The organism is Saccharopolyspora thermophila (assembly GCF_014646075.1).
GTDB classification, from domain to species: Bacteria; Actinomycetota; Actinomycetes; order Mycobacteriales; family Pseudonocardiaceae; genus Saccharopolyspora; species Saccharopolyspora thermophila.
Genome location: NZ_BMMT01000025.1, coordinates 1 through 49,662 on the forward strand (window position 1 = coordinate 1; position 49,662 = coordinate 49,662).

At 68.5% G+C, this 49,662-nt stretch carries 46 protein-coding genes, 1 tRNA gene, 1 pseudogene and 1 CRISPR repeat array; of the genes and pseudogenes, 28 read left to right on the forward strand and 20 right to left on the reverse strand.

All coding sequences use genetic code 11. The annotated features are described in order from the left end of the window. Window positions 1–279: 279 nt before the first annotated feature. Together IEY17_RS23885 and IEY17_RS23890 are read right to left on the reverse strand one after the other, a co-directional pair. Complete coding sequence (locus IEY17_RS23885) at window positions 280–1,938, reverse strand: acetolactate synthase large subunit (RefSeq protein ID WP_188991532.1); 1,659 nt, start codon at window positions 1,936–1,938, stop codon at window positions 280–282. Window positions 1,939–2,271: 333 nt separating this feature from the next. Next, entirely contained in the window at window positions 2,272–2,952 is a 681-nt protein-coding gene (locus IEY17_RS23890; protein ID WP_308424022.1) for a helix-turn-helix domain-containing protein, read from the reverse strand. Here IEY17_RS23890 and IEY17_RS23895 point away from each other — a divergent pair. Continuing rightward, window positions 2,951–4,282, forward strand: coding sequence for a nicotinate phosphoribosyltransferase (locus IEY17_RS23895; protein ID WP_188991536.1), 1,332 nt, complete (start codon window positions 2,951–2,953; stop codon window positions 4,280–4,282). The genes IEY17_RS23890 and IEY17_RS23895 overlap by 2 nt on opposite strands. 3 nt (window positions 4,283–4,285) lie before the next feature. Here IEY17_RS23895 and IEY17_RS23900 read toward each other — a convergent pair whose 3' ends face one another. Further along, window positions 4,286–5,479, reverse strand: coding sequence for a cytochrome P450 (locus tag IEY17_RS23900; RefSeq protein ID WP_188991539.1), 1,194 nt, complete (start codon window positions 5,477–5,479; stop codon window positions 4,286–4,288). Window positions 5,480–5,696: 217 nt separating this feature from the next. Here IEY17_RS23900 and IEY17_RS23905 point away from each other — a divergent pair, with 217 nt between their 5' ends. Beyond that, window positions 5,697–7,127, forward strand: coding sequence for a serine/threonine-protein kinase (locus tag IEY17_RS23905; protein ID WP_229680564.1), 1,431 nt, complete (start codon window positions 5,697–5,699; stop codon window positions 7,125–7,127). A 106-nt stretch (window positions 7,128–7,233) separates the two neighbouring features. Next, window positions 7,234–7,953: a Type 1 glutamine amidotransferase-like domain-containing protein gene (locus tag IEY17_RS23910; RefSeq protein ID WP_188991543.1), complete on the forward strand. Its 720-nt coding sequence runs from the start codon at window positions 7,234–7,236 to the stop codon at window positions 7,951–7,953. A gap of 305 nt (window positions 7,954–8,258) precedes the next feature. Here the strand turns inward: IEY17_RS23910 and IEY17_RS23915 are convergent, their stop codons facing one another. From IEY17_RS23915 to IEY17_RS23930, 4 genes are all read right to left on the reverse strand, one after another. Further along, a complete protein-coding gene (locus IEY17_RS23915) occupies window positions 8,259–10,817 on the reverse strand; it encodes a polynucleotide kinase-phosphatase (protein WP_188991545.1) in 2,559 nt (852 codons plus the stop codon). After that, window positions 10,817–12,208 carry a 3' terminal RNA ribose 2'-O-methyltransferase Hen1 gene (locus tag IEY17_RS23920; RefSeq protein WP_188991547.1) on the reverse strand — a complete coding sequence of 464 codons (1,392 nt, stop codon included), beginning with the start codon at window positions 12,206–12,208 and terminating at the stop codon, window positions 10,817–10,819. The genes IEY17_RS23915 and IEY17_RS23920 overlap by 1 nt, the downstream gene beginning before the upstream one ends. A gap of 50 nt (window positions 12,209–12,258) precedes the next feature. Next, complete coding sequence (locus tag IEY17_RS23925; protein ID WP_188991549.1) at window positions 12,259–13,095, reverse strand: metallophosphoesterase family protein; 837 nt, start codon at window positions 13,093–13,095, stop codon at window positions 12,259–12,261. 90 nt (window positions 13,096–13,185) lie between these two features. Next, window positions 13,186–14,079: a PfkB family carbohydrate kinase gene (locus IEY17_RS23930; RefSeq protein WP_188991551.1), complete on the reverse strand. Its 894-nt coding sequence runs from the start codon at window positions 14,077–14,079 to the stop codon at window positions 13,186–13,188. A 219-nt stretch (window positions 14,080–14,298) separates the two neighbouring features. Here IEY17_RS23930 and IEY17_RS23935 point away from each other — a divergent pair, with 219 nt between their 5' ends. The 4 genes from IEY17_RS23935 (at window position 14,299) to IEY17_RS23950 (ending at window position 18,019) form a co-directional block, all read left to right on the forward strand. Beyond that, window positions 14,299–15,303: a substrate-binding domain-containing protein gene (locus tag IEY17_RS23935; RefSeq protein WP_188991553.1), complete on the forward strand. Its 1,005-nt coding sequence runs from the start codon at window positions 14,299–14,301 to the stop codon at window positions 15,301–15,303. Next, window positions 15,300–16,274 (forward strand): ABC transporter permease, encoded by a 975-nt coding sequence (locus IEY17_RS23940; RefSeq protein ID WP_229680565.1) that lies wholly within the window; start codon window positions 15,300–15,302, stop codon window positions 16,272–16,274. The genes IEY17_RS23935 and IEY17_RS23940 overlap by 4 nt, the downstream gene beginning before the upstream one ends. Further along, window positions 16,274–17,077, forward strand: coding sequence for an ATP-binding cassette domain-containing protein (locus IEY17_RS23945; RefSeq protein WP_188991555.1), 804 nt, complete (start codon window positions 16,274–16,276; stop codon window positions 17,075–17,077). Before IEY17_RS23940 ends, IEY17_RS23945 begins: the two co-directional genes overlap by 1 nt. Before the next feature lie 207 nt (window positions 17,078–17,284). After that, window positions 17,285–18,019, forward strand: coding sequence for an SDR family oxidoreductase (locus IEY17_RS23950; RefSeq protein ID WP_188991616.1), 735 nt, complete (start codon window positions 17,285–17,287; stop codon window positions 18,017–18,019). 315 nt (window positions 18,020–18,334) lie between these two features. On the opposite strand, the gene IEY17_RS23955 is transcribed toward IEY17_RS23950, so the two are convergent. Both IEY17_RS23955 and IEY17_RS23960 read right to left on the reverse strand, forming a co-directional pair. Then, window positions 18,335–18,694, reverse strand: a complete 360-nt coding sequence (locus tag IEY17_RS23955) for a DUF6086 family protein (RefSeq protein WP_188991557.1) — start codon at window positions 18,692–18,694, stop codon at window positions 18,335–18,337. Further along, window positions 18,694–19,119 (reverse strand): hypothetical protein, encoded by a 426-nt coding sequence (locus IEY17_RS23960; protein ID WP_188991559.1) that lies wholly within the window; start codon window positions 19,117–19,119, stop codon window positions 18,694–18,696. Before IEY17_RS23960 ends, IEY17_RS23955 begins: the two co-directional genes overlap by 1 nt. A gap of 2,271 nt (window positions 19,120–21,390) precedes the next feature. Here IEY17_RS23960 and IEY17_RS23965 point away from each other — a divergent pair. The 3 genes and pseudogenes from IEY17_RS23965 to IEY17_RS23975 all read left to right on the forward strand — a co-directional run. After that, window positions 21,391–22,296: pseudogene (locus IEY17_RS23965) on the forward strand (VirB4 family type IV secretion system protein); the annotation flags it as partial. Between the two features lie 70 nt (window positions 22,297–22,366). Then, complete coding sequence (locus IEY17_RS23970) at window positions 22,367–23,086, forward strand: DUF8128 domain-containing protein (protein ID WP_188991561.1); 720 nt, start codon at window positions 22,367–22,369, stop codon at window positions 23,084–23,086. Window positions 23,087–23,465: 379 nt separating this feature from the next. Next, entirely contained in the window at window positions 23,466–24,401 is a 936-nt protein-coding gene (locus tag IEY17_RS23975) for a hypothetical protein (RefSeq protein ID WP_188991563.1), read from the forward strand. A 199-nt stretch (window positions 24,402–24,600) separates the two neighbouring features. On the opposite strand, the gene IEY17_RS23980 is transcribed toward IEY17_RS23975, so the two are convergent. From IEY17_RS23980 to IEY17_RS23990, 3 genes are all read right to left on the reverse strand, one after another. Then, entirely contained in the window at window positions 24,601–24,789 is a 189-nt protein-coding gene (locus tag IEY17_RS23980) for a hypothetical protein (RefSeq protein ID WP_188991565.1), read from the reverse strand. Window positions 24,790–25,125: 336 nt separating this feature from the next. Next, window positions 25,126–25,668: a flavoprotein gene (locus IEY17_RS23985; protein WP_188991567.1), complete on the reverse strand. Its 543-nt coding sequence runs from the start codon at window positions 25,666–25,668 to the stop codon at window positions 25,126–25,128. Beyond that, entirely contained in the window at window positions 25,665–26,864 is a 1,200-nt protein-coding gene (locus tag IEY17_RS23990; protein WP_188991568.1) for a helix-turn-helix domain-containing protein, read from the reverse strand. The genes IEY17_RS23985 and IEY17_RS23990 overlap by 4 nt, the downstream gene beginning before the upstream one ends. 289 nt (window positions 26,865–27,153) lie before the next feature. On the opposite strand from IEY17_RS23990, the gene IEY17_RS26165 reads away from it, so the two are divergent. The 17 genes from IEY17_RS26165 to IEY17_RS24070 all read left to right on the forward strand — a co-directional run bounded on the left by IEY17_RS26165 (window position 27,154) and on the right by IEY17_RS24070 (window position 40,665). After that, entirely contained in the window at window positions 27,154–27,768 is a 615-nt protein-coding gene (locus tag IEY17_RS26165; protein WP_373289927.1) for a bifunctional DNA primase/polymerase, read from the forward strand. Between the two features lie 102 nt (window positions 27,769–27,870). Next, a complete protein-coding gene (locus IEY17_RS26170; RefSeq protein ID WP_188991572.1) occupies window positions 27,871–28,506 on the forward strand; it encodes a bifunctional DNA primase/polymerase in 636 nt (211 codons plus the stop codon). 4 nt (window positions 28,507–28,510) lie between these two features. Further along, window positions 28,511–30,550, forward strand: a complete 2,040-nt coding sequence (locus IEY17_RS24005; RefSeq protein WP_188991574.1) for a tetratricopeptide repeat protein — start codon at window positions 28,511–28,513, stop codon at window positions 30,548–30,550. A 234-nt stretch (window positions 30,551–30,784) separates the two neighbouring features. Further along, entirely contained in the window at window positions 30,785–31,012 is a 228-nt protein-coding gene (locus IEY17_RS24010) for a hypothetical protein (RefSeq protein ID WP_188991576.1), read from the forward strand. 547 nt (window positions 31,013–31,559) lie between these two features. Then, the gene (locus tag IEY17_RS24015; protein ID WP_188991578.1) at window positions 31,560–32,714 is read left to right on the forward strand and encodes a radical SAM family protein; all 1,155 of its coding nucleotides are present in this window, start codon (window positions 31,560–31,562) and stop codon (window positions 32,712–32,714) included. Next, complete coding sequence (locus tag IEY17_RS24020) at window positions 32,711–33,274, forward strand: hypothetical protein (RefSeq protein WP_188991580.1); 564 nt, start codon at window positions 32,711–32,713, stop codon at window positions 33,272–33,274. The genes IEY17_RS24015 and IEY17_RS24020 overlap by 4 nt, the downstream gene beginning before the upstream one ends. Further along, window positions 33,271–34,053, forward strand: a complete 783-nt coding sequence (locus tag IEY17_RS24025) for a hypothetical protein (protein WP_229680566.1) — start codon at window positions 33,271–33,273, stop codon at window positions 34,051–34,053. The genes IEY17_RS24020 and IEY17_RS24025 overlap by 4 nt, the downstream gene beginning before the upstream one ends. Then, a complete protein-coding gene (locus IEY17_RS24030) occupies window positions 34,053–35,171 on the forward strand; it encodes a hypothetical protein (protein ID WP_188991582.1) in 1,119 nt (372 codons plus the stop codon). Before IEY17_RS24025 ends, IEY17_RS24030 begins: the two co-directional genes overlap by 1 nt. After that, window positions 35,168–35,965 (forward strand): sugar phosphate nucleotidyltransferase, encoded by a 798-nt coding sequence (locus tag IEY17_RS24035; RefSeq protein ID WP_188991584.1) that lies wholly within the window; start codon window positions 35,168–35,170, stop codon window positions 35,963–35,965. Before IEY17_RS24030 ends, IEY17_RS24035 begins: the two co-directional genes overlap by 4 nt. After that, window positions 35,962–36,612, forward strand: coding sequence for an NUDIX hydrolase (locus IEY17_RS24040; RefSeq protein WP_188991586.1), 651 nt, complete (start codon window positions 35,962–35,964; stop codon window positions 36,610–36,612). The genes IEY17_RS24035 and IEY17_RS24040 overlap by 4 nt, the downstream gene beginning before the upstream one ends. A gap of 18 nt (window positions 36,613–36,630) precedes the next feature. Then, on the forward strand, window positions 36,631–37,713 hold the full coding sequence (wecB, locus tag IEY17_RS24045; RefSeq protein WP_188991588.1) for a non-hydrolyzing UDP-N-acetylglucosamine 2-epimerase: 1,083 nt from the start codon (window positions 36,631–36,633) through the stop codon (window positions 37,711–37,713). Between the two features lie 69 nt (window positions 37,714–37,782). Continuing rightward, on the forward strand, window positions 37,783–37,959 hold the full coding sequence (locus IEY17_RS25670) for a hypothetical protein (RefSeq protein WP_229680567.1): 177 nt from the start codon (window positions 37,783–37,785) through the stop codon (window positions 37,957–37,959). Between the two features lie 57 nt (window positions 37,960–38,016). Continuing rightward, entirely contained in the window at window positions 38,017–38,172 is a 156-nt protein-coding gene (locus IEY17_RS24050; RefSeq protein WP_188991590.1) for a hypothetical protein, read from the forward strand. Then, window positions 38,169–38,495, forward strand: coding sequence for a hypothetical protein (locus tag IEY17_RS24055; protein ID WP_188991592.1), 327 nt, complete (start codon window positions 38,169–38,171; stop codon window positions 38,493–38,495). The genes IEY17_RS24050 and IEY17_RS24055 overlap by 4 nt, the downstream gene beginning before the upstream one ends. Further along, window positions 38,495–39,706 (forward strand): WXG100 family type VII secretion target, encoded by a 1,212-nt coding sequence (locus IEY17_RS25910; protein ID WP_188991594.1) that lies wholly within the window; start codon window positions 38,495–38,497, stop codon window positions 39,704–39,706. Before IEY17_RS24055 ends, IEY17_RS25910 begins: the two co-directional genes overlap by 1 nt. A 6-nt stretch (window positions 39,707–39,712) precedes the next feature. Next, window positions 39,713–40,087 carry a DUF6188 family protein gene (locus IEY17_RS24065; protein ID WP_188991596.1) on the forward strand — a complete coding sequence of 125 codons (375 nt, stop codon included), beginning with the start codon at window positions 39,713–39,715 and terminating at the stop codon, window positions 40,085–40,087. Between the two features lie 308 nt (window positions 40,088–40,395). After that, window positions 40,396–40,665, forward strand: a complete 270-nt coding sequence (locus IEY17_RS24070; protein WP_188991598.1) for a hypothetical protein — start codon at window positions 40,396–40,398, stop codon at window positions 40,663–40,665. 551 nt (window positions 40,666–41,216) lie between these two features. After that, window positions 41,217–41,737: direct repeats of the CRISPR family, unit length 29 nt; unit sequence GTGCTCTCCACGCACGTGGAGGTGATCCG. A 653-nt stretch (window positions 41,738–42,390) separates the two neighbouring features. On the opposite strand, the gene IEY17_RS24075 is transcribed toward IEY17_RS24070, so the two are convergent. The 8 genes from IEY17_RS24075 to IEY17_RS24110 form a co-directional block, all read right to left on the reverse strand. Beyond that, window positions 42,391–42,467 (reverse strand) — tRNA-Pro (locus IEY17_RS24075). A 164-nt stretch (window positions 42,468–42,631) separates the two neighbouring features. Further along, a complete protein-coding gene (locus IEY17_RS24080) occupies window positions 42,632–43,237 on the reverse strand; it encodes a phosphatase PAP2 family protein (RefSeq protein WP_188991620.1) in 606 nt (201 codons plus the stop codon). A gap of 105 nt (window positions 43,238–43,342) precedes the next feature. Then, window positions 43,343–44,953 (reverse strand): solute symporter family protein, encoded by a 1,611-nt coding sequence (locus tag IEY17_RS24085; protein ID WP_188991600.1) that lies wholly within the window; start codon window positions 44,951–44,953, stop codon window positions 43,343–43,345. Beyond that, the gene (locus tag IEY17_RS24090; protein ID WP_188991602.1) at window positions 44,950–45,294 is read right to left on the reverse strand and encodes a DUF485 domain-containing protein; all 345 of its coding nucleotides are present in this window, start codon (window positions 45,292–45,294) and stop codon (window positions 44,950–44,952) included. Before IEY17_RS24090 ends, IEY17_RS24085 begins: the two co-directional genes overlap by 4 nt. A 130-nt stretch (window positions 45,295–45,424) precedes the next feature. Next, window positions 45,425–47,101 carry a sodium/solute symporter gene (locus tag IEY17_RS24095; RefSeq protein ID WP_188991604.1) on the reverse strand — a complete coding sequence of 559 codons (1,677 nt, stop codon included), beginning with the start codon at window positions 47,099–47,101 and terminating at the stop codon, window positions 45,425–45,427. Beyond that, window positions 47,101–47,448: a hypothetical protein gene (locus tag IEY17_RS24100; protein WP_188991606.1), complete on the reverse strand. Its 348-nt coding sequence runs from the start codon at window positions 47,446–47,448 to the stop codon at window positions 47,101–47,103. The genes IEY17_RS24095 and IEY17_RS24100 overlap by 1 nt, the downstream gene beginning before the upstream one ends. Then, window positions 47,448–48,227 (reverse strand): LytR/AlgR family response regulator transcription factor, encoded by a 780-nt coding sequence (locus tag IEY17_RS24105; RefSeq protein WP_188991608.1) that lies wholly within the window; start codon window positions 48,225–48,227, stop codon window positions 47,448–47,450. Before IEY17_RS24105 ends, IEY17_RS24100 begins: the two co-directional genes overlap by 1 nt. Then, complete coding sequence (locus IEY17_RS24110) at window positions 48,227–49,309, reverse strand: sensor histidine kinase (RefSeq protein WP_188991610.1); 1,083 nt, start codon at window positions 49,307–49,309, stop codon at window positions 48,227–48,229. Before IEY17_RS24110 ends, IEY17_RS24105 begins: the two co-directional genes overlap by 1 nt. A 180-nt stretch (window positions 49,310–49,489) precedes the next feature. Between IEY17_RS24110 and IEY17_RS24115 the strand changes: the two genes are divergently transcribed. Continuing rightward, window positions 49,490–49,662 (forward strand): acetyl-coenzyme A synthetase N-terminal domain-containing protein (locus tag IEY17_RS24115; RefSeq protein WP_188991612.1); only part of this gene is annotated, 173 nt, incomplete at its 3' end.

The following is a 49,662-nucleotide window of genomic DNA, read 5'->3' on the forward strand; positions in this document are numbered from 1 at the left end:
GTCGGCCTCCTCCAGCCCCAGGCCGAGCTGGACAAGTCCGCCGGTGTCAACATCAACCTCTACGCCGGCATCGGGATGCTGCTGTTCGCCGCCGCGTTCCTCACCTGGGCACGACTACGACCCATCGCGGTGCCCGACGCGGAGAACACACCGCAGAGCTGACCTGCGTCCGATGTGGACGCGGTCGCGCCGGGGGGTTCAGCCGAGCCCCGAACGGCTGAACCCCCCGGCCCCCGTCGTGGCGGCGACCACGTTCACCTGGGCCCCGGCGTGACACCGTCAGAGGGTGGCTTCAAGCTGGCCGAGCCGTTCGGTCAGGCGCAGGTTCTCGCTGTAGTCCACCGGACAGGCGATCAGCGTCACGCCCGGGTAGGCCAGTGCGCTGCGCAGCGTCGGCAGCAGTTCGTCGGCGCTGCTGATGCGGTGGCCGCGGGCACCGAAGCTCTCCGCGTAGCGCACCACGTCGGGATTGGTGAACGAGGTGCAGCGGTGTTCGCCCACCTCAAGCTCCATCTTCCACTCGATGAGCCCGTAGCCGCCGTCCTCCCAGATCAGCACGGTCAGCGGGATCCCCTCGCGAACGGCCGTCTCGATCTCCTGCGAGTGCATCAGGAACGCGCCGTCACCGACCGCGGCGAGCACGTTCACCCCCGGCTCCGCCAGCGCCACCGCGAGCGCACCGGGCAGCGCGAACGCCATAGTGGACAGACCATTGGAGACCAGGCAGGTGTTGGCCGCGTACGTCGGGTACAACCGGGACATCCACATCTTCAGCGCCCCGGTGTCGACCAGCACGACGTCCTCCCGGTCCAGGGCGGCCCGCGTGTCGGCGACGATGCGCTGCGGCGCGAGCGGGAACCGGTCGTCGGTGCGGCCGCGGTCCAGTTCGGCTTCGACCATCTCGCGGCTCGGTGTCGTCGCCGGAGCGGCGCGATCGTGCGGAACCGCGGCCGACAGGGCGTCCAGCGACGCCGAGATGTCACCGATGATGCCCACGTCGATCGAGTAGTGTGCGTCGACCTCCGCGGGGAACCGGTGCACGTGGATGATCCTCTTGTCGCCGTGCGGGTTGATCCGCACCGGATCGAACTCCTGCAGCTCGTAGCCGACCGCGACGATCAGGTCGGCCTGGTCGAACCCGAAGTTGCCGTAGTCGCGCCGCATGAAGCCGATGGTGCCCATCGCCAGCGGATGGTCGTCCGGGATGACGCCCTTGCCGTGGAACGTGGTGGCGACCGGCAGCCCCAGGTCGGTGGCGAACGCGGCAAGTGACTTCCCTGCGGCGTTGCGCGCGGCGCCGTGCCCGGCGAGCACGACCGGGTTGCGGGCGGAGCTCAGCAGCGCCGCGGCCCGGGCGACCTGGCCCGGCGCCGGGGCCTCGGCGCGCACCACGTTGCGTGGCAACGGGTGCAGGGCGGGATCGGCCGCACCGGCGTCGACGTCCTCGGGCACCGCCAGGTACACCGCGCCGGGGCGTTCGGTCTCGGCGACCTTGAACGCCTTGCGCACCATCTCCGGGATCGCCCGGGCGTCGGGCACGCCCGCCGACCACTTGGTGATCGGCGCGAACATGCTGACGAGGTCGACGAACTGGTGGGACTCCTTGTAGCTGCGGTTGCTGCCGACCTGCGCGGACAGCGCGACCAGCGGGGTGCTGTTCGTCATCGCGTCCGCCGCGCCCAGCTGCAGGTTGATCGCGCCGGGGCCGAGCGTGGCCGACACGACCCCGGCGGAACCGGTGACCCGCCCGTGCATCTCGGCCATGAACGACGCGCCCTGCTCGTGCCGGGTCAGCACGTAGCGGATGCTTGATCTGTCGAGGGCGTTGGTGAGGCGGATGTTCTCCTCGCCCGGGATGCCGAAGACGACGCGGACGCCCTCGTTCTCCAGGCAGCGGACGAGCAGCTCGGCGGCGCTGCTGTCGTGGGTGCCGTTCATGGTGGCCAGCCCCCATCCCGCTCGGCCGGCGCGGTGGCGCGGCCTGGCGACGCGCTCCCACCGTCGGTGCCCGACCAGAGTAGCCCCGGCAGTGGGGTCGGGAAGGGGGCGAAAGCCCCTCGTCAGTGCGGTGCGGACGAGCTGGTGGACGGCCTGCCGACCGGGCTCCCCGGCAGGACTGTCCGGCGGCGCGTGGTTGGTGTGGCCGCTGGTGCTTCGGTGCCGGCGATCGTTGTCGAGCCGGTTGCCGTGGCGTGCCCTGTCACGCCTGATGCTGGATCTACTGACACAGTGCTCGGGTGCGCAGACGGGAGGCGAGTTCGCCCGGTGGGGTTACCGGGTAGGCGGTGGCAAGGTCATCAACGATGGCCTCCAGATGCGCCAGCGTGGTGCTTCCGACGTTGCTGGACGCGGCACGGCGGGCGAGTTCGAGAGCGGCCAGTTCGGTATCACCCCCGGTGCCCGGCACTGTGCGGAGGGCGTGCTGGTTCCGGGCCACGCGGGCGAGCTGCCCGCACCGACGATGTCATCGAGGCGTTCGGCAGTTGACGGGTCAACGGCCTGAAGACCGGATTCATACCGTGAGATCGTGGCCTGACTGATCGGCACGAGACGGGCCAGCTGCCCCTGGCTCAACCCCGCAGCGCGCCGACAAAGTCCTCTCGCTGGAAACCACCGCCGCCGGGTCTCGCATGCGCGCCGGCCCCCGATCGAAGAAGGAGGGCTTCTTCCTGCGAGCTGAAACCGCAGATGACCGAAAACCTCGGCGGAGTCCCCGGTTTTTGGGATGCCAACACCGCCGAGATGTCCCACGGCGAGGGCTTTCTGACGACCCATGAGCCCGACCACCGCCGAAGTCGCCGAGGCCGACCGACAGTTCACCGCGTGAACATTCCCTGTTCCGGTTCCCTCGAACCCGCGAACCGGTCGTCGGGCGGTGAGCAGGGATTGTGCGCGCCGCGCGGGTGGTACCCGGAGAGCGAGGGGCTCGCGGGGTGAGGGAGACCGCGGCATGACCGGGTTGTGCACGGATCTCTACGAGATCAGGATGACAGCCAGCTACCTGCGCCGGGGCATGACCGGACCGGCGACGTTCAGCCTGTTCGCGCGCAAGCTCCCGCCCAACCGTGGGTTCCTGGTCGCCGCCGGCCTGGCCGACTGCCTGGACTTCCTGGCGGGCCTGCGCTTCGACTCCGGTGAACTGGACTACCTCGGCGCGCAGCTGCACCTGCCGGAGGACGACCTGGCCGCCCTGGCGAAACTGCGCTTCACCGGTGAGGTGTGGGCCGTCCCGGAGGGCCGGGTCGTCTTCGCCGGGGAACCGCTGCTGGAGGTCACGGCACCGCTGCCGGAGGCGCAGCTGGTCGAAACGGCGTTGCTGAACTTCGTGACGTTCCACACGGCGGTGGCGACGAAGGCGGCCCGGTGCCGCCTGGCCGCCCCGCACACCGCGCTGGTCGACTTCGCGGCCCGCCGCACCCACGGCCTGGAGGCGTCCCGGGCGGTCGCCAGGGCCGCGGCCATCGCCGGGTTCGCCGGAACCAGCTATGTGGCCGCGGCGCGGGAGTTCGGCCTGCCGGCCGTCGGCACGATGGCGCACTCCTACGTCGAGGCGTTCCCGGACGAACGCGCCGCGTTTCGCGCGTTCGCCGAGGACTTTCCCGAGGCCGTCGTCTTCCTCGTCGACACCTACGACACCCTGCAGGGGGTACGCACGGTCATCGAGGTCGCACGCGACCTGCCCGACACCGCGGCGGTCGGCATCCGGCTGGACTCCGGTGACCTGGCCGAGCTGGCGGTGCGGTCGCGACGGCTGCTCGACGAGGCAGGGTTGACCGGCGCCCGCATCGTGGCCAGCGGCGGTCTGGACGAGCAGCAGCTGGTGCGGCTGTCAAAGGCCCCGATCGACATGTTCGGCGTCGGGACCCGCATGGGCGTCTCGGCCGACGCGCCCTACCTGGACACCGCCTACAAGCTCGTCGAGTACGACGGGCATCCGGTGATGAAGATGTCCGCGGGCAAGCTGTCCGCACCTGGCGCGAAGCAGGTCCACCGTGGCGATCCCGGGCAGCCCGACCTGCTGGCGCTGCGCACCGAGACCCGCCGGGAGCGCCGCGAACCGCTGCTGCAGCCGGTGATGCGCGGCGGGGCCCGGCTGGGCCCGCCCGAGCCGGTCTCAGCCGCGCGGCGGCGGTTCGAGCGCGACCTGGCCTGGCTGCCGGAGTCGGCGCGGCGCCTGGTTGACCCCGCGCCCGTCGAGGTGATCCCGACCCCGCTGCTGACCCAGCTCACCGAGTCGCTGCGGCACTCCCTCGCGGCCCGCTCCCACCACGCGTCACGGTGAGGGTCACTTCGGGACCGACACCACCATGCCGCGCAGTTCGTAGCCGCCGATCGCGTCGTTGAACGACACCCGTGGCGGGGTCTGCATCGTCACGTCCGGCAGGTCGAACAGCTTGTGCAGGAACACGTCGGTCTCGAGCATCGCCACGTGCGCGCCCGGGCACTTGTGCGCGCCGTCGCCGAAGGACAGCCCCGGAGGGGTCGCGCCATTGCGGAGTTCGCGCCCCGGGCACACGGCCAGCGGCTTCTCGCCGACCGCGTCCGGGTCGGTGTTGGTGGCGCTGACGTGCACGTCGAAGACCTCCCCGGCCGGGATGGTGACGGTGCCGTCCTCGCCCGGCAGTTCCAGCGGGGCCGTGGTGCGCCGCCTGAGGTGTCCGACGACCGGTTCCAGCCGCAGCAACTCGTGCAGGATCGCGATCCGATCGCTCTCCTCCGCGGCGCGGTAGCGGGCCCGCAGCTCGTCGTCGGTGAACAGGTGCCAGGCCGCGAGGTTGACGAACTCGCGGGTGGTCACCATGCCCGCCGCGGCGAAGGTGATGCACTCGCCGAGGATCTCCGCCGACGAGCAGCCCTCGTCCAGCAGGTGTGAGATGAGGTCGTCGCGGCGCTGCCGGCGGCGGGCGCGCACGGCCGGGCGCACGTCGTTGACGTAGATCCCGGACCAGTTGGTCAGCTGCCGCCACACCCAGTACAGGCCGTTGAGGCTGGTGAAGCCGGGTTTGCCGAACTCCTCCGGGAAGAAGCGCTCGAGCCGGCGCTGCAGACCCGGACGGCTCTCGGTGAGGCCGATGATCGCGCACGCCACGTCGATGGCCAGGTTGAAGCTCAGGTCGGACAGCTCGGCCCGCCCGTCCCGCCGCAGCTTGGCCAGCTGCTCGTCGGTGATGCGCTCCATCAGCGGACGGTACGCCTCGTCGACGTGGCGCGGGGTGAAGTACTTGGCGGTCTGCCTGCGGTGCTCGCGGTGCTCCGGGCCGTCCCGGAACAGCACCGGTCGGCGGATCTTGGCGGGCATCTTCTCGACGGTCTCGACGCCCAGCCCGGCCTGGACGGTGTCGGTGCTGCGCAGGGCCGTGCGTGCGGCCGCGTAGCCGCGGATCGCCCAGACGCCGTCGGCGCCGCGGCTGACCGGGCACCCACCGCCCTCACCTTCGCCGCGATCGATCTTGCGTGCGTTCGTCCCGTCGGTCGGCATCCGGGATGGGTCCTTTCCACGGCAGGGGCTGTCCTCGAGCATGATCCACTTCTTGTAGCACCGATGGTTGCGCGCGTGCACCGATCGCTGCCGGTTCGTAGCGGAATGTTCACCGGCGCCACTGGGTGGCCGCGGTGTCGCGGGCCCGGCGATCGCCGGGCCGGTCGGGGCGCCCCCTAGGATGGGCCGGACGTCGGTCGGTGAGGAGTCGCGCGCCGTGAAGTGGCAGTTCGGTCCGTACCTGGTGGAGGGGGTCATCGCGCGGGGCGGGATGGGCGAGATCCTGCGCGCGTACGACACTCGCCACGACCGCGTGGTGGCCCTCAAACTGCTGTCCGAGGAGCTCGCCGCGAATCAGGAGTTCCGGGAACGGTTCAAGCGCGAGGCGCACGCGGCGGGCCGCCTGCGGGAGCCGCACGTCATCCCGATCCACGCCTACGGCGAGATCGACGGGCGTCTGTACCTGGACATGCGGCTGGTGGAGGGCAGCGACGTCGGTTCGCTGCTGGCGGCGAACGGGCCGATGCGCCCGCACGACGCGGTGGCGGTGCTGGAGCAGGTTGCGCAGGCGCTGGATGCCGCGCACGAGGAGGGCCTGGTGCACCGGGACGTCAAGCCCTCCAACATCCTGGTCAGCAAATCCGGTTTCGCCTACCTCGTGGACTTCGGCATCGCCGCGTCGCTGCGCGCCAGCCACTCGCTGACCTCCACCGGGCACGCCGTGGGCACCCTGGCCTACATGGCCCCGGAGCGCTTCGACGACGGGCCGCAGGACCACCGGGTGGACGTGTACTCGCTGGCCTGCGTGCTCTACCAGTGCCTGACGGGGGCGAAGCCGTTCGCCGGCGAGACCGCGGCATCGCTGATCAACGCGCACCTGAACCACCCGCCGCCAGCACCGACCGCGGCGCGGCCGGACGTCCCGCGCGAGTTCGACGACATCATCGCGCGCGGCATGGCGAAGGACCCGGCGGACCGGTTCGCCAGCGCCGGTGAGCTGGCGCGGGCGGCCCGCCAGGCGGTCACCGCGGTGGCGGTGTTGCCGCCGCAGTTCGCCGCGCCCCCGCGGCGCGCGCCGCACTGGGGTTACGTGCTGGCCGGGGTTGGCGTGGTCGCACTGGTCGGCGGTGTGGCCGTGGCGGCCACCACGTTGCGCGGCGGCGAGCCGGGTCAGGCGATCCCCGCGGAGCCCACGTCCGCACCGGTTGAGACCAGCGAAGCGGCCCCGACTCAGTCGACGACGCGTTCGGCGGCGGTGCCACGACCGGCACCGGCGACCACGACGTCGCGCGAGCAGCCGGAGCCGTCGCAGGACCCGGGAGCGCCCCCGACCAAGCCCGCGCGGACCAAGTGGTGTAAGACGATCACCTTCGACGGCGCCAAGCGCGGCACCGGCTGCTTCGAGGCCGTCGGCGACCACCTGTTCGCCCATGACACGAAGGCGGACGGCATGTGGATCAAGACGGTCGCCGAGACCGACTACGGCCGCGTCGAGGAGTGCAAGGACGGCAACAGCGAGGGCGGTCCGGTGGACTGCAACCTGGACCTGAGAGAGAAGGGCCGAATCCACTTCAAGGTCGAACTCTGGGACGCCAAAACCAAGATCAGCGAAACCCGCTGGTCCAAGTTCGTCCCCATCGCCCAGTGACCTGAATGCTCCTGCGTGGCTGAGGAGGGGCACCTGGCGTCGTCCCCCGAACCAGCTGAGGTCGTCGCAGCGGAATCCCGCATGTGAACCTCGTACCCTCGTGATCGTGACCGCAGCCGAACCGACGATCATTGCCACGTCGATGGGCCTGAACCGGGCCCGAGAACCGTGGTGGCCGGGGCCCGTTTTCCGGTATGCCTTCGAGTTGGCGCGCCCGACGTCGAGGCCGCGTCTGTGCCTTGTGGCCACGGCTGGCGGGGATCAGCAGGTGACGGTGGAGCGGTTTCGGAACGCCTTCTCCTCGGGCGAGGTCGAGTTCTCGTCGTTGACGCTGTTCGACAAGCCGAACGTGCCGGACGTGGCGGCGCATCTCCGGCAGCAGGACGTGATCTGGGTGGATCGGGGGAGTCTTGCCAACCTGCTGGCGGTGTGGCGGGCCCACCAACTGGATGGTGTGCTGCGCGAGTGCTGGGAGGCGGGAGTAGTGCTCGTTGGTGAGTCGGCCGGCTCGTTGTGCTGGTTCGCCAGCGGGACGACCGACTCGTTCGGCGATGTCCGGGCGTTCACCGACGGGTTGGCCCTGTTGCCGTATGCCAATGCTGTCCACTACGAGAAGCGGCGCCCGCAGTTCCAACGGCTCATCGGGGAAGGTGTCCTGCCACTCGGATTCGCCACCGATGTCGGTGCCGGGCTGCATTTCGAGGGCACGGAGTTGGTCGCCGCGATCAGCGACCGCAGGAATGCCGGAGCATACCGCGTCGAACGAACAGATGGCGGCACCGTGCTGGAAAGCGCGCTCGAGGTCCGTCGCCTCAAGCGTTTCTGAGGCTGCGGCGGTTTCACCATCCACCCGGTTGAGGTCGAGCAGGTGCTGGCTCGGCTCGACGGGGTCGTCGAGGCCGGCAAGGTCCACGTCGTCAGTCGTCCCCGACTGTCCGAACAGGACACCCTCCCAACTTTGCCGGAAGTTAAGTGCCGGGGTTCCTGAGTTCGCTTGTGATCGCGATCCTGGCGCACTGCCGGGCGCGGCTGGCCAACCACGAGGTGCCCTGTGCCACGTCGAGTTCCGGGTGAGCTGCCGCACAACCCGGCGGGCAACTCAAGCGGGTTGTGCGCGACGCGGGCTGACGGTCACAGCCGCGGGTCCACGGGCTCGGACTCCAGCGCGAGCACCGCGAACACGCACTCGTGCACCCGCCACAGCGGTTCGCCGCGCGCCACCCGCTCCAGCGCCTCCAAGCCGAGCGCGTACTCGCGGACGGCCAGACCACGCTTGCGGCCGAGGCTGCGATCGCGCAGGCGGTCCAGGTGCTCCGGCTCGGTGTAGTCGGGACCGTAGATGATCCGCAGGTACTCCCGGCCGCGCACCTTCACCCCGGGCTGCACCGGGCCGCGCCGCCCCCGGGTCAGGTTCGCCGCGGGCTTGACCACCATGCCCTCACCGCCACCCGCGGTCAGCTCCTCCCACCAGTCGATCCCGGCGCGCGTCGACGCCGGATCGGTGGTGTCCACCGCGCACCGCCGCGTGGTGGCGAACAGCTCCGGGTCGGCCGCCACCAGCCGGTCCGCCACCGCCAGGTGCCAGACGTGCTCGCGGTCGTGGTACGTGCGTCCCTCGGTGGCCAGCACCTGGAACGGCGCCAGCCGCACCCCGCCCAGACCCTCGGTGGGCCAGCAGTACCGGCGGTACGCCTGGCGGTAGGCGCTCGCGTTGACACTCCGCGCGCTGGTCCGGACGTGCAGGTCAGCGACGTCCACACCGCGCGCGGCCGCAGCGGCCAACGCCTCCACCGCGACCGGCAGCGCCGCCTCCGCCGCCGCGCCGACCGAGGCGTACTGGTCCGCGATCAGACCGCGCGCCTTGGCGTTCCACGGCATCAGCTCCGCGTCCAGCAGCAGCCAGTCGGTGCCCAGCTCGTCCCAGAGCCCGGCCGTCGACACCGCCGCGCGCACCCGCGACAGCAACGCCTCGGTGGTCGCGGGCTCGAAGAACCGCCGACCCGTGCGGGTGTGGACCGCACCCGGGCCCGCCACGCCGAACCGGTTTTCCGCCGTCGAGGCGTCCCGGCAGACGAGCACGACCGCACGCGAGCCCATGTGCTTCTCCTCGCACAGCACCTGCTGCACCCCGGCCGCGCGGTACCCGGCGAAGGCGTCCTCGGGGTGCTCCAGCACGTCCGGGCGCTTCGAGGTCGCCACCGGTGCCATGGTCGGCGGCAGGTACAGCAGCCACCGCGGGTCGAGGGCGAAGCGGCTCATCACCTCCAGCGCGGCGGCGGCCCGCTCCGGCGGCACGGTGATCCGCCCGTGGTGGCGTGTCTCCACCACCCGGTGGCCGGTGACGTCGGCGAGGTTGAGCACGTCCGGTTCGCGCCGCGCCACCGACTCGGCCACCGGCGGCAGTTCCCCGGCGGGCAGCAGCGGTTTCACCGGCTCGTACCAGACCCGATGCGCCCGCACCGAGACCACCTCGCGCTCGGGGTAGCGCAGCGCGGTCAGCTTGCCGCCGAACACGCACCCGGTGTCCAGGCACATCGTGCCGTTGACCCACTCGGCCTGCGGGGTGGGTGTGTGCCCGTAGAGCACCATCGCCCGGCCTCGGTAGTCCTTGGCCCACGGGTAGCGGACCGGCAGCCCGTACTCGTCGGTCTCGCCCGTGGTCTGCCCGAACAGGGCGAAGCTGCGCACGGTTCCCGAAGCGCGCCCGTGGTAGCGCTCGGGCAGCCCGGCGTGCGCCACCACCAGCTTGCCGCCATCGAGCACGTAGTGCGCGACCAGGCCGTCGCAGAACTCCTCGACGCGTTTGCGGAACTCCTCCGGTTCTTCCTCCAGCTGCGCCAGCGTCGCCGCCAACCCGTGCGACGGCGAGACCTTACGGCCGCGCAGCGCGCGCACCAGCTTCTGCTCGTGGTTGCCGCACACCACCAGGGCATGCCCCGCGTCGACCATGCCCATCACCAGCCGCAGCACACCGGGCGTGTCCGGCCCGCGGTCGACGAGGTCGCCGACGAACACCGCGCGGCGCCCCGCCGGGTGCGCCGCACCGACCGCCCGGCCGTCGGCGTCGCGTTCCACGACGTAGCCCAAGGTGCCGAGCAGATCCTCCAGTTCGGCGCGGCAGCCGTGCACGTCGCCGATGACGTCGAACGGGCCCGTCTCGCCGCGTCGGTCGTTGAGTAGCGGCTCCACCACGATGCTGGCCGCCTCGACCTCCTCAACGCTGCGCAGCACGTGCACCCGGCGAAAACCCTCGCGCTGCAACGACTTCAGCGACCGGCGCAGTTCGGCGCGGTGCCGCCGGACGACCTGGGCGCCGAAGTCGCGGTCGGGGCGCGAGGCGTTGCGCTCGACGCACAGCGACTCCGGCATGTCGAGCACGATGGCCACCGGCAGCACGTTGTGCTTCCGCGCCAGCTCGACCAGCGGGGCCCGGGCGTGCCGCTGCACGTTCGTTGCGTCCACGACCGTCAGGCGACCGGCCGCCAACCGCTTGCCCGCCACGTGGTGCAGGGCGTCGAACGCGTCGGCAGTGGCGGACTGGTCGGTCTCGTCGTCGCTCACCAGACCGCGGAAGAAGTCGCTGGACAGCACCTGGGTCGGCGCGAAGTGCCGCCGGGCGAACGTCGACTTGCCCGACCCCGACGCGCCGATCAACACCACCAGGGACATGTCCGGAATGGACAGTCGCATCAGGACACCTCCGCCCTGGTGAACACCGCCAGCTGCGTCGGCGGGCCGACCGTGGGGTCCTCCGGGCCGACCGGCAGGAACCGGGTTGTGTAGCCGTGGCGCTCGGCCACCCCACCGGCCCACCGCCGGAACTCCTCCCGCGTCCACTCGAAGCGGTGGTCCGGGTGCCGCAGGCATCCGCTCGGCAGGTTCTCGAAAAGCACGTTGTACTCCACGTTCGGGGTGGTGACCACCACGGTTGCCGGTCGCGCGGCACCGAACACCGCGCGCTCCAGCGCGGGCAGCCGCTCCGGGTCGAGGTGCTCGACGACCTCCACCAACGCGGCGGCGTCGTACCCGGCCAGCGAGTCGTCCACGTAGGTCAGCGCGGACTGCCGCAGGGACAGCCGCGACCGCTGGTGCTCCGGCAGCCGCCGGAACCGCCGCTGCGCGGCCGCCAGCGCCCGCGCCGACACGTCCACGCCCACAACCTCGACAAACGACGGATCCGCGAGCAGGTCGGCCAGCAGCGCACCGTCCCCGCACCCCAGATCGAGGACCCGGCGCGCGCCGCAGGACCGCAGCACCGCCAGCACGCTGCCGCGGCGCTGCACCGCCAGCGGCTCGGAGCGGTCGGGGACCTCGGTCACCACCGGCCCGGCCAGCGCGTTGTCCAGTTCGTCGTCCGGGTCGCCGGACTCGGCCAGCTGCGCCAGCGCCGAGCGCACGTAAGCCCTGCGGTGCGCGAGGTAGCGGTCGCTGATCAGCTCGCGTTCGGGGTGCTCGGCCAGCCAGCCGTCCCCCGCGCGCAGCAGCTTGTCCACCTCGTCGGCACCGACCCAGTAGTGCTTCGCGTCGTCCAGCACGGGAATCAGCACGTACAGGTGCCGGAGCGCGTCGGCCACCCGCAGGGTTCCCGACAACCGCAGGTCCACGTACCGTGACTCGCCCGTCCCGGGCAGGCGGGGGTCCAGCGGCACCGGATCGGCCCGCACCTGCCACCCCAGCGGGCCGAACAGCCGCACCGCCAGGTCGGCCCCGCCCCGGCAGGGCAGCGCCGGAATCCGGATACGCAGCGGGATCGGCGTGGCCGCCAGTTCCGGTCGCGCGTCGCAGCGGCCGTTCATCGCGGTGCGCAAGACCGATCCCAACGCCACCGCCAGCAGCGATCCGGCGGCGTAGGGCCGGTCGTCGACGTACTGGCCCAGCGCGCGGTGCCTACCGCGGACGAGTTCGACCGGGTCGACCTCCAGCAGCAGCGCGGCGGTGCACTCCTCGGGCCCGGCGGCCGGGTAGAACACGTGCGCCGTACCGGCAGCCACCGGGAAGGACTGTGCCCGGTCGGGATGCTTGTGCAGCAGAAAACCGAGGTCGGTCGCGGGTTCGTGGTCGGTGGTGACGGTGATCAGCACACCGGGCAGTGTCTCACGACCGCTTCCGTCGACGCAGCCGATTTTGCCGATCAGCGCGGCAGGATCTGCCGGAGCAGCCCGCGGGGATGGCCGCGCCTGCGCCACTCCCGCGGATAGCCGAGGGACACCTCTTCGAACGGGACTCCGTCGTGGACGGTCGTGCGCGGAATGTGCAGGTGCCCGTACACCACGGCACGCGCCCGGAACCGGATGTGCCAGTCGGCGGTGCGGGTCGTGCCGCACCACTGCGCGAACTCCGGGTAGTACAGGACGTCGGTCGGTCCGCGCACCAGCGGGTAGTGGTTGACCAGCACGGTCGGCAGGTCCTCGGGCAGCTCGGCGAGCCGCTGCTCGGTCCGCGACACCCGCGCCTCGCACCACGCCTGCCGGCTCGGGTACGGGTCCGGGTGCAGCAGGAACTCGTCGCTGCACACCACACCGCTGTCGTGGGCCTTCGTCAGGCCCTCCTCGGTGTTCGCCGCACCCGGCGGCAGGAACGAGTAGTCGTAGAGCAGAAACAGCGGCGCGACCACCACCGGACCGCCGCTACCGGTCCACACCGGATACGGGTCCTCGGGCGTCACCACACCCAGCCCGCGACACACCTCCACCAGATGCCGGTAACGCTGCTCGCCCCGCAACTGCACCGCGTCGCGGTTGGACGTCCACAACTCGTGGTTGCCGGGCACCCACAGGACCTTGGCGAACCGGCGGCTGAGCAGCTCCAGCGCCCACTCGACGTCGGCGACGACCTCACCGACGTCGCCGGCGACGATCAACCAGTCGTCATCGGACCCGGGCCGCAGCTCCGCCACGATGGCCCGGTTCTCCGCATTCGACACGTGCAGATCGCTGGCCGCCACCAACCGGCCGTCAGAAACGCTCACCGTCCCGACTCTACCAACCACCGATCACCCCTCCGGCCCGCGGAACCCGCGTCCGGCCCTCAGGTGAACCGGGTGCGGGAACTGCTGCCGTCAGCCACTCATTCCTGGTGATCGCAGCTGCGCCAGCCACGCGCGGGGGCCGGGGATGCGGCACCTGAGGGCGGCGACCGCCGCGGCGCGCTCGATCACCGACGCGACATCGATGCCCGGTCGGCAGCTGTAGAAGCAGTAGGCGCCATGGAAGACGTCACCCGCTCCCAGGGTGTCGACGGCTTCGACGCGGGGCGGTGGCACGGTGCCGTGCTCGCCGCCGTGCCACCAGCGGACCGGGGCGCTGCCATGGGTGGTGATCACCGTCGGGATGCCCTGGTCCAGCAGGGCGCGGGCGGTCGCCGCGGAATCGCCAGCGCCCGGTACCCGGAACTCCGCCGAGGCGACAACCACCTGGGTACGCGGCAGCAGACGCCGCATGGATTCCTTCCACCGCCCGGCATCGACCACCACCGGTACACCCGCGGCGGCCGCTGCCGCCACGGCCGCGTCCGCCAGCACCGGGTGGTGGCCGTCGACCAGCACGACATCAGCGCCGTCGACGATCCCGGACAGCTCGGGGGAGCGTTCCACCCGCAGCGCGGTGGCGTCGATCCCGACGACCGAGCGCTGCGCGCCGCTGACGGTGATCGCCGAGACCGGCGTGTCCGTGGCGCGATCGCCGACCGCGTCCACGATGCGGACCGAGTGCGCGGCCAGGTCCGCGTGCACGACCTCGGCGACCGGGCTGCGGCCGAGGGCGGTCACCAGCACCGCCTCGCCGCCGAGCCCGGCAAAGGTCACCGCCGCGTTCGCCGCGGGCCCACCGGCCGCGACGAACTGGGCGGTCGCGGTGGCCTTGCCGTCGGCCGGCGGGCGGGCGTCGACGTGGTGCACGACGTCCAGCGTGGTCAGACCGACGAACACACCGCGCGGGGCGCCTGGGGCAACCATGCCCGGCAGTGTAGCCAGCATCGAGGCCGGACACCGTAGCGGTCCGAACGGGGTGGCACAACACCCGGACACCGCATCCGGACAGGAAAAGCCAATGCACTGTCCTCAATGGTCGAATCGGTGGCGGCCGAACGGAGCATCCGCGGAACCTTGTCCGAGCCTGGCGTGATTCCTACGATTCCGGGTGTCGATCAGTGCGGCCTCACCGCGGAGGGCACCATGGTCAAACGAGTTCTGATCGCGATCACCCTGCTGGCGGTGACCGCCGCCGGGTGCTCGGCCGAACGGCAGTGGGGCGGCGGCGCGGCCACCGCGGACGGCCGAGCCAAGATCGGCCTGATCACCAAGACCGACACCAACCCGTACTTCGTGGAGCTCCGCGAGTCCGCGCGGGCCGCGGCCCAGGCGAGCGGCGCCGATTTCATCGCGCTGGCCGGGCAGTTCGACGGTGACAACGAGGGCCAGGTGCGCGCCATCGAGAACTTCATGCAGCAGGGCGTCACCACCATCCTGATCACGCCGAACTCCTCCACCGGCGTGCTCGACGCGATCGCCCGCGCCCGCCAGGCCGGAATCCTGGTCATCGCCCTGGACACCGCCACCGAACCCGCCGACGCCGTCGACGCCACCTTCGCCACCGACAACTTCGAGGCGGGACGCCTGCAGGGCGCCTACGCCAAGGCCGCGCTCGGTGGCGCACCACCGCGGGTACTGATGATCGACGGCACCGCCGGATCGTCGGTGAACACGTTGCGGCACAACGGTTTCCTCGCCGGGATGGGGCTGGCCGACGGTGCCCCGGAGATCCGCGGCGCGCAGAACGCCAACGGCGACCAGAACCTCGCCCAGCAGGCCGTGGAGAACCTGCTGTCGCGTACCAGCGACGTCAACGTCGTCTACACCATGAACGAGCCGACCGCGCGCGGCGCCCACGCCGCGCTGCAGGGCCGCGGCCTGGCCGGTTCGGTCGTCATGGCCTCCATCGACGGCGGCTGCGAAGGCGTGGCCGCCGTCGCCGCCGGGCAGATCCGCGCCACCGTGATGCAGTTCCCCGCCAGGATGGCCGAACTGGGCGTCGAGGCCGCCGTGGAGTACGCCCGCACGCAGCGCAAACCCACCGGCTTCCACGACACCGGCGCCGCGGTTATCACCGACCAGCCGATGCCCGGCGTGCCCAGCCAGTCGGTGGCCTGGGGCCAGCAGCACTGCTGGGGCCGGAAGTGACCGCCGTCGGCGAGTGCTCGGCCGCGCGCGAGCTCTTCCTGCGCGCCCCGGCCGCCGGTCCCGCGCTGGCCCTGGTGGTGGCGGTCGCGGTGTTCTCGGTGTTCACCGACACCTTCCTCGACCCCGACAACCTGTCGCTGGTGGTGCAGCAGTCGCTGGTCATCGCCACGCTCGCGCTCGGCCAGACGCTGATCATCCTCACCGGCGGGATCGACCTGGCCAACGCGGCCGCGGCCGTGCTGGCCACGCTGGTGATGGCCAAGCTGGTGCTCGGCGGGACGCCCGGCGGCGTCGCGCTGCTGCTGGGCATCGCCGTCACCACCGTGATCGGAGCGGTGGTGGGGACGCTGGTCACCCAGGTGCGCCTGCCGCCGTTCATCGTCACGCTGGGCATGCTGACAATGCTGACCGCGCTGGCGAAACTGCTCGCCGACGGCGAGGCGGTGCCGACCGACGACCCGCTGCTGACCTGGCTGGGCACCCGGCGCTACCTGTTCGGCGGCATCGAGATCACCTACGGCATGACCGTCGCCCTGCTGCTGTACCTCGGGGTCTGGTACGCGCTGACCCGCACCGCCTGGGGCAGGCACGTCTACGCGGTCGGCAACGCCCCCGAAGCGGCCCGGCTGACCGGAATCAAGGTCAACCGGACGCTGCTGTCGGTGTACCTCACCGCCGGGGTGATCTTCGGCCTGGCCGCGTGGCAGGCGCTGGGCCGGGTGCCCAACGCCGACCCCAACGCCTACCAGCTGGGCAACCTCGACTCGATCACCGCGGTCGTGCTCGGCGGGACGAGCCTGTTCGGTGGTCGCGGTTCGGTGCTCGGCACGCTGGTGGGCGCGTTGATCGTCGCGGTGCTGCGCTCCGGGCTCACCCAGCTCGGCGTCGACGCGCTCTACCAGGACGTCGCCACCGGGGCGCTGGTGATCGCCGCGGTGGTGGTGGACCGAGTGGCCCGCAGGAGGGACTGATGGTGCCGATCCTCGCCGCGCGCGGACTGGTCAAGCACTACGGCCGGGTCACCGCCATCGACGGCGCCGACTTCGAGGTCCGCGCCGGGGAGGTGCTGGCCGTCGTCGGCGACAACGGCGCCGGGAAGTCGAGCCTCATCAAGGCGCTGTCCGGAGCGCTGGTGCCGGAGGCCGGGCAGATCGAGGTGGACGGCACCCCGGTGCACTTCCGCAGTCCGCTGGACGCCCGGCGGTGCGGCATCGAAACCGTGTACCAGGACCTCGCACTCGCCCCGGCGCAGGACATCGCGTCGAACCTGTTCCTGGGCAGGGAGAAGCGGCGGCCCGGTCTGCTGGGGACGGTGCTGCGCAAGCTCGACCACGCCGCGATGCGCGCCGAGGCGCAGCGGGTGCTCGACGACCTCGGCATCTCGGTCAAGTCGATCGGGCAACCGGTGGAGACGCTGTCCGGCGGGCAGCGGCAGGGCGTCGCGGTGGCGCGCGCGGCCGCGTTCGGCACCAAGGTGGTCATCATGGACGAGCCGACCGCGGCGCTGGGCGTCGCCGAGTCGGCGAAGGTGCTGGCGCTGATCGACCGGCTCCGGGACCGGGGGTTGCCGGTGGTGCTGATCAGCCACAACATGCCACAGGTGTTCGACATCGCCGACCGCATCCACGTGCACCGGTTGGGGCGCCGCGTCGGCCTGGTCTCGCCCCGCACGCACAGCATGAACGACGTCGTGGGCCTGATCACGGGTGCGCTGCGCATCGGCGACGACGGGCAACTGGAGGAGGTCACCGGGGAACACCGGCGTGTGGATTAGCGGACCTCTGTGGACGCTGCGGTCGGCGACGCCTGCGGCGAGGTGGTGCGCGCCCCGGCCGATCCGCTGGGCCGGGCCTTCGACCTCAATCTGTTCAGCCAAGGTCACCGACGACCACGTCGACCCCCGGGTGTGGGCCTGATCCCGCGCGCGCCGTGGGGTTGAATGGTGCGCGGTGACGTCCACGACGGAGGGTGGGTGAACGACATGCCAGTTGCGGTGGTGACCGGGGCCGGGTCGGGCGTGGGCCGGGAGATCGCGTGGGCGCTGCTCGACGCGGGCTACCAGGTCGCGCTGGCGGGTCGGCGGCCCGAGCCGCTGCGGGCGACAGCCGGCGACGCAGCGGCCGCGCTCGTGGTGCCCACCGACGTCAGCGACCCCGCATCGGTCGCGGCGCTGTTCGACGCGGTGCGCGACGAGTGGGGTCGGGTGGACCTGCTGGTCAACAACGCGGGCACCTTCGGCACCCCCGGTTCGGTCGGCGAACTGTCCCCCGAGGACTGGCAGAACGTGGTGCAGACCAACCTCACCGGCTCGTTCCTGTGCGCCCACCACGCCTTCCGCATCATGAAGGACCAGGACCCGCGCGGCGGCCGCATCATCAACAATGGCTCCATTTCGGCGCACAGCCCGCGGCCGCGCAGCGTCGCCTACACCGCCACCAAGCACGCGATCACCGGGCTGACCAAGTCGATCTCGCTGGACGGCCGCGCCTACGACATCGCCTGCGGCCAGATCGACATCGGCAACGCCGCCACCGAGATGACCGCCGGCATCGCCGCCGGCGCCGCGCAGGCCGACGGCTCGGTCCGCCCGGAGCCGACCTTCGACGCCCGGCACGTCGCCGAGGCGGTGCTGTACATGGCGGGCCTGCCGCTGTCGGCCAACGTGCAGTTCCTAACCATCACCGCCACGGCGATGCCGTTCATCGGCCGAGGCTGAGCACCTACCGCCGACCCCGTCGGGGCACCCCAGCAAAGAGACCGCCGCCTTGTCCTCCCCAGACGACCATGACCCCCACGGAAGGAACAGGAAAGCCAAATTTGGGGCCCACCCTCGAAGAAGGGTTCTCAAGTTTCCCTGGAATTGGGAAATCTGGTTCTGGCGGGTTCGCGCGGTGTGTAGCCCCACCTCCGTGTGTCGGGTCGAGCAGCTGGCGCCTGGCTGCACAGCATCCTCGTGCCAAGGCTCACCAACACCGCGGAGCCCGCCCGGATCACGAGGCTGACGTTGTTGATTACCTTCGGCGCAGTCCTGCTATGTGGGCATGGAGCGGGCGTACTGATCGAGTGAGTCGATGAAGGACTGGTGTTGAGGTGTGGTGGCGGGCAGAGTGCGGCCTGCTCGTTGGAGCATGACCAGGGCGGGCGCGAGTACGCTGCGGAGAAGTTCGCGGTAGATGGTGTTGGTCGTCGTGCAGTACTCGTCGAAAACCTTGTGTGCGAACGGTTCGAACAGCTGCAGGTCGAGGTCGCTCATGTCGTTGGCGACCGGAGCCAGCCCGGTCTGGCAGCCGAGCAAGCGCGCGAGGTTCTCGGCGGTGTGGGTGAAGAGCTGGCCGACGCGCAGAGCGGGACTCCAGACGGTCTGGTCGTCGACGTCGAAGATGTAGCTCATTACTTCCATTCCAGCTTGATGTTGACGTCGGGATGGGCGGCGCGCAGGCGCGCGACGGCGTCTTCAACGGCGGTCTTGAAGGCCGGATCAGCGCCGGGGGTAGTGAACCGGAACCCGATCGGGGCTTGTTCGTAACCGGGGAGGTACTGGCGCGCGTCGAGGTAGGAGTTGACCTTCCCGTCGAGGTGCTTCCCGATCCACGTGTCGATATTTCCGGCTGTGGTGGCGCTTTTCTCCTCCCACAATACGCCGTTTTCGATGTGGTCGATATCGGCGATGGTACGCGCGGGATCGTGTGGATCGGTGACCTCGACCCGCCGACGACCCTCCAGTTTCCCCGAGGCGGGCGGCTGGTCCCCGTAGATTCCGTCACCCACCCGCGTGGCGTCGCGCTGGGTGAGGTGTTCGCGGCCGCACCGGTCCACGAGCCCAGCAGCCGGGTTACGACGCCTTCGAGGTCGTTCAGGCGGGCGTCGATCTCCTCGGCCGCCCGCCGCAACTCGGGCTGGCCTGTGCGTCACGTACGGTTCCACCCGGCCTGGCCTCGTTACCCTCTTCTGCGACTCCGACGAACCAGTAGGGAAGGATTCATGGTGCTAGGCCGGTTGGACTGGCACGAGGTGTTTCGGCAGGTCCGTGATGTCATCGAGTACCGGACCGGTCCCGTATTGAGGGTCACCTGTCCGGCTCACACGCCAACACGTCAGAATCGACAACCACGTCCCTAGAATCCGAGTTCACGAAGTGCGCTCTCCACGCACGTGGAGGTGATTCGCTCATGGTCGAAGGCGGAGGGCAGATCCACACGTGCTCTCCACGCACGTGGAGGTGATCCGGCGCCAGCGTGATGGTCACGACGATCATGGTCGTGCTCTCCACGCACAGGTGATCCGACCCCTGAGATCGCCACAGGCGGCACGAACACGTGCTTTCCACGCACGTGGAGGTGGACTGTCGGCGGTGACTGTGTAGCCGCCGGGAATTGGTAGAGGCGATCTGGTAGCTCGGGGGGAGCCGGGCGCCGGTGCTGGGGGCTCTCTGTGGCCTGTGAGCGGTGTGAGGCGTGTTCGTTGTGCGGGGGTTTGGGTGGCCGGCGGCGCTTTCGTGGCCTGGGCCTGTGCGGCCATGTGTCGCGTCGATCGACGCTCGCAGCGCCGCTTCGAAGGTCAGTACGGCAGGTGGGGCACGAGAAGGTGGTAACGCGCCCCCTTCGGCAGGGCGTTCTGCGGGCATGTTCGATAGGGCGTGACCCCTTGACGTAGGACCTGGTTGAAGGAACCAGCCAGGATCAGTCGGGCGTCATGCGTCAGCCGCTGCGGAGTTGTCTCAGGCGGCTCTGCGGGGAAGGGCACGACGGGCGTTGCCGCAGGTTACGGGCACTACCGGGCAGCGCAGGCGGTGTGGACCAGGTGATGCGGGCCACTGGGTAGTTGACCCCATCGGTGTACTGGTTTCTCGGCTGTCGCTGTGACTCCTTGACCACCGGCGGACACCGTCGCTCCCAAAATCCTCCCAGAAATGGCGAAAAATCGGTTCGGTGCAGTTGGGGACACCTTGGAAGATCATCTGGAGAGCGCGAACAAGCCCGCTGACCTGCACGTTTGTGTCAGGTCAGCGGGCTTGCCGCTGGTCGGGGCGGCGGGATTCGAACCCACGACCCCTTGACCCCCAGTCGTGTCCACAAGAGACGGTGAGCTGTGAAAAACGAGAATCTGCAGGAAAAGCAGTGCGGTTCAGTGTCGATTAATGCGGTTCAGTGCCCGTTCGGATGGCCGTTTCGCTCCCCATTTTGCTCCCACTCCCACTGGTAGCCCTCCCGTCTGCGCGCCGCGTTTTCTGGTCGACGGCATGTGCCACGGCGGCTGCTCCCACGTTGCCTGCTCCCAGGAATTCGTGGGCGAGCTTGGGGTGCGCCACTCCAGGGGTTCGCCCTTGTTCGCGGTGGCGTCGTCCTCGGGGCCCAGATGGCGACACCGACTTCGTCCCACTAGGGGTGGGCATGGCCCAGCACCGCCACCTCGGCGATCGCAGGGTGAGCTGCGGCTTCTCCTCGATTTCGCGTGGATGGATGTTGAAACCGCCGGAGATGTACATGCCGCGAGGCGCGGCCGCACCGTCAACAGCCGACAGTGAACGGGTTCCCGAGGAGCCTGGTGATCGGTCGTTCGGAGCGGCACTACTTCCCCTATCGTTCCCTGATCCAGTCACCATTTTCCAAGCTGACTGCGTACACAGAGTCGTAATGGAACTTTGGAGACAGGCCCCAGGCTACTGTCTCGAAAGGTCGTCCTTTGGGTGTACCGTCACTTCGGATCACAATTTTTTCTTTGTGATTCCCGTATTCGTCACTGTAGGAAACACTGACGATTAGTTCCCGCAGGCACCAGCATAGCTTTGTGTTGCTGATCAACTCGAATCCGGGAGGTTCGCCTCGCTCTGCGAAGCGTGTTTGGGTGTCCAAGAAAGGACGAGTGTGCCTGTTGCCCTCCGGTGTGGACTCGGTCGCATAAATCTGTGTATCGGGGCCGTCGAGATTTGTGAACACCCGATCGTGAGGTTCGCCGCCTTGAGGCTCGAGGTAGACGAGCGTTCCGCCTGGTACTGGTCTTCTCTCGAGAACGTTGACCCGCATGTCGTCAATTCTGACGCGTTCCCGGCGGTTGCCTACGAGTTTCACGATGTGGCGGCTGACGCTGGACGCTCTCGCCCGCCGCAGCCTGTTCCTGCACACAGTGATCAGCGTCCTCCTCGACACACACCTGTCCGCAGGCGAACGGGCCGTGTTGGACCAGGCGATCACGGCCGCCTACCGCGCCGCCGGGATTACCCCGGACCCCCGCACCTGGACCCGCCCCGCCCCGACCCTGCGGGAGCTGCGCGACACCCTCACCACCGGTGATGCGGTGGCTGCGGAATTGGCACACCCCTACGTCGACGGCGCCTTCAACAACCTCCTCACCGGGCCGACGACGACACGGCCGGACGGGCACCTCGTGGTGTTCTCTCTACGCGATCTGCCTGACGAGCTCAAGGCCATCGGCACCCTGCTCATCCTGGACGCGGTGTGGCGACGGGTCGCGTACCCGGTGTTGCGCCGCCCCCGCCTGGTCGTGGTCGACGAAGCCTGGCTGCTCATGCGCCAACCCGCCGGCGCCGAGTTCTTGTTCCGGATGGCCAAGGCCGCCCGCAAACACTGGGCCGGGCTGACCGTGGCCACCCAGGACGCCGCCGACGTCCTCGGCAGCGACCTGGGCAAGGCGGTCGTCGCCAACGCCGCCACCCAAATCCTGCTACGCCAAGCACCCCAAGCCATTGACGAGATTGCCCGCGCCTTCACTCTTTCCTCGGGAGAGCGGCAGTTCCTGCTCACCGCCGAGCAAGGCCAAGGACTGCTTTCGGCCGGCACTCACCGCGCGGCCTTCCACGCCGTCGCTTCACCCACCGAGCACGCCCTGGTCACCAGTAATCCCGCCGAACTCGCCGGTTCCACCGATTCCCATGCGGACACCGGCTTCCTCGATCTCGACGGCGAGCCTTCTGTGCTGTCCGGCGACGAATTCGGCCCCGAGTCCGACGTGGCCCAGATTCCGCTCGACTCCTGACCTCGCAGCCCGCCAACGTGTCTTTCGTGTTCCCGAGGAGCGCGCCATGCCCCACATCTCATCGCCGCCTGTGTCCGCCGCCGCTGGTGTGATCGACGACTATCTCCGCGACCCCGGCGGCACGGTGAGCGCTGCGGCTGAACACGTCGTTGACTGGTTCTACGCCCACTGGCTCACTACCGTCCCCGCCGTGGCAGCTGGCGTGGCGGTGTTCGTGGGTGTGCGGGTGTGGTGGCGTCGGGACTGTCGGCACCGTCTCCATGACAACGCGCGCACAGTCACGATTCTCCCGCCGCCCACCGTGGATCCGGCTGGGGGAGTGGCGTTGTGGGCCCATCTCGTCGGCCTGCTGCGCCCGCGGTGGAAACGCCTCCTCGCTGGCCAGCCCCACCTGGCGTTCGAGTACGTGTTCTCCCACGATGGGGTGTCGCTTCGGCTGTGGGTGCCCGGTGTCATTCCGCCGGGGCTCGTGGAGCGTGCGGTGGAGGCGGCCTGGCCCGGCGCCCACACCCACAGCGGTCCCGCCGAGCCCCCACTGCCCACCGTTGAATCCGAGGGGCACCGTGTTGTTGTGGGCGGTGAGCTCCGGCTCGCCCGGGGCGATGCGCTGCCGATCCGCACCGACTTCGACACCGACCCGATCCGCGCGCTCATCGCAGCACCGGTGGGCCTGGGACGCCGCGAGTACGCGTGCGTGCAGGTGTGCGCTCGCCCAGTCACCGGGCGCCGCCTGGCCCGAGCCCGCACCGGCTCTCGCTTTCAGAAGCAGGCCGATTGCGGGCAGCTGTGAAAGACGTCTTTCCTCATGGTGACGAGCGTGGCGTGTCGGGTTCTCTAAAGGGTTTTACTGAACCACCTTCGTGATCTAGGACGGGCTGTGTGTGATCACGACGGACTGTGTCGATGATCAAGTAGCGTGTGGTGGTGCGGCGGGACCGGGCCGTGATGGAGTCGGTGCGGATGGCCGGGGCGGAGTTGTCCGAGCAAGGCTTTGCGCAGGCCGAGGTCGTGCGGACCTCTGCCCCGACTCCATCGACGAAGTCAATACACTCGCCCAACACGCCGGACTGTCACTCGAAAACACGAAGATCAGTAAGAAGCTTCTCGTGTGAGCCGGACCGCGGCTGATCATCTCGGTAGACTTGCTTGCCTGATCAGGAAGTGTGCCGGTGTCAGTCCCCGACGTATGCGATGGGAACCTCTTCCTGACATGGTGGGGTGGACAGGAGGTTAAGGAATGCGCCCTGCTGGGGTGGAAGGTCGTCTTTTGGGCCAGAACTGGAAAGTGGTTGCAATTCTTCGCGGGGCTCATAGCGATCCTTGACGTAATCGGCCCGGAGAGGCTTTTGCAAATTGGCGAAAATAGTTCCCAGCGGGTGGAGCGTGCTCGGAAAATCATCGAGCTACTGAAGGTTCAAGCACGGGTAAAAGAATACGAACTTAATATCCGCGAAGCGGTGGCAGACGACCCGAGTCTGTCAACGAAAAGAAACCCCTTTAGCGAATTTGGGCCACTGAAGGGTAATCACGAGTTTCATGATAAACCGGACTACCGGTGCCTCTTTGAATCGGTTCGCAATTACTTTGACGGAAAATCGATGTGCGATAAATGCACGGTAACCATATCTGGGGACTCCGAATCATCCTCGCATCGCGGACCGAAGCCGATTTGGGAGTGCAAGCATGGCAAGGACTGGTTCGATAGGACTATAAACGACTACATAGAGGCTCATAGTAACAATGAAGAGCTTGAGGCAAGGAGATACGCCGAGAGACGCGCCGAGATTGACGGTTTTGCAAAGGTCGTCAAAGTGTTTCCTATTCTCTTGATTCTTCTTGCCTCCCCGGTGATGAAGTGGATGGAGAAGACATTTTCTCTCCATGTATTCGTCATCTTTGTGGTAGTTGGATTCATTCTTTGTGGTAGTTGGATTCATAGGGTTGCCGCTATTTGGCTCCTTTGTGGTACTGCCGTTCGTGCTCAGCTATTCGTCATATTTCTGGTCGCTTCGGTTCAGTATTGTTGTAAACCAGGTCGCCGCGCTGCCTCCCACAATTTTGGGCCGCTTGATGAACCGGTCTCGGCCAGGTCATCCGCTGCGTAAGTGGGCGGTATATATCTTTGGCCTGGGGTTCCTTCTTGACTTGCTCGGTTCATAGGGCGGTGCAGAGGTGCGAGCCTGGATACAAAGGTCTTCGAAGTCATCGGACTCTTGTGGAGTGGGCAGGGCTAGAGAACTACACCGTGTACGGCTGGCCGATGCTGTATTGGGCCCGCCTCGGCATGGGCAGCGCAGTGCATGATCACGATACAGCCGAGTCGCCATGATCGGTGCTTTCCCTGGTGGTGACGATCTCCGTGAGGTGCAGTGCGGCGCGGACTGCGGCGAGCACGAGCTTGTCGCGTCGTATTCTTGCGGACAGCTGCAGGATCTCGCCGCCTTGGGTTTCGGCTCGGGTGGCCCAGTTAGCCTTGGTCAGGGTGTGGGCCACGCACAGCAGGGTGTGCGGCCGAGGTCCCACAGGAGGCTGTTGATTGCGCAGGCGGCGATCGCGAGATCGTCGATGTCCGCGCCGTACCAGCTCACCGTGGCGGGGTCGTGCCCGCTGCTGCGCATCACCCGGCTACGCCCCCGACCTCAACCCCGTGGAAGCATTGTGTATAGCGTCAAAGACGTCGAGTTGGCCAATCTCTGCCCTGACACCTCGACGAAGCCATCACACTCGCCGAACGCGGCATCGACCGCGTCCGCACCACCGAGCACCTGCCCTACTCATTGCTCCAACACGCGGGACTGTCACTCTAAAACACGAAGATCAGGAAAACGATCATTCCAGCGCGTTGCTGAATTGACGGTTGAGAGCTTCAACGATCGTTGGCCAGTCTTGGGACGTGACGTCGTCCGCTGTGCGTACGGTCACGGCGTCGGGGTCCAGCACTTGGACGCCGCAACGGCGAAGCGTTCGAAGGCTCACTCCGTAGGCGGGGTGGCGCTGCAACGCTGCCTTGACTACAGGGGCCGCAGTGATCGGTAGCCGGAGGCCGAGGGCTTCGTTGAGGAGCCCGAGGGCGAGTGTGTCGCTGATGCCGCTGGCCCACTTGTTGAGGGTGTTGAAGGTGAGCGGTGCGGCGAGGACGGCATCGGCCTTCGGGAGCGGATCTTGCTCGTGGGGGAGTCGCGGTTGCACGCGGACGGGATGGCCGGTGTGTGCGGCCAATGCCTCGGTGTCGATCCAGGTGGCGGCGGCGGGTGTGGTGATGACCCAGCTGTCCCAGCCGGAGGCTGCCAGCTCGTCGAGGAGTTCGGTCAGTCGGAGGACTGGGGGCGCGGCGGTGGCGATGACGTAGAGGCAGGGGGATGTGGTGGTCATTGCAGGATTCCCGCTCGTTCGGCCATGGCTCGCAGTCCGGGCGTGGCTGCGCGGCGTTCGCGTTTGAGCATCTCACGCATGAGTTCGCGGACGACGATGTGGTAGCGCAGTGTCTGGGGTGCCACGGCTTCGGCTTGCATGAGGTTGACCACGGAGGCTGCGTCTTGGCGTCGTTGGGCGTAGGCCCATGCGCAGTCGATGTGGACCTGGGCGCGGCGGCTGAGCAGTCCTGGTGGGAGGCCGGTGGTGTCCAGGGTTTCGGCGCGGGCGATGGCTTCTGCGGCGTCGCCGAGTTCCACCGCGGACGAGACGGCGTGGATGCGGACGTTGGTGGGGCCGAAGGCGGTCCAGGCGTGGTTTCCGTCTTCGCCCAGCGTGTCGGCGAGTGCTTGTGCGCGGGCCAGGCGTTCGGTGGCTTCGCCGCGATCGTTGCGGCGTGCGGCGATGATGGTGGCCAGGAGGCTGAGAGCGCCGCGGAGTGAGAGTCCGGTCGGGCTGGTGTCGGTGAGGTTGTCCGCCGTGGTCACTGCGATGCGTTCGGCGTCGTCGAGGCGGTCCAGTTTGAGGAACGCGCAGGCGAGCTGGTAGGCGGCGGAGGCCATGCGAAGTGGATCGTCGACGTGTTGGGCGGCGGTCATCGCGCGGTCAGCGGCCAGCCAGGCAAGGTGGCCGTCACCGACTTTTGTGATGAGTTTGGCGGCGGCGACATAGGCGCTGCTCTGCGCCGCCAGCGCCGCGTGCCGTTGCGGGTTCTTCGTCTCGGCGACCAGTGCGTCGGTTCCGGTGAGCAGGTGGGACAGCAGGCGGGCTGCACGGCTGTAGTCGGCCGCCTGGTAGTGCTGGTGCGCCTCTGCGGTGAGGTTCTGGGCTTCATCCACGGTCAACGTCGGCGTGCGTCGCTGTCCGAGGGACGGGTAGGCGGTCAGTGCTGCCCGGATGGCCTCGAGGTTGGCGAGCTCGAAGGCGCCGTTGGGGGCGAGGGAGAAGGGGCGGTCGGCGAGGGTTTCGACGTCGACCTTCAGGACCCGTGCGATGTCGATCAGGATCGAGAGCTTGTCCACGGAGCGTATGCCGCGTTCGACCTGCGAGAGCCACGACTCCGAACGCCCCACGAGGCCGGCGAGAGCGCTCTGGCTCAGGCCGCGGCGTCGCCGGTACACGCGGATGCGCTCGCCAATCGGTCCTTCCGTGGGCATGACCTCACCTCACCACCGTCACCCGATCGGAACCCGCACTTTTGTACTACCTGCATCGTGTGCGGGTCGCCACAGCGACCAGCACCGAGAGTAGGCGAGGTCCGCGGCGGAAAGCACGTACCGGCGCGGACCGGTGGCCGGGCCTACGGGGGCTCGGACAGGGTGCCTGGTCGGTGTCCACCGTGCGCGCCTGCGGCATCGACCAAGCACCGCCTTGACAAGACCCCGGCTCGCGTCGACGCAGTCTCGCTTGCGGGGTGCGCCGTGAAGGATGCAGGTGGCGAAGCTTATGAAGAACTCAGAACTGCAGTGTCGTCTGCTGCACCCGCTGCCGGGTGAGACGTCCTGGGCGCAGCTTCGCGACGAGGCGGCTGTCTTCGCCGAACACGGGTGGCCCGTGCATCCCGGAACGTTCCAGATTGGCGGCAAGAGCAACTGGTTGGGGAGGCCGGACACATACCGTCTCGAACCGGTTGCTGCGAGCTGGGAGAAGGTGGCGACGACCGACTCCTCGGTCGCAGCGAGATGGTGGTCTCGGCGCCCCTACTCGCTCCTGCTCGCATGTGGACGGCTCGTTGACGCGTTCGAGGTGCACGGCGATTTGGGCAGACTTGCTCTGGAGCTGCTGGGTGAGCGTGGCGTCGTCTGTCCCGCAGCGCAGACACCTGCTGGCACGTGGTTGTTCTTCGCTGGCCGCAGAGGCGTCTCTGGGACCGAAACGTCGCGAGTCCGTCATCACGGTGTCGGAGCGTGGGTTCCGCTTCCGCCCACGGCCGCAGGTGGCTTCGCGTACGAGTGGCGCGTCTCTCCGCACTCGGTTGGCTGGCACCTCGCGGATGGCGCCCGCGTTTGCGGGGCTCTGGTCGAGGTCGGCGAACGGCCGGCGGTGATGTCCAGCCGCTGATCGGCGCAGGCGGCTTGTTCGGGCGCAAATCGCGACTGCTTCGTGATCAGGCGCCGTGTGCAGTGCTCGGGGAATGTGATCGTGACTGGTCGGGGTGACGGTATGGGTTTGCGTAGGCGGAGTGAGGTCGAGAAGGCCGCGGTCCGTTACGTGCAGCAGGGTTGGCGGGTCTTGCCGGGTTCGGCGTATGACCGGGGGCGTTTTTTCTCGCCGTTCACAGGAGTGCTGACTGACGGTGTGCGCCCGGTTGTGGCGAGGGAGTCGGCCACGACGGACGAAACGGCGGTCGCTCGGTGGTGGGCGGCGGGAGGTAGGTGGGTGCCGTCGGTGCTGCTGTGCTCTTGGGCAGAGTTTCGGTTCGTATCGATGCCTCGCTATCTGGCCCATGCGGTGTTGCTCTCCGAGGCGTGGCGGTCCCGGCCGGGACCGGTGCTGTATCGCGGTGATCGCGGCCGTGCGTACTTCGTAGTGGCCGGCGAGAGACGGCTCGCGGAGGACTGTGTACCGCCCGCCGAAGTCGAGGAGATGGCGGTCGGGGAGTGGGTGGTGGCTCCGCCGAGTCGCGTGTTGGGCGTGCATGTCACCTGGTGGATTGCCCCGGAGCGCGTTCGCTGGGACCCGGTACCGGCTGAGCTGCTGCGCGACGCGCTGAGTTCGGCATCCCCGATCACACACTTCGAGAGGACTCCCGAATCTGCACACAGCGCCCGGACTGGCGCTCGCGGGAAGGTGGGGTAGCGCGGTGGGAAGCAATTACCTGGCTGGACAGGCGGCTGTCGCTGTGCAGGCCGGTTCGGTGAGTGGCGGCATCCACCTGCACCATCGAGCATCAGCGTCGCACGCCGTGCCGCGTCAGCTGCCTGCGTTCCCGAGGCATTGGGTCGACCGCGGTGACGTCCTGGCCGCCCTCAACCAGCGTGCCAGCAGGCGTGGGCCGGTGGTGGTGGCGGTCAGCGGTGTCAGCGGGGTGGGCAAGACGGCTCTCGCGGTGTACTGGCTACGCCGGCATCTGCGCCGCACGTTCCCTGGTGGCGAGCTGTACGCAGACTTGGCTGCCTCAGGCGATCCCGGTGAAGTGCTGGGCTGCTGGCTTCGCGCCCTGGGCTGCGTGGTCCCCGCTTCACCACCCGCGCGCGCCGTCGCATTTCGGACGGCGACCGCGACGAAACCGGTGGCGGTGCTGATCGACAACGCCACGTACTCGGAGCAGGTGCGGCCGTTGCTGACGTCGTCGCCGTCGAGCGTCACGGTTGTGACCAGCCGATCACCCCTGCCAGACCTCGTCAACGAGGGCGCGGTGCTCCAGCATCTCGGTCCCCTCGACGCCGATAGCAGTCGCAAGCTGTTCCGCGCCCATGCCGCCGAATACGGCACCGCGGTAGAGCCGGGTGCCGAATCGGTGCTCGTCGAGGCGTGCGGAGGACTTCCGCTGGCGGTCGGCCTGGCCAGTGCGCACCTGGCGATGCCGTGTCCAGGGCGACGTGACCTTGCGATCAACCCTCGCCCTCGCTCGTCCCTCTCCCGTGCTGTCCGTGAGGTGATCACCATGTCCTACGAGGCACTGCCGGAATCCGCGCGCCTGCTGTACCGGCTGATCGGGGACCACCCCTCCGGGGAGATCATCCGCCCCGCTGCGGCGGCCATGCTCGACACCGACCCTGAAGAGGCGGCCGAGGCGATCGACTGGCTGCTGCAGGCGCGGCTACTCGAGGAGAACGACCACGGTTTCAAGATCCCCTCACGGGTGCACGAGCACGCCCGTTCACTCGTATCCGGTGACGACGAGGCGGTTCGCGCCGCAGCCCGCGGTCGGGTGGTGCTGAGCTATCTCGAGACTGCGATGGATGCCGATTGGGTACTGAACCCACACCCGCGCCGCTACAGCTTGGCGTACCGCGATCTGCGCACTGGCACCCGCACGCCGACGTTCGCGACCAAAGACGAGGCGATGGCGTGGTTCGACGTGGTGAGGGGCACGCTTCCGAAACTGCAGCACCGGGCCCACGAGGACGGGGACCACACGACTGTATGGCAGCTGGCGGAAGCGGCCTGGGCTGGCTGCCTCAAGGGCGGCCACACGAAGCTGCTGGTTGACATGCACGAACTGGGCTGCCAGGCCGCTCGCCACTGCCAGCACCCCGCGGAGTCCATCCTCCGGTCGCGGTTGTCGCGCGGTTACCGCAGCCTTGGCCGTCTGCAGGAGGCGCTCGAGGTCGCGGTGGAAGCTCGTTCGTTGGCAGCGACCACCGAGGACGTCTGGGCTGAGTCCGCGGCGTTGAGTGCGCAAGGCCGCGTCCATTACGACCTGGCCGACTACATGGAGGCACTGCAGTGCTTCCAGCTGTCGTTGAACCTGGCCGCGCGGGTCGCGGAGTCCCGCAGCATCGCCCTGCGCCTACGGCACATCGGTGAGTGCTACGCGGCCCTGAAACGCAACGAGGACGCATGCGCGGCGTACACCGCGGCGGCAGCTCGGATGGACGGCCTCGGTGACCGCGAGGGTTACGCAGCGACGTTGACGAAGCTCGCCGCCGTCCGCCTGGCCCAGGGCCAGGTGACCAGCGCGCTGGACCACCTGCACGTGGCTCTGCCCATCATGCGTGCCTCGGGCTCGCCGATCTACACGGCCAAGGTGCTGGCCCAACTCGGCCATGCCGCCCTGCGCCGTGGTGACCGGCACCAAGCACGCAGCTATAACCACGAAGCCCACCAGCTGTTCCGCCGCGCTGGCGACACCCGCAACGCCGAGGACATGTCCGCATCGCTGACCACCCTCCAGTAGTCGGGAACGGACTGGCCATCAGTGCTCCCGGCACACGTGAGGCAGTGCCGGGTCAGCGGTCCCGGCCGGCGATCCCCAGGCACGTCCTCGGCCTTGCCCCCCGAGCCGGAGCGTGCCCGTCGGCCGGGACCCAACAACGATTCCTCTGACGCATAGGACACCTCTGTCATGTCATATCCACCGGCTTCGGCCGTCATCCGGCGCTGGTCGCTAGCGTCGATCGAACCGGACTGCGTGCGCCGAGCTATCCAGACCGCCAGCGCGGTCCCGATCCGCAACGATCTGCACAACGAGCTCTACCAGCTCGGATCCTGCACGGTGGAGCTGTTCATCGGTACACGGCCGATGCTGTTCGTCAGCGCCGAGACTGACGAGCTGGTGCGCGACGCCGTCACCACGCTCGGCTTCACCTACGACGACGGCATCACCAGCCCGGTTCGGACCGTGGCTGTGGCCAGGTGAAACACATGGTCAGGCTCCTACGCCTTGGCGCTACATTTCTCGTCCTTCTGGCGGCAGGTTGCTCAGACGCGGGTTCCAGCCGAGCGCTCCCGGACCTCTGCGCTCTACCCACCGCCCAGACGCTGCACGAGGTCCTAGGCGGTCCACCACACGTGTCGTCCTCCCGCATCGGCGAGTCCGGGTACTGCTTGTGGTCCTTCATTGACACCGCGACGGAACTGCGCCCAGGACCTTACAACCGGCGGCTGTCGCTCGTCGGGACGCTGTTCCGCGGTAGCCGGTCCAGCCGTGTGGCTCAAATCCGATCGCGGAGAAAGCGAACCACCAAATGTGGAGGTCGTTGTGATGGTTGCCAACATCGTGCTCGGCCTCGTCGTCATCGCCAGCGTTGCGGTGTGGGCGAGCCTCTACTACCCCTCACCGGAATGGCCGCGCGTGGCCCTGGGGCCGGGCGGGAGTAGCCGAACCCTTCCCCGACATGGTTCGGCTGCGCCATGCACACCCCGGCCCCAGGTGCCCTACCAAGACGCGATCGAGGGATTCTGCGATGAGCGATGAAGCAAGGGGCGAGACAGATCGACTTCGGCCCGTTGCGAACCGCGTACGGACTCCGCTGGTTGATCAGCACGCGACGTGGATCGCGGTGAACCCGCTGCAGGGATGCCCGAAGGCTTGCGAGTACTGCTTCCTGACCGCGGTTCGTCCAGAGTACATCGCCACACCGGGGGAGAGCGTGGATGCACTTCTCGCGTCGCCGTTCTACGCGCCGCCACGAACGGTCGCTCTGTACACCTGGACCGACGTGATGGCACTGCCCGACTCGCGTACGCACCTGGTGCAGCTGCTTGAAGAGATGATCAGTAGGAAGGTTCCGAATCCCGTTGTCCTGATCACCAAGTGCTCGATGCCAGGCGACGTGGTCGAGGTGATCAACGCGGCTCGGGCGCGTGGGTTGACCATCATCGTGTACCTCAGCTATTCAGGGTTGGGACGGCACATCGAGCGCGGAATCCGTCGTGATGCGACTGCCGAGAACTTCCCGAAGCTCTCCATCGCTGGCATTCCGATCGTGCATTATTGGCGACCGGCGCTGCCGGAGTCTGCGACGAACGAGACCATGCAGGATGTCTTGGATCACGTCGCCGAGTACGCGATGTGTACGGTGGCGGCTGGTTTGAAGGTAGAGAAGGCAGCGTTGCCGCGGCTTGCAAAATTCTGGCCGGAGCTCGCAGAGAAGCCTGGCGTCACCGAAGCAGAGGGGGTTTATCCACGGCGGTTCTGGGAATTCATTCACCGTACCTGGCGTCGGCATGCGCACTATCCCGTGTTCCACACCAACTCCTGCGCACTGTCCTATGTGCTCCGCAGAGCCGACTCCTTCGGTATCTTCGGTACCAACGTGTGCCGCGTGCGGAACCTGTGCCCTGCCGAGCAACGGTTCCGGTGCACAACGGCCGACGCGGAAAGGACAGCACCCACGTCCGACTCCGTTCAGTCCGCATTGCAGGGACGCGGCTTGGCGGGGATAGCCTGGAGGCTGTCTGGTGACAGCCGTGAGGTGCTGATCGACGCACCGGTGGATACCCGAGTGGTTGCGGCGGTGACCCAAGACTTGGGGGTGCGAGTCCGTGTTCGTCGCAACGACGACGACGGGTATTGGAGCAGCGGCACTGCTGGGGCAACGCCCGTGATCCTCGGATGAACAGCAGTACGCTTAGCGACAACCTTCACGAGGTCCTCGGCGAGGTGCGTCGGCTACGCCGGCGCTTCGCTCGCACAGCGCCAGCTGAGTGGGATCCGGTCACCGCCGCAGCGGAATTGTCGGTGCAGGTCGGTCACCTGGCCTTGTGCGTGCTTCGTCGTCAAGGTCGTGATGTTGGAGATCTGGAAGACACGCAGCGGCCTATCACTGACGTTGGCGACGAGTTGGCCGATGTTGCCCTGGCGGCACTCAGCATTGCCGTCCTCGCCGATGCCGATCCTGACAGTTCGTCCCGTAAGCCTCCTCCAGCGGGTGATGAGGTCGAGGCATTCCTCCGGCTGCTCGTGGCAGCGGGCACGCTATCTGAGACCGCAATGGTCGTGTGCCGCTATCGCCATCGGCCCAACGGTCTCCTGCTTCCTCTGTCGGAGGCGGCTTCGAGAGTGATCACGGCGTGCGAAGCTCTGGCGAACCATCTCGGGTTGGACCTGCTGGCCGAGTTTCGGTCCATGGCCGTCGACGCCGATGCATTCCTGAAAAGTCGGGGTGATGGGGAATGAGACTGGGCAGCGTTCATCGACGCGACGGCGAGCGCGTCGTCAAGCAGCTCACCGAGCGACACCCCGCGGGCCGGAACTTCGTTGCGGCCATGGCGTCCTCCGGTGAGCAGGGAATGCGTTCCTACCTCGCAGAGCTGGACCGTGTCGCTGTTCGCCTTCCCGGCAACCTGGAGATCGTTTCAGCTGAGCCGCTGACCGTGCAGCACAGGTGGATGGACGGCCCCACCTTGCTCGACGCGCCGACCATGACGCCTGAAGTATTCGCCAGCGCGATCGCCGAGGTCGCCACGTGGGTGCGCAGGCTCGACCGGCGGGATGCCCGGGTCGATACCAATCTGGCGAACTTCTGCATTGTGAACGGAAGGCCCGTCCTGGTTGACGTGCTTCCACCCCTGGTGCCGAGTCGACGACCGCGCCCGACATCGCTGTTCGACGACCTGTTCCTCAGCCTGTGCTTCGACACCTCTGTGATCCTCGATGCGCTGTGCGGCTACGCGCTGCGGCAGGCAATCCGCTCCGGCGATCGTGGGGTCATCGCCGACTTGCTCGGTGTGGTGAACGATCTCGTCTCCTCGCCGGAGACGACCGGACTGGCGAAGGAGTGGTTCCGTGCTCGATTGAAGCTCGCACGGCGTGCCGCTCGGGGAGTCGTCGACCCGGAAATGATGCACGAGTTCTTCGCGCTCACCTCAGTGCTGAAGTTCCGTCACTTCGATGAACCGGGGCGCCGTCGACGTGTCGACGAGGTCGCCATCCGCATCAGGGAGCTGGACCTGTAATGACCACGGCAAACCCGGACAAGTGGACGTCATATGCCGGAGACGTCCGGTTCGACATCACGGCGCCTGCGTGCTGGGCTGCCGATCAGCGTCGCTACCTGGACGACTACCTGCTTGGCAGGCTGGGTGAGCGAGAGCTCCCGGCGTTCGAGATGGACGTGCGTGTCGATGCAGCAGCATGCCGCGAGGTCATCGGCCGCGTTGCGAGAGCACCGTTTCAACGCATCGAAACGGCCCCCGGTGTCGTACTGCTCGAATCACGAGCTGGAGGCGGGAGTCAGCGTTGGTTCGCCGTGGCCGCTGACGGCTTGGAGCATCAAGACACCGCCTATGCAGTGCGAACGGACGGGCGGCACTTGGAGCTCTACGTGGATCCAGGAAGTACGAAGGCGCATCGGTATCCCTTGAGGATGATCCGCGAAGCGATGCTGCGTACCTACGAAGACCACGGCGGTGTCGTCTTCCACGCAGCCGCTGCGCGCCTCAGCGAAGGCGGTGTGATGATCTGCGCACCGCGGTCAGCTGGCAAGACGACCTTGCTCGCCTGTCTGCTTCGCTGCACGAATGGTGATCTTCTGGTCAACGACAGAGTCATCGTGCACGGAATGGGCTTGGTCGCGGTACCGCTTCCGGTCCCGGTCGCTCGGGGCACGCTCGATGCGGTTCCGGAGCTCGCTGTCGCGTCTCGCGAGTTGTCGCGACGACAAGAGGACATCACCAAGCTCCCCGCGACCTTCGGCACCGTCCGAAAAGCGGAATTCAGCGGCCGCGAGTTCTCGAAGGCGCTGGGCGCGGGTCGAGCAGCTGGCGCCTGGCTGCACAGCATCCTCGTGCCAAGGCTCACCAACACCGCGGACCCCGCCCGGATCACCAGGCTGCCGTATCAGGAGACCCGGAGGGTGCTGGAGCGCAACTGCTTCACCCCGCACGACGAGTTCTGGCTCCGACCATGGCTGGTACCACGGAGGACACCCGTTCACACCCTCCACCAGCACGCCCGTGAGGTCGCTCGCCAGGTCGCCGCGACCGTTCCCTGCCACCAGATCGAGTTCGGCGTGCGCAGGTCCCTCGCCGAACTCGATACCGCACTGCTCGACGTCCTCGGGAGGTGCTCATGATCTCTTCGTCGTTCCCGGCCCTGGTTACCGCGGCCGGGGCAGCGACCCGCTTCCGCCCGTTCTCGCGATGTGTTCCGAAGGAGATGCTGCCAGTCGGCTCGATACCTGCGGTGGAGCACGTCATCGCCGAGTGCCTGGCTGCCGGCGCCTCCGAGGTCGTCGTCGTCACCAGGCCAGGCGACTCCACCATTCCAGAGCACGTGGGCCAGCTGCGCAGCGAAGGAGCTCCTGTCGAGACCATCGAGGAGGACCTCGACCACGGCTACGGCAACGCAGCACCCCTGCTGAGCCTTCGCCACAGGCTGACCAACTGCGACGCCTTCGCCGTCGCTTTCGGCGACGATCTGCTGCTCGGTGAACCAACGCCGGGCTACAACCTCGCGACGATGCGCCAGCGGTCCGTCGACGCAGAGGCGATGATCGCAGGGCAGATGATTCCGGTCGGCGCGGTGGAATCCTTCGGAATCATCGACATCGAACCTCAACAGCCGAATCGAGTGCGCAGCATTCGACAGCGTCCGCACCCCGGCGAAGTCGGCGAGCCACTGGCCGTGGTATCGCGCCTGATCCTGCGTCCGTCGATATTCGATCATCTGGCCGCGAGTGAGCAGGCCCGTGGGGAAGTGGATCTCGGAATCGCGGTCGGCAACCTCGCCAGCGTTGCGCGCGTCGCGGTGCACCGGATCACGGGCAGTTGGGTCACTGTCGGTGATCCACTGCACTACCTTGACGCCCTGAAGACCTACTGGCAGCTCGACCCGGCACAGCCCACTTATCGCGAAGGACAGTCGTGACGCTGATCGACATCTTCAACGACCGCTACGAGCACATCGGCACCGAGGACAAGAAGGAAGCTCACCGCCGAGGATCCTGGCATCGGACGTTCTCCGCGCTAGCCGTCCACCCGAGGAACCGGCTGGTCTTCCTGCAGAAGAAGGCCCCGGGCCGGTACTCCTTCGACAGGCCCGACAACGCCGACATCACCGTTGGCGGCCACTACCATGCCGGCGAATCGATCCCCGACGGTGTGCGCGAGGTCCACGAAGAACTCGGCCTGGAGACCTCCTATGCGGAGCTGCACCCCCTCGGCCTTCGACAGACCGCGACCACCCTCGCACCCGACTACATCGAACGCGAGTTCCAGCACTGGCACCTCCTGCCCCTCCAGGGCGACTTGGAGGACATTCCCTTCGCCGACGCGGAGGTCACCGGGCTCGTCGGTATCGACCTCGATGACGCGATCCGACTCGCCGAGGGCACCACTACGACGATCCCTGCCCGGTATGCCACTCGCACCGACTTGGCAGTGTCGTATGCCGAAGGGAGGCTGACTCGCGACGAGCTCGTGCCGAGCTATCTCGGCCTCGATCAACTTTATCTGCGGCTGTTCGTCGCGGCTGACCGGTTCTGCGCTGGCCAGCGGCGCCACTTGTTCTGGTAAACCCTGTAGGACCCTGCGATGCGCATCGCGATCGTGGTCGGCACGCGGCCGGAAGCCATCAAACTCGCTCCCATCAACGGCCTGCTGAGGGACGAGGCATACGTCATCCATACCGGGCAGCACTACACCTCTGGCATGGCGGGCACCAACCTCGAACCGGATCTGGTATTCGACACCTGCCCGGGGCTTGACCGCGGTCAGCAGCTCGGTGCCTGGATCAGCGCGCTGACCCCGGTGCTCCGCAACCTCCGCCCTGATGTGGTGATGGTGCACGGCGACACGACCTCCGCCCTGGCCGGCGCCCTGGCCGCCAACGCGTCCGGTACACCGGTGGTGCACGTGGAGGCCGGTCTCCGCAGCTACGACCGCGTCATGCCCGAGGAACACAACCGTGTCCTCATCGACCACCTCGCCGACCTCTGCTGCGCCCCGACAGACCTGGCGCGCAACAACCTGCTGGCCGAAAACGTTCCGGCAAGCCGCATCGTCATCACCGGAAACACCATCGTCGAAGCGGTCACTGCCGCCTTACCGGACCGAGGTACGCAGACCAGCATCTTGGCCGAGCTGGGCCTGGATGGCGACACGTTCGTGCTCGCGACAATCCACAGGCCGGAGAACACCGACCGTCCCGAGGTGCTGAAGACGATATTCGACGAGCTCGCGATGCTGCCGGTGCCGGTCGTGCTCCCGCTGCATCCACGAACCCAGTCCAGTCTCGTAGCCAGCGGCCTGGACCAGCGCGCCACGGCAATACGTGTGACCGGGCCGCTGGACTACCCGGCGTTGCTTACGCTGCTGCGAGCCGCAGCCGTGGTGATCACTGACTCTGGTGGTATTCAAGAAGAAGCGACAGTCGTCAAGAGACCGGTCCTCGTTGTGCGTCGCAGCAACGAACGTCCAGAAGTCGAAGCGGTGTTCGGCCGCCGCGTTCATGCTGGCCCGAGTATCTCTCGCACCATCAGCGCGTGGCTGTCGAGGATCTCGTCCATCCACCGACGGCTCCAGGACGCCCCCTCGCCGTTCGGCGACGGCACCGCAGCGGAACGCGTCGTGCGGGCCACACGAGACTTGGCCGCGTGCTGGACGAGCACGCGGTGAGCGCTACTCCGAGCGGCGCACGGCGCCGCCCGCCGCATCGGGCCGGAGGCCGCCGCCTGGGTGACGCGCGTGCACAACCAAGCTGCCCTTATCGCCAGCGACGCCTGGCTGCTCGGGCTGGCCCCGCACCTGCACTGCGAGCAGGCCGACCTTTACCTGCCCGCACTCCTGGTCGCCGTGGCCACCGCACGAGTGGCCCTGGACTGTGGAATGTCCGCTTATGGTGAATCGTGCCCATGGTGTTGATCTATCCGTGCGAATAGGTGGCCAACTCGCCGCAAGCGGCCTTGTGGGCTATCTAGCATGGCCTTGTTCACCGTTGAAGCGAGAAATGGAAATAGTGAGCGTCCCGATTTCGCTTACAAATCTCTTGAGGTTCCGTTGCAAGGATCGTTGTTTCCGGTTCGCGGCCGGGCGAAAGAACCGGATGCTGCCGACGATCCGGGAGAAGCGCGATGACTGACGGTTTCCACGTCGATCTCCCCGCGTTGGAGCGGGCCAGTACCGGTGTGAATGAGACGTTGAGCCAGCTGGCGCGGCACCGGGTCGACACGATCGACGGGGAGGGCACCGTCGTCGGGCACGACCGGCTCGCCGCGACGATCGCGGACTTCTGCGACCGGTGGCAGATCGGCGTGACGAACCTGGCCAAGGACGGCCAAGCCATCGCCGCCCAGCTCAGCCACTGCGTCGAGACCTACCGGCAGGTCGATGCGACCGCGCCGGAGGAACTCACCGGCATCCTCGACCGCCCGTCCGGGCCCGACCCCGCTGGACCGTGATGACCGCCGAGCTCGGAACCACCCAAGACCCGAAAGCCCTCATCCCTGGTGACGCCGGTGCGCTGCAGACCATCGCGCAGCAGATGACCGCCTACGGCGACGCGCTGCACAACGCCGGAACCGGACTGCGCCGTATCGACACCACCGAAGGGTGGAGCGGCGCCGCCGCCGACAGCTTCCGCGACGTCTTCGACGGCGAACCACCCAAGTGGCTGGAGGCCGGCGACGCCTTCCACGACGGCGCCGCCGCCCTCACCAGCTACGCCGCCACCTTGTCCTGGGCCCAGACCCAAGCCCAGGAAGCCATCCGGCTGTGGAACGAAGGCGACGCCGCCGCCGAGCAGGCCAAGGCCGCGCATGACCAGGCCGTTCAACGTGCCCAGAAGGATGCCGCCGCCAAGACCGCCAACGGCACCCCCACCACCGCCCCGGCTATCCCCTTCCACGACCCCGGCGAGGCCAAGCGCGCCGCAGCCCGGGAACTACTGGACCGGGCCCGCGACCAGCTGCGCAGAGTTGGGGACACCGCCGCGGACGAGCTCGGCAAGGCCCGGGACAAGGCCCCCGAGCACCCCGGGTTCTGGGACGGTGTCGGCGACGTCCTCGGCGACACCGGCGACGGCTTGGTCAACATCGGCACCCACTTGGTCAACGATCTGGCCTCGGTGGGCAACGCCATGCTCAACCACCCCACCGATGTCGCCATGGCCGCCGCTGGCGTCGGTCTCATGGCCATCAGCGCCGGTGGGGAAGGGCTTGGCATCGCTCTGGACGCCACCGGGGTCGGCTCGATCGCCGGCGTCCCGCTCAACGCCATCTCTACCGCCGGCATCGTGACCGGGGCTGGGATGGTCGGCGCAGCAACCATGAACATCGTCACCAACGCCGCAGGGGACGACCACGTCGAACCACTCGACGAAACCAACAACACCACCACCGACACCGACGGCACCCCACCTGGGGTCAAGGACGGCTGGGAAGTCCGAACCGCCGATAACGGCAAAGGCACCGTCTACCAGGAGCCCGGCGCGACCGGCAACGCGAACATGGTCCGCATCATGGATCCCAAACCGGGTTACCCCCACGGCTACGTCCGCTTCTACAATGAACACGGGCAACCCGTGGGCCTCAACGGAAAACCAGGGCCTAACTCCCAGACCCACATTCCGCTGCGTCCCGACGGCTCCTATCCCGTACCGGAAGGCTGGTAACCAACGATGGATCTCGGGCTGCATGGCCAGCAGGTCACCACGCAGAGCTTCGACTACACCGTGTCCTTCCAGACCAGCGGCGGGTACGAACTGCGTATCGAAAACGACTACACCCTCCACACTCCGCACGGCTCCTGGAACTTCTCCCCAGAACCGTCCAATGAGGACTCTCAGGAGCTGGCAGCGTTGGCGGATCAACGCATCGACCACGCGGCTGTCTCCAGCGACGGCACGCTGACGGTGAAGTTCGCCACCGGCAGCGAACTACGCGTGCAGGCCAGTCCGTCCTATGAGGCCTGGACTGTCGCCGGACCTCGCGGAATGAAGGTGGTCTGCATGCCCGGCGGCGAACTCGCCACCTGGAAAGCCACCGACGCCTGAGTAGTCGAATGTGTGCTGCGCCGTAGACCTAGGTTTCAGGGGTCTACGCAGTTGAGCATGATGACCGGGCTTCGGCGAAGTCCGGGGTGTCGCCGAGTGCACAGCGCGGCAGTGCCTAGTATGCGGTGCCGGGTGCCGCTGCGGTAGCCGTAGGAAAACGAGCAAGCTGAGGAACGTGAAGCCCGCGCCCACATGCAGCTCGGGGAAACGGAGCCGTTCAGTGGCACCGCTACCCAAGCCAGGCGGACCGTCGGCACCGCGCAACGCCAAGAACCCGCTCGCAACGGTGAATCAGTTAGAGGGGCGCTGTGAACACCACCACCGGCTGCGCACACTACGCCCGCTGCGTGGTGAGTGCGTCGCAGAAACTCATGGACGGGCTGCTCGAAGCCGAAGGCACCCGCTTCGCGAGGCTGGACGCGGAGTTGCAGCACGGCGCCGATGCCACTTGCGAACGCATCGTCGCGGCGGCGCGGTTGTCGTGGTCGCGGCTGCTCCGGGGCGAACGTCTTCCGGAGGATCGGTGGCTGGGGTGGCTGGCAGGGGGCTACCCCCGATCTCCGGGCTGTTCGCGGTAGCGCGGGTGGTGGGGGCAGATGCAGCTCCTCGTGGGAACGGTCGGTGCCCCGGTCCGCGACACCGCCGCCGCGGGCCGGGTTGCCCCGATGTGGAGCGGATCGTGTACTTTGGCCGCGACCGACACCCGGATGAACGCCACCCCGCCGGTACGCGGTGCCATCGGTGAGCAGGCCGGAGGGCGCTGCGGGCCCGCTGCACGCGGCGGCGCTACGAAGGTCCCCTTCTGCCCCCGGCTCTGGCGTCGGTGGCGGTCCACAGCGTGTACTCCTGTTCGGCTGGCGACGATAACCTGTACTGACCGCCTCGGGATGGGCCTGTGCGTCACGTATGGGCCCACCGGCCCGGCCTCGTCACCCTCCTCCACGACCCCGACGTACCAGCAGGGAAGGATTCATGGCGTTGGCCCGGGGTGGACTGGCACGTGTTGTTTCGGCAGGTCCGCGATGTCATCGCGTCCCGGACCGGTTCCGTGTTGAGGGCCACCCGTCTCACCCACACGCCAATACGTCAAAATCGACAACCACGTCCCTAAAACCCCAGTTCACGAAGTGTGCTCTCCACGCACGTGGAGGTGATCCGACCGGCTGATCGAGCCGCACCATCGGCTTGCCCGTGCTCTCCACGCACGTGGAGGTGATCCGGCCGTCCCCTGGCCGGTCCGCCGCACTCCGTTCGTGCTCTCCACGCACGTGGAGGTGATCCGGCCGTCCCCTGGCCGGTCCGCCGCACTCCGTTCGTGCTCTCCACGCACGTGGAGGTGATCCGATCGCGCGCATCTTCTCGTCAGTTCCGATCAGAGTGCTCTCCACGCACGTGGAGGTGATCCGTTCTCGATCGCGTTCACGGCACCGGCCCACTCGTGCTCTCCACGCACGTGGAGGTGATCCGCCGAGGCCGAGCTGGCCCGGGCCCGCGCCCAGGTGCTCTCCACGCACGTGGAGGTGATCCGCTGGCCGCCGCCGAACTCGCGGCCGCGGCGGCGTGCTCTCCACGCACGTGGAGGTGATCCGGGTGGTCGCAGGGTAGGTCGCCCGGCTGGTCCGTGCTCTCCACGCACGTGGAGGTGGTCCGCGTCCCGATCGTCCGGGCCCCGTTCGTCTGGTTTCAACTGGTTTCCCGGTAGTGGTCTCGGCGCTGCTCAGGGTGGAAGTCGCCGGACAGGGGCTCTACCAGGACCCGTGTCGTCTGCCGTTCCCTCGGATCCGGGGTTGTTTCGGCTGGTGGGGTTGGTCTCGTCGCGGCAGTACGGCAGGTGGGTCACGAGTAGGCGGTAACGCGCCCCCTTCGGCACGACGTTCTACGGGCATGTTCGATAGGGCGTGACCCCTTGACGTGGGCCCGGTTGAAGGAGCCAGCCAACGTCGCGGGGACGCTCGGTTCGCGCCATGCGTCAGCCGTTGCGGCGTCGTCTCAGGCGGCCCCAAGGAGAAGGGGCATGACGAGCCTTACCGCAGGTTGCCCGTGGGTTACGGGCACTTCTGGGCAGGGCGGTCGGCGCGGATCATGTGATGCGGGCCACTGCGTGGTTGGCCCCATCGGGGTACTGGTTTCTCGGCTGTCGCTGTGACCCCTTGACCGCTTGCGAACACCGTCGCTCCCAAAATCCTCCCAAAAATGCCGAAAAATCGGTTCGGTGCAGTTGGGGGACACCGGCGAAGATTATCTGGAGAGCGCGAACAAGCCCGCTGACCTGCACGTTTGTGTCAGGTCAGCGGGCTTGCCGCTGGTCGGGACGGCGGGATTCGAACCCACGACCCCTTGACCCCCAGTCAAGTGCGCTACCAAGCTGCGCTACGTCCCGGCCTCACCTCTCGGTGTGCACACAGCTTAGCGCACCCCTTTCGGCTTGATCGTGGGGGGTTAGCTTCCAGAGTTTGCGCTGGTCAGGGTGTCGCAGTGGCCTTGTGGCGTTCACGTGTCTGTGGTTGCTGTGCGTTCAGTGTTGACTGAAATTAACTCCGGGTGTCAGGTCGGGGTTGGGGTCAGGGTGGCGAAGAGAAGTCCGCCTACCAGGGCTCCGATGCGGGCTCCGGCGGCAACCTGGGCAGGAGTGTGGGCGCGCAGTCTGACTCGGGACCAGGCGATCGCTGCCACCAGAGGCGCGAGGAGCCAGCACAGCGGGCCCCAGGTCGTTGCCAGGACCGCCACCGCTCCCGCTGCCACCGCCGCATGCATGCTCACCTTCCAGCGGATGGTGATCGCTGCGGTGACCAGGAGGGCGGCGATCATGGCGACGTCCAGTGCGAGCAGCGCGCGGGGTGCTCCGCCGATCCACAAAAGTGCCAGGCCCGCTGAGCTCAGGGCGATCAGCGCCGCGAAGGGGACTGCTCGGCCGCTGCGGTTGCGGACGTGGTGACCCTCCCAGCGGCCCTTGCGCGCGCCCCACACGATCACCGCCATCGGCAGGATGCTGCTGGTGGCCGCCACCAGCAGACCCCAGACCAGGGTAGGTCCGATGCGGTGCGTCGCCTGCCACGCCACCAGCAGCGGCAGGACGACCACGATCACCCACGGGGCGCAGATCTCGGTGAGTGCTCGGGCCGCTCGGTCCGGCCAGGTTCGCGTGGCCATGATCTTCTTCGGTTCCTCGGAGTTGGGCACGTCGGGAAGTCGACCACACGAGTGTGGCTCTCCCGCGCGGGGCGGGAGAGCCACATGTCGTCGGGGGACGACGTCCTAGTGGGCCACGGCGCGTTCCGCTCCCGCCCCGGTGAGCGACCGCACCTCCATCTCCGCGTACTTGGCCGCGTCGTGCTCGCGGGAGAGCACCGTGCCCAGCCAGCCGAAGAAGAACGACAGCGGGATGGACACCAGGCCCGGGTTCTGCAGCGGGAACCAGTCGAAGTCCGCGCCGGGCAGCATCGACTCCGGGGTTCCCGACACCGCGGGGGAGAACAGGATCAGCACGATCGTCGTGGTCAGGCCGCCGTAGATGCTCCACAGCGCGCCCGAGGTGTTGAACCGTTTCCAGAACAGCGAGTAGAGGATCGTGGGCAGGTTCGCCGAGGCCGCCACCGCGAACGCCAGCGCCACCAGGAACGCCACGTTCTGGTTGCGGGCCAGGATGCCGCCGATGATGGCCACCGCGCCGATCACCAGCGCCGTGATGCGGGCGACCCGCACCTCCGCCTGCTTGTCCTCGAGGTCGCCGCGTTTGATCACGTTGGCGTAGATGTCGTGCGCGAAGGACGCCGACGCCGTGATGGTCAGGCCGGCCACCACCGCCAGGATCGTCGCGAAGGCGACCGCCGAGATGAAGCCCAGCAGCACCGGGCCGCCCAGCGCCTGCGCCAGCAGCGGCGCCGCCGAGTTGGACCCGCCCGGCGCGCTCTTGATCGCCTCCGGTCCCACGATCGCCCCGGCGCCGTAGCCCAGCACCAGCGTGAACAGGTAGAACAGGCCGATCAGCCAGATCGCCCAGACCACCGAGCGGCGGGCCTCCTTGGCGGTGGGCACCGTGTAGAAGCGCATCAGCACGTGCGGCAGGCCCGCGGTGCCGAGCACCAGCGCCAGGCCCAGCGACAAGAAATCGAGTTTGCTCGTCTCGGTCTTGCCGTAGCGGGCGCCCGGGTTGAGCAGCTTCTCGCCCGCGGTCCCCGCCCTGTCCACAGCGGACTGCATCAGGGCCGACAGGTCGAAACCGGAGCGGCCCAGGACCCACAGCGTCATGGCCGCCGCGCCGCTGATCAGCAGCACCGCCTTGATGATCTGCACCCAGGTGGTGCCCTTCATCCCGCCGACCAGCACGTAGACGATCATGATCACGCCGACGATGGCGATGACCACCGCCTGGCCCGTGGCGCTAGTGACGCCCAGCAGCAGCGACACCAGCACGCCCGCGCCGGCCATCTGCGCCAGCAGGTAGAAGAAGCTCACCGCGAGGGTGGACGTGGCGGCCGCGGCCCGCAACGGACGTTGGCGCATCCGGAACGCCAGCACGTCGCCCATCGTGTACTTGCCGGTGTTGCGCAGCAGTTCCGCCACCAGCAGCAGCGCCACCAGCCACGCGACCAGGAAGCCGATCGAGTACAGGAACCCGTCGTAGCCGTAGAGGGCGATTGCCCCGACGATGCCGAGAAACGACGCGGCCGACAGGTAGTCGCCGGCGATCGCGATGCCGTTCTGCGGTCCCGAGAAGGCCCGGCCCGCGGCGTAGTAGTCCGAGGCGCTGCGGGTGTTGCGGCTGGCGCGCAGCACGACCACGAGGGTCACCATCACGAACGCCGCGAAGATGCCGATGTTGAGCAGCGGGTTGCTGCCCTGCAGGCCCTGCGCGAGGTGGGTCATCGCGGTTCCTCCTCGACTTCCCGGCGGATCCGGTCGGCCACCGGGTCAAGGTGGCGGTTGGCGAAGCGCACGTACAGCGCGGTGATGCCGAAGGTCGAGACGAACTGCAGCAGGCCGAGGGCCAGGCCGACGTTGATGTTGCCGACGAGTGTGATGCTCATGAACTCGTGCGCGTAGTCGGCCAGCAGCACGTACAGCAGGTACCAGGCCAGGAACAGCGCGGTCATGGGGAAGACGAAGGACCGCAGGCGGCGACGCAGCGCCACGAAGTCAGCGCTCCGGTGGACCTCGCGCCACACGTCCGGTTCCGGAATCCGGGTAACTGGGTCGGTCGTACTCACGTGTTTCCTTCCTGACGGGTGAGGCACGAGACGTTAGGGAGGTCACACGGTCGTGTGGTAGGTGTCACGGTCCGATGGACGATGGGTGCGACGAACGGTCGACGAACGGCACCCGGATCGCGGCGAGCGGTCACCGCGCCAGGCGTCGCTCGTCCAGGTGGAGTCGCAGCATCGCCGTCCGCGCCCACGGCGGCGGGGTGCCGCGCAGCGAGACCAGGACCATCGTCGCGAACGCCAGCGGCACCGCCCACGGCGCCGGTTGGGCGACGAGGATCGCCAGCCAACCCTGCAGCGGCGGGCCGAACAGCGTCGTCGCGATGGCCGCCGACGAAACCGTCAACCCCACCAGCACCCCGGCCAGCGCGCCCCGTCGGGTCAGCCGCGGCCACCAGATGCCGAGCACCAGTAGCGGGCAGAACGTCGCTGCCGCGACGCTGAAACTCCAGGTCACCAGCGTGCCCGCGGGCAGGTGCGTGGCGGGCAGGGCGAGCAGCACCACCACCGCGGCGACCGGCAGGACCGTCAGTCGCAGCTGGCCGAGACCACCGGGCGTCAGGTCGTGCGAGATCGCTCCCGCGGCCACCAGCAGCAGCCCGAGGGAGGTGGCCAGGAAAGCCGCGAACGCGCCACCGGTGAGCAGCGCGGTGAACACGGTGCCCTGCCAACCGGTGTCCACCTGTGCGGGCAGGGCCACGACCACGGTGTCGGTCACGCCGGAGAGGTAGAGCTGCGGCACCAGTACCCGGCCCAGCGCCCCGTAGACGCCGGGGAACAGGTAGAACACGCCCAGCAGCAGCACGGTCAGCGCGGCGGTGCGGCGCGCGGCGCGACCGTCGGGCGCGGTGTGGAACCGGACCAGCACGTGCGGCAGGCCCATGGTGCCGAGCATCGTCGCCACCAGCACCGCCCAGGTGCCCAGCAGCGGGTGGCCCGCGTCGGCCAGGTCCAGCAGTGGTCGCCGCCAGTCCGGCCCGCCGGGTGCGTCGGTGCCGCGCAGTTCCGGTACCGGCGCCCCGGACCGGAACGTCAGCGTCCGCCCGGCGGCGATTTCGTGCGCGCCGACATCCAGCACCGCGGTCGCGCCACCGGGATCGCGCACCGGCGTGGGCTCGTGGACCTCCAGCACCGCGTCCACCTGGAACGAGACCGGCGTGTCGCGGGTGAAGCGGGTGAACTGCGCCGGGTGCAGCGCGTCGTGGCGCACCGCTGGCCCCACCTGCAGCACCAGCCACACCGCGGGCACGATGAACAGCATGAGCTTCAGGCAGAACTGGAACGCCTGGACGTATGTCGCGGCCCGCATCCCACCCAGCGCCAGCGTGGCGCTCACCGCCGTCCCGGCCAGCACCACGCCCACCCAGTACGGGGTGCCGCCGACCACACCAAGCACCACACCCGCCGTGCGGAACTGCGGCACCAGGTACAGCCCGGCGATGATCAGTACCACGACCGCCGCCAGCCTGCGCAGCGCCGGCGAGGCGAACCGGGCCTCGGCGAAGTCGGGAACGGTGAGCGCGCCCGAGCGGCGCATCGGAGCCGCCACCAGCACCAGCATCGCCACGTAGCCCGCGGTGAAGCCCACCGGGTACCACAGCGCGCCGACCCCGTCGGTGACCATCAGCCCGGCCACCCCGAGGAACGACGCCGCCGACAGGTACTCGCCGGAGACCGCCGCGGAGTTGAGCAGCGGCGAGACCTGCCGCGAGGCCACCAGGAAGTCCGAGGTGGTGCGCATCGCCGCCACGCCGCGCAGGCCGATCACCAGCGTCAGCAGCACGACCAGCGCCACCGCCAGCAGGGCGGACATCAGCCGTCCTCGGCGCGTTCCGCCCTGCGCAGCTGCCAGCGGGCCAACCAGGCCATCACCGGGAAGGGCACCACGACCAGCAGCAACCAGGACACCGGGACGTCCAGCAGCCGCATCTCGTCCAGCCTCGGGGCTGTCGCGAACACCACTGGCAGGCCGAACAGCAGCGCGAACAGCAGCACCAGCGTCACCGCGCCGCGCCGCCGCTGCACCCGGTGCAGCGCGGCGGCCCGCTCGGCCTCGGCCGGATCGAGACGCGGCGCCCGCCAGCGGCGGCGCAGCATGCGGCGCGCGTGCGCCACCCGCGTCTGCGGGCTCATCACGGCGACCCGCTTGGGCCCGCTCATCACGGCCTCCGTGCCGCCCGGGCCAGCTCCGCCTGCTGCGCGTTGGCCAGCAGGCGTTCGCGCAGCTCGCGGGCGTGGCGGCGGCTGACCGGCACGTCACCGGCCTCGGTGTGGGCGATCAGCGCACCGGTGGAATCGCTGCGCAGCTCCCGGACGGCACGCAGGGAGACCAGGAAGCTGCGGTGCACGCGGGCGAAACCGGCGGGCTCCCAGTACTCCTGCAGGCGCGAGATCGGCATCCGCACCACGTGCACCCCGCCCGGGGTGTGCAGCCGCACGTAGTCGCCGTGCGCCTCCACGAAGCGCACCTCGCTGCGCCGCACGTATCGGGTCCGGCCCGCCGTTTCCACCGGCAGCGCGACCATCGCGTCCGGCAGCGGCGCCGGTTCGGTCGCCTCCTCCGCGGCGGCGATCATCCGCGCCACCCGCTCCAGAGCCGCCTGCAGCCGCTCCGCGCGGACCGGTTTGAGCAGGTAGTCGACGGCGCCGATGTCGTAGGCGGTCACCGCGTGCTGGTCGTAGGCGGTGACGAACACGATCACCGGCGGGTCGCTGAGCTTGGCCAGCAGTGAGGCCAGCTCCAGCCCGTCCAGCCCGGGCATCGAGATGTCCAGGAACGCCGCGTCGAACTGGTCCGACTGCAGCAGCCGCAGCGCCGCCAGCGCGTCCCCGGCGCCGGTCACCTCCGCCACCTCGGGCGCCTCGCGCAGCAGGCGGCACAACTCCTCCAGGGCGGGTGGCACGTCGTCCACGGCCAGCACCCGCAGTCCCTCGGCCATCACGGCACCACCCCCGGCTGGAACCGGGGCACCCGCACGACGACGCGGGTGCCCGCTCCCTCGGCGGTCTCCACGACCAGTCCGTACCACGCCCCGTAGACGGTGCGCAGCCGCCGGTCGACGTTGGCCAGGCCCATGCTGCCGACCGGCCCCTTCCCGGCCAGGATCGCCTCGGCCTTCGCCGGATCCATGCCCACTCCGTCGTCCTCCACGCTGATCACCAGGTCGTTGCCCTCCGCCTCGCCGCGGACCTGCACCACGCCGCTGCTGTCCGAGCCGGGGGTGAACCGCGGCTCGATGCCGTGCCGCACCGCGTTCTCCACCAGCGGTTGCAGTACCAGGTAGGGGATGGCCACGGCCAGCACCTCCGGCGCGACCCGGATCTGCACCCGCAGCCGCTCGCCCAGCACCGCCCGCTGCAGGGCGAGGTAGGTCTCGATGGCGTGGAACTCGTCGGCCACGGTGGTGTAGTCGCGGTGCCGGGCCAGGCCGTAGCGGATGAAGTCGGCGAAGTCGAGCATCAGCTCGTGGGAGCGTTCCGGGTCCGAGCGCACCAGTGAGGCGATCACGGTCATCGCGTTGTACATGAAGTGCGGGGAGATCTCCGCCCGCAGGGCCCGCAGTTCGGCCTGCGCGGCGAGTTCGGCGGACTCCTCCAGCCGGGCGCGTTCCAGGGCGGCCTCGGCCAGGGCGGTGACCTCCCGCACCGCCGAGAGGCGAACGTCGCCGTCGACGACCAGCACCCCGGCCAGTTCGTCGTGCACGTGCAGCGGCATCGCCACCAGCGGCGGGCGGCCGCTGCGGGTCTCGGTGTGCAGGACGTCGGCCACGGCGGTCGCCGCATCGGCCTCCGAGGCGGGCCGCCCAGACCACTGCAGTGCACCGGACAGGTCGCTGAGCCCGAGCGCGTTCGCGCCGAGCAGGCCGCGCAGGTCCCGCGCCGCGGCGGCCGCCCGGGGGCCGGTCACCCCGTCGCTGAGGTTCGCCGCCGCGCGGCGGGCGCTGCGCAGCACCCCTTCGGCGTCGGTGCGGGACCGCGGCCACCACGCGGGGCGCGGCCTGCGCTCGGTGGGCACCGGCATGGACACTCCCATCGCCGTCGACAGGATTCCTGATACTAGTTCGCCGCTTGCAGCCGCTGTGAGGCCGTTCGTCGACCATTCGTCGCGCCGCGGTCGCGTCCTGTCGCACAGCGGTGCCGAGGACCACAGTGTGCGCCTACCGTCCCCCGCACCAAGGTGTCCAGCGATCAGGGAGAACGCGTGAGCATCGAGGCTTGGGACCGTGCCGGCAGCGGCTTTGCTCCGCCGGAGGAGTTCGCGGCGCAGGCGAATGCGTCGGCGGAGTTGTATGAGGAGGCGGCGGCGGACCGGGAGGCGTTCTGGGCGAAGCAGGCCGAGCAGTTGCACTGGGACACGCGGTGGTCGCAGGTGCT

Bases quoted from the DNA above. Each gene is read 5' to 3' on its own strand.
- IEY17_RS23885 (WP_188991532.1), bottom strand. From the start codon at position 1,938: ATGAACGGCACCCACGACAGCAGCGCCGCCGAGCTGCTCGTCCGCTGC.
- IEY17_RS23895 (WP_188991536.1), top strand. From the start codon at position 2,951: ATGACCGGGTTGTGCACGGATCTCTACGAGATCAGGATGACAGCCAGC.
- IEY17_RS23890 (WP_308424022.1), bottom strand. From the start codon at position 2,952: ATGCCGCGGTCTCCCTCACCCCGCGAGCCCCTCGCTCTCCGGGTACCA.
- IEY17_RS23900 (WP_188991539.1), bottom strand. From the start codon at position 5,479: ATGCCGACCGACGGGACGAACGCACGCAAGATCGATCGCGGCGAAGGT.
- IEY17_RS23915 (WP_188991545.1), bottom strand. From the start codon at position 10,817: ATGCGACTGTCCATTCCGGACATGTCCCTGGTGGTGTTGATCGGCGCG.
- IEY17_RS23930 (WP_188991551.1), bottom strand. From the start codon at position 14,079: ATGGTTGCCCCAGGCGCCCCGCGCGGTGTGTTCGTCGGTCTGACCACG.
- IEY17_RS23935 (WP_188991553.1), top strand. From the start codon at position 14,299: ATGGTCAAACGAGTTCTGATCGCGATCACCCTGCTGGCGGTGACCGCC.
- IEY17_RS23945 (WP_188991555.1), top strand. From the start codon at position 16,274: ATGGTGCCGATCCTCGCCGCGCGCGGACTGGTCAAGCACTACGGCCGG.
- IEY17_RS23950 (WP_188991616.1), top strand. From the start codon at position 17,285: ATGCCAGTTGCGGTGGTGACCGGGGCCGGGTCGGGCGTGGGCCGGGAG.
- IEY17_RS23955 (WP_188991557.1), bottom strand. From the start codon at position 18,694: ATGAGCTACATCTTCGACGTCGACGACCAGACCGTCTGGAGTCCCGCT.
- IEY17_RS23985 (WP_188991567.1), bottom strand. From the start codon at position 25,668: ATGACCACCACATCCCCCTGCCTCTACGTCATCGCCACCGCCGCGCCC.
- IEY17_RS23990 (WP_188991568.1), bottom strand. From the start codon at position 26,864: ATGCCCACGGAAGGACCGATTGGCGAGCGCATCCGCGTGTACCGGCGA.
- IEY17_RS26165 (WP_373289927.1), top strand. From the start codon at position 27,154: ATGAAGAACTCAGAACTGCAGTGTCGTCTGCTGCACCCGCTGCCGGGT.
- IEY17_RS26170 (WP_188991572.1), top strand. From the start codon at position 27,871: ATGGGTTTGCGTAGGCGGAGTGAGGTCGAGAAGGCCGCGGTCCGTTAC.
- IEY17_RS24015 (WP_188991578.1), top strand. From the start codon at position 31,560: ATGAGCGATGAAGCAAGGGGCGAGACAGATCGACTTCGGCCCGTTGCG.
- IEY17_RS24020 (WP_188991580.1), top strand. From the start codon at position 32,711: ATGAACAGCAGTACGCTTAGCGACAACCTTCACGAGGTCCTCGGCGAG.
- IEY17_RS24025 (WP_229680566.1), top strand. From the start codon at position 33,271: ATGAGACTGGGCAGCGTTCATCGACGCGACGGCGAGCGCGTCGTCAAG.
- IEY17_RS24030 (WP_188991582.1), top strand. From the start codon at position 34,053: ATGACCACGGCAAACCCGGACAAGTGGACGTCATATGCCGGAGACGTC.
- IEY17_RS24035 (WP_188991584.1), top strand. From the start codon at position 35,168: ATGATCTCTTCGTCGTTCCCGGCCCTGGTTACCGCGGCCGGGGCAGCG.
- wecB (WP_188991588.1), top strand. From the start codon at position 36,631: ATGCGCATCGCGATCGTGGTCGGCACGCGGCCGGAAGCCATCAAACTC.
- IEY17_RS24050 (WP_188991590.1), top strand. From the start codon at position 38,017: ATGGCCTTGTTCACCGTTGAAGCGAGAAATGGAAATAGTGAGCGTCCC.
- IEY17_RS24055 (WP_188991592.1), top strand. From the start codon at position 38,169: ATGACTGACGGTTTCCACGTCGATCTCCCCGCGTTGGAGCGGGCCAGT.
- IEY17_RS25910 (WP_188991594.1), top strand. From the start codon at position 38,495: ATGACCGCCGAGCTCGGAACCACCCAAGACCCGAAAGCCCTCATCCCT.
- IEY17_RS24065 (WP_188991596.1), top strand. From the start codon at position 39,713: ATGGATCTCGGGCTGCATGGCCAGCAGGTCACCACGCAGAGCTTCGAC.
- IEY17_RS24080 (WP_188991620.1), bottom strand. From the start codon at position 43,237: ATGGCCACGCGAACCTGGCCGGACCGAGCGGCCCGAGCACTCACCGAG.
- IEY17_RS24085 (WP_188991600.1), bottom strand. From the start codon at position 44,953: ATGACCCACCTCGCGCAGGGCCTGCAGGGCAGCAACCCGCTGCTCAAC.
- IEY17_RS24095 (WP_188991604.1), bottom strand. From the start codon at position 47,101: ATGTCCGCCCTGCTGGCGGTGGCGCTGGTCGTGCTGCTGACGCTGGTG.
- IEY17_RS24100 (WP_188991606.1), bottom strand. From the start codon at position 47,448: ATGAGCGGGCCCAAGCGGGTCGCCGTGATGAGCCCGCAGACGCGGGTG.
- IEY17_RS24105 (WP_188991608.1), bottom strand. From the start codon at position 48,227: ATGGCCGAGGGACTGCGGGTGCTGGCCGTGGACGACGTGCCACCCGCC.
- IEY17_RS24110 (WP_188991610.1), bottom strand. From the start codon at position 49,309: ATGCCGGTGCCCACCGAGCGCAGGCCGCGCCCCGCGTGGTGGCCGCGG.